Raw genomic sequence first — 56,347 nt, forward strand, 5'->3', positions numbered from 1 at the left:
GATGACGCTCAGTTCCCCCCTTCCTACCGTGGAGGTCATGGCTGCCGCTCGCGCGACCCCTGCCAACCCCTTCCCCGGCCCGGCCCTCGCGGATGCGGACAGCGCCGACCAGCGGGCCATCCCGCCCGAGCTGGGCACCGACTCTTTCGCGGTGCTCAGCGGGCCCACGTTCCTGTATTCCAACGGGTGCGGGAACGTGCCGACGGGCAGTATCGGGGGACTCGTCCACCTGGACACTCGCCTGATCAGTGGTTGGTGCCTGACCGTCAACGGCGGCGAACTGCTGGTGCTGCGCGCCGAGACGATCGACCACTACTCCGCGCAGTACGTGCTCACCAACTCGGAGTTGCCCGGGCTGCCGCCGAACTCGCTGGGCGTGCGGCGGCTGCGCTACGTCGGCGACGGATTTCACGAGCGGGTGGAACTGGTCTCCTTCCGGCTGGAGCCGGTGCGGGTGGACCTGCGGCTCGCCGTCGCCGCCGACTTCGCCGACCTGTTCGAGGTCAAGTCGAGGGTCCGGGACCGCTCCGGCGAGATCACCCGTCGCCACGCCGCCGACGGTTCCGAGCTGTGCTTCTCCTATCAGCGCGGCGACTTTTCGGCGCAGACCCGGGTGTGTTGCGTGAAGCCGGCCGACCGGATCGAGGGCGACGACCTGGTCTGGGAGGTGGAGCTGGGCCCCAGCGAGGAGTGGCAGGTCGACCTGCACGTGCCCCTGCCGCCCGGGATGGGTGTGGTCGAGCCGGTCCGGGGCGACATCGCCGACGTCATCCACGGCCGGGCCGACGACCCGCTGCGCCGGTGGCTTGACGACCGGGCGGTGCTGCGCAGCGACAGCGCGGCGTTGGAGCACACCGTGCGGCAGTCCCGCAACGACCTCTCCGCACTGCGGCTCGACCTGGAGGTCAAGGGCCAGCGGATCATGTTGCCCGGGGCAGGGCTGCCGTGGTTCCTCACCGTCTTCGGCCGGGACACGCTGATCACCGCCTATCAGACGCTTGTCGCCGGGCCCGCGTTGGCGAAGGGCACGTTGCTCGCCCTGGCCCGGCTCCAGGGTGAGACGTGCGACGACTTCACCGACGAGGAGCCCGGCAAGATCCTGCACGAGGTGCGCAGCGGCGAGTTGACCCGCAGTGGCGAGAAACCGTTCGGGCCGTACTACGGCAGCGCCGACGCCACCCAACTCTGGCTGATCCTGCTCTCCGAGTACTGGCGTTGGACCGGTGACGACGAGACCGTCCGGCACCTGCGGGACAACGCGCTGGCCGCGTTGCGCTGGATCGACGAGTACGGCGACCGGGACGGCGACGGCTACGTCGAGTACGCCACCCGCTCGCCGGAAGGGCTGGGCAACCAGTGCTGGCGGGACTCCCCGGACGGCGTCTGCTTCGCCGACGGCCGGATCCCCGTGCTGCCGCTTGCCACCTGCGACCTGCAGGGCTACACCTACGACGCCAAACTGCGGCTGGCCGAGTTGTGCGACGGGCCGCTGGACAATCCCACGTTGGCGCGCCGGCTGCGCGACGAGGCCAACACTCTGCACGAGCGGTTCAACCACGACTTCTGGATCGAGGAACGTGGCGGCTACTACGCGGTCGCCCTGGACGGCGACAAGAACCGCGTCGATTCCAAGACCTCCGCCATGGGTCACCTGCTGTGGAGCGGAATCGTGCCGCCGGAGCGGGCCGACGCGGTGGTGCGACAACTTCTGTCGCCGGACATGTTCTCCGGTTGGGGCATCCGCACGCTGTCCCGGGAGGAAGGGCTCTACAACGCCCTCGGCTACCACCTGGGCACGGTCTGGCCGCACGACAACTCCCTCGCCGCGCTCGGCCTGGCCCGGTACGGCTTCCGAGCCGAGTCGAACCGCATCAGTCTGGCGATGATCGAGGCGGCCGAGCAGTTCGGTTACCGACTGCCGGAGGCGCTCAGCGGTTTCGATCGCGAGCGGCTGCTCTTCGCCGTGCCGTTCCCGACCGCGTGCAGCCCCCAGGCGTGGGCGGCCGGCACGCCGCTGGCCCTGATCCGCGCCATGCTCGGCATCAACCCGGTCAACGGCCGGTTGGTCCTCGACCCGGATGTCCCGGAGGAACTGGGCCGGATCACCGCCGAGCGGGTGCGGGCGTTCGGCCAACAGTGGGAGTTGGAGGCGATCGGTCGCAGCGGCCACGTCCGGCTCCAGCCGAGCTGAGCGCGGCTGGCGCGTCGGACGTTTGTCCCGGGCCTCGACGGGAAACGGCCCGCAATGACGAAACCTCGTGTGGTGATCGTGGGGGCCGGGTTCGCCGGTTACCACGCGGCGAAGACGTTGAGCCGGATCGCCCGGGACCGGGCCGAGATCGTGGTGCTGAATTCGACCGACTACTTCCTCTACCTCCCGTTGCTGCCCGAGGTGGCGGCCGGGGTGGTCGAACCCAAACGGATCGCGGTGCCGCTGACCGGGACGCTCAAGGGCGTCCGCGTGGTGATCGGCGAGGCCGACCACGTCGACCTGCAGAACCGCTGGGTTGGCTTCACCCAGGCGGAGGGGGAGAAGAACCGGTTGGCGTACGACCGGCTGATCCTCGCCGTGGGCAGCGTCAACAAGCTGCTGCCCATCCCGGGGGTGACCGAGTACGCGCACGGCTTCCGCGGCCTGCCCGAGGCCGTCTACCTGCATGATCACATCGTCCGGCAGCTCGAGCTGGCCGAGCAGGCCGAGGACCCGGCCGAGCAGCAGGCCCGCTCCACGTTCGTGGTGGTCGGGGCGGGCTACACCGGCACCGAGGTCGCCGCGCACGGGCAGTTGTTCACCGACCGGCTGCACGCCCAGCGGCCTCGCCTCCCGGTCCGGCCGCGGTGGATGCTGCTCGACGTGGCACAGCGGGTGCTGCCCGAGATGGACGAGCGGATGTCGAACACCTCGCACCGGGTGCTCAACCGCCGTGGTGTGGACGTCCGGCTCGGCACGTCCGTGGCGGAGGCGACCTGCGACGGGGTGAAGCTCACCGACGGCGAGTACGTGCCGACCTGCACCCTGGTGTGGTGTGTGGGGGTGCGCCCCGACCCGTTCGTCAACGAGTTGGGCCTGCGTACCGACCGGGGGCGGCTGGTGGTCGACGAGTTCCTCAACGTCCCCGGCTACCCGGAGGTGTTCGCCTGCGGCGACGCCGCCGCGGTGCCCGACCTGGTGAACCCGGGAAAGATCTGCGGGATGACGGCCCAGCACGCCCAGCGGCAGGGCAAGCGCGCGGCCCACAACATCGCCGCGTCGTACGGGTTCGGCAAGCGCAAGCCGTACAAGCACCACGACCTGGGCTGGGTCGTCGACCTGGGGGGCAAGGACGCGGCGGCGAACCCGTTGCAGGTGAACCTGGCCGGGTTGCCGGCCAAGACGGTCACCCGGGCGTACCACCTGATGGCGATGCCGGGAAACCGCACGCGGGTCAGCGCCGACTGGGTGCTCGACGCCGCGCTGACCCGCTCGGCCGTGCAGTTGGGGCTGGTCCCGGCGAACGCCGTGCCGCTGGAGAGCACCACACCCGAGATCGCGTCCCGAGCCCGCTGAGCGAGCCGCCCGCGCACCGGCCGGTCAGCCCCGCGCGGCGGGGCCGGCCGGTCGCCGCGCGCCCGGGCCGGCCGGCGGCGCGGGCCGCAGCCGGCGCGGGCCGTACTCGCGCAGCAGGGTCTGCGCGATACCGGCGGCGGGGATGGCCAGCAGCGCGCCCAGCAGACCGGCCAGCTCGGCCGCGAGCAGCACGCTGACCAGCACGGTCAACGGGTTGAGCCGGACCGCCCGGGACAGGATGAACGGCTGCAGCAGGTGGTTCTCCACCTGCTGGTAGACCACGAAGAAGACGAGCACCACCACCCCGGCGGTGGGGGAGTGCAGGAAACCGGCGCCGGCCGCGATCACCGCGCCGAGCGTCGCGCCGACAAGCGGTATCAGGTCGGCCACCGCCACCAGCAGGGCGATCACGGCCGCGAACGGGACACCGGTGACGACAAGCACCACGAATGTCAACACCCCGCAGACCACGCTGATCAACAGGTTGCCGGTGAGGTAGCCGGTCACGGTGCGCGACACCTCCCGGCCCACCCGGCGCAGCCGCTCACCCTGACCGTCCCCGGCCGCCGCGAGCAGGCCGCGGGTGATCCGCGGCGCTTCCAGGACCATGAGGTACGCCAGCACGACGACCGTGACCAGCCCGGCGACCGTCTCGACGACGCCGCGCAGCACGCCCACCGCGGGTTGCCGCAGTCGGGTGCCGAGATCACGGAGCTGGTCGGAGTGCTCGCTGACGTAGCGCCGCGCGCCGGTGCGCTCCAGCGCCTGCCCCAGCGGGCCCTGACCGGCGCGGGCGTCGCGCAGCAGCTCGGGCGCCCGGTCGGCGAACCGGGCCAGCTCCCCGGACAACGGCACCAGGATCAGCGCGGCCAGGATCGCCAGCAGCACGAACGCGACGAGGAACACCAGCAGCGTGGCCACCGAGCGCCGCGGCACGAGACGGCGTTGCACGCGGTCGACGAGGGGTTTGAGCGCCACGGCGAAGAACGCGGCGACCACCGCCCAGACCAGCACCCGGCGGGTCGCGTACACGAGGATAAGCGCGAGCGCGGTCGCGAGCAGCAGACCGATCACGATCAGGGTCCGGCGGGCGGTCACCCGGTCGTCGGTGTTGCTCATCCGCCGCGCCTTCCCCGCACTCGCCGTCGGAAACCCGGCATTGCGGACGCGAGGCCGGCTCGGCGGGTGTGTGGGGCGGCGAGGGGCCGACGTCGCTCAGCCACGCCCTCCGTCGTCCGCGTCGGTGACCGGGCGCGCGCCGGCGACGAACGTGTCGAGCGCGGCGGCGTGCAGCAGCCCGCCCGGCACGGGGTCGCGCAGGGCTGCCACCGCCAACCGGGCGATCGGCAGCCCGCCGGGTCGGGACGTCGCGGCCAACACGACGTTGCCGTACCGGCGACCGCGCAACATCCGCCGGTCGCCGAGCACGCACACGTCGGCGAAGACCGCCCGCACCGTGGCCACCTGGACCCGGGTGGCGACCAGGGGCGGCAGGTCCGTGACGTTGACCAGGAACATCCCGTCCGGGCGCAGGACGCGGGCCACCTCGGCGGCGAACTCGACGGTACGCACGTGCGCGGGCATGAGGGCGGCCCGGTAGATGTCGGCGATCACCAGGTCGTGGGTGGCGGTCGGGGTGGTGGTGAGCGCGTCCCGGGCGTCGGCGACCTCCACCCGCACCTGCGGCGGCAGTGGCGGCAGCTCCCGGGCCACCAGCTCGACCACGGCCGGGTCCCGCTCGACGACACGTTGCGGGGAGCCGGGCCGGGTGGCGGCCAGCCAGCGGGGCAACGTCAACGCGCCACCACCCAGGTGCAGCACGTTCAGCGGGGCGCCCGCCGGGGCGGCCAGCTCCACCGCCGAGGCGATCCGTCGCACGTACTCGAAGTGCAGGTGCCGGGGATCCTCGACATCCACGTACGACTGCTCGACCCCGGCGGACAGCAGGGTCCGCCCGGTCCGCCGGACCGGGTCGGCGACCAGCTCCAGCCGGTCGGCGGCGCGGTTCATGACCGGCACGCTAGCTCAGGCCCGGGACCCGGCCGGCGGGTGACCCGGCACGGCCGACGGGCCGGCGGAGCGGGAGGTCCCGCGTCCACCGGCCCGTCGGTGCCGCTACGGCCGGTCAGCCGCCGGCCATCCCGGCCCCCACCTCGTCGATCGCGTCGTCGATCCGGTGCGCGAGGTCCACGTCGAGCGCGGTCACCCCGTTGGCCTGACTGGTCCGCACGGTCAGCACGGCGGCGGTGTCGCCCGGACGTCCGATGCTCGGTCCGCGCCCGCTGTCCTGGCGCATGCGGTCGAGTCGGTCGAGCACGCGGTCCAGGTTGTCCGCCGGCAACGCGACCACCCGGTGCAGGCCCTGCGTGTCACCGGCCCAGTAGGGCAGGTCGTCGAGCGCCGCGTCGATCGCGTCCGGGTCCAGGGTGGGCGTGGCGGTGGAGGCCCCCACCAGGCCGCCGCCGGCCTCCGGTGGGTTCAGCAGGTCACGCAACCCGTCGGGTACGTGCAACGACTCGACGAGGTCGCCGTCCTGCGCGGCGAGCGCGGCGATCGTCGCCTCCGCCTGGTATCGGGCCTGCTCGGGGGTGTTGCCGCTGATCCGGCCCACCTCGGCGAGGAAGCCGGGCAGGTCACGGTGCCGCTCGATGCCGTCGACCGGCAGCACGTCGTGCAGCGACGCCGGCACCGCCGCGAGCAGGAGTTGCCGCTCGGCGGCGTCCAGGGCGAAGGCGAGGACCAGCACCGTCGCCTCGGTGCCCACCTTCGCCGTCTTGAAGTCGACCCCGGCCCGACGACGGACCTCGTCGACCAGCTCGTGGTAGCCCATGCCGCTCACTCCGGCCGTGCCGGTGGGCGGGGACGGCTGCGGCCGAGGATTGTCGGCGCTGCCGACCGGCGGCGGCGCCGGCCCGCCGCGCGTGCTGTCCGGCTTGTGTGGTCCGGCCGGCGGTGGGCCGGTCCGCCTGCTTTGGTCGAGGCTTGTGAGCTGCTTCGAGGCGCTCAGGCTGGCACCGATCTCGCTGGGCTGGCGGCCCTGGTCGCGGGCCTGTCGAGCCAGCGCCCGACGCCGCTGGTTGTCGCCCTCCATCTGCTTGCGCATGGTGGCACCCCTTCCGCTGGGGATCGTGGGCTGTGTCAGCCGCGTTCCCGCCGTCCCGGGAGCCGAAACGGACGCCGCCGCGCGGGTCGGCCCGGTGTCCGGGACGCTTCATCCGGCGCGGGTGAGGGGTGCTCACCCACCCGGCCCGCACGATCGGATCAGGACCGAAGTTCTTCCGAGGTACGCGGAAGGAAGGTCGTCATGAAGCAGATCGTCGAGATCGTCCCCGCCCGACGTGGTTGGTACGCCCGCTGGCAGCTCACACCCGAGGTCACCAGGTGTTACCCGGTGAGCCTGTGGGCGCTGCTGGAGGAGGCCGACGGGACCGGCCGTGAGGTCATCGGAATGGACTGCATCGGCCAGTGGCCCGGCGCGGACGACAACGAGGCGGGTGGGCAGTTCGTCCGCTACCTGTACCAGACGCCCGATTCGGGAGAGCCCGACGACGTCGATCCGGCCCCGACGGGCGAGCTGCGCGAGAACGGTCCGAGACTCCAGCCGATGACGACACCCTAGACATTCCTCCGGCCCCCGACCCCAGGTCCCAGGGTCGGGGGCCACCCCGTTCGCTGGTGACCCACCCGGCCGGGCATCGGTGTCAGCGGGGGACCGCCGTCGAACGCCCGCTCTCCACGGTGTACGCCCCCGCGGTGAGCGAACCGACGAGGGCAGCGGGTCAGCCGATGGCGCGCAGGTCGTCGTCGGCGTGCGCCACGGTCAGCAACTCGGTCAGACCGGTGCGGTCCAGCATCCGTTGCAGGTGTGGCCCGGCCCCGGTCAGCCGGATCTCCCCGGCGGCGCGGCGCACCACCAGCAGCGCGCTGAGCCCGGAGGAGTCGCAGAGGCTCACGCCGGTCAGGTCGACGAGCACCTGCTGGTCACCGGGCAGCTCGGCGGCGGCGGCGATCAGCTCGGGCGCGGAGGCGTAGTCGAGCTCGCCAGTCAGCCGCAGTCGGACATGCCCGGCGTCGAGCCGGGTGGTCTCGATGGTCAACAGCTGGTCAGACATCTCACCATGTTCTCAGCCAGGGGGACGATCGCAAGTCGGGGGCCGGCGACACGCCCGCTCGCCGCCGCTCCGCCGCTGGTGGCGACACCTCGGCAGCCGCGCTGAGATGCCGCTGCGCGCGTCCCGGCGTAGGGTGGACCGGAGGTTTGGACCATGGACGCCGGTTCCGGTACGGGTTCCGGTGGACGACAAACGGGTTCGGGTGGACGACAAGGAGTGAGGCTCAGCTGGTGACTGCTTCCGACGTCAGGGACTGGGACCCGGGCGACGGACGGATCTTCACGCCGAGCACGACACCGGCTCCGGCGTGGGGCGCCGACGTGTCGCCTCGGCCCGCCGCGACCCCTCCGCCCCGTGCCGGCCTACCGCCGTCGACCCTGGACCGCGACGCCGCCCCGTCCGACTGGTTCGAGGTCGTCGAACACCTCCGTGAGGGCCTGGTGGTCTGTGACGCCGACGGCATCGTGCGCCACGTCAGCCCGGTGGCCGAGCGGTTGCTGCCCGGTGTGACGCCCGGTGAGCCGCTCGGCGCGGCGGGTGTGCCCGGCCTGAGCGAGGGCGACCCCGGCGGCTTCACCTACCGCGGCCGTCGGCTGACCGCCCGCCAGGTGCCCCTCTCCGGCGGCCACTGCTGCTGGTACGTCGAGGACGTCACCGACAGCGTCGGCCGCGCCGACGCGCTGCTCGCCGAGCGAGCCCGCTCGACCTTCCTGGCCGTGGTCGGCGCCAAGTTGGGCAACCCGCTGCACCCCGCCCGGGCCGCCGCCGCGATCGTGCGACTCGCCGTGCCGACCCTGGCCGAGGTGGCCGTGCTGGTTCTCGCACCGCGTTCCGGTCGGGCCGGCTGGTGGCGGGCCTCGGTCGCCGACGACGAGGTGGCGTCGGTGGACAACGGGGTGCTGACCGGCGGGGAGCTGCCCGCCGCCATCGCCGACGCGCTGACCGGGGTCGAGCCGCACGCCCTGGACTGGCTCGTCGAGCAGGCTGTCGACGCCGGCTGGCTGCCCGAGCCCGCCGGTGCCGCGACCGCCGCCCGGGTCGTCCCGCTGCCGGGCCGGGACGCGCCGGTCGGTGTGCTGTTGGTCGCCCGTCGCGCCTCCGACTCGTACGACGACGTCGACGCGGAGCTGATCCGCGCGTTCGCGGCCCGTGCCGGCGCGGCGATGACCACCGCGCTGCTCTACCGCGACCAGACCGAGGTCGCCGACACCCTCCAGGCCAGCCTGTTGCCGGTCGAGCCGGCCGAATCCGCGGGCGTGCAGTGGGGCACCGCGTACCGGCCCGCGCAGGCGGGGCTGCGCATCGGCGGCGACTTCTACGGCTCGCACCGGCTCGCCGACGGCGGCTCGGTGTTCTTCCTCGGCGACGTGTCCGGCAAGGGGGTCGAGGCGGCTGTCTTCACCGGCCAGCTACGCCAGTGCCTCCAGGCGCTGCACCGGTTGGAGTCGCACCCCGGGCGGTTGCTGCGGTTGCTCAACGACGCGTTGCTGGAGACGACCCAGGCGCACGGCCAGGGGCGTTTCGCCACGATCGTGCTCGGCGTGGCCCGTCCGCACCGCGACGGTGGCCTCACCCTGACCATGGCCGGCGGTGGGCATCTGCCGCCGCTGGTGCTGCGCGCCTCCGGCGAGGTGGAGTCGGTGCCGCTGCGCGGCATGCTGATCGGGGTGGTGCCCGACCCCCGCGTGGGCGAGGTGACCGTCCGGCTGGCCCCGGGTGAGACCTGCCTGCTCTACAGCGACGGGGTGACCGAGGCTCGTGGCGGCCGTCGTGGCGACGAGCAGTTCGGCACCGAACGGCTTGTCGCCGCGGTGAGCGGCTGCCAACGGATGCCGGCGCCGGCCCTGGCCGAGCGGGTCGAGCAGGTCACCTGCGACTGGTTGGCGCAGGGCGACCACGACGACATCGCGGTGCTGGCGCTGCGGGCGGCCGGCCCGGGTGGGCGCGCGCCGCGGCACCTGCACTCGGTGCCCACACCGCCTCGCGCCGCCGACCCGCCCGCGGAGTTCGACGCGTGACCGCCGCCACCGCCGCCCTCGACCCGAGCGACGCCTACGTCGGCTACCTGGACTGCCTCGCCGACGCCGACGAGTACGCCGCGATCGACATGGCGATCGGCCTGCTCGACGCGGGCGTGCCGGCGGAACGGGTGCTGCTCGACCTGGTCGCGCCCGCTCAGGCCGAGGTGGGCGAGCGGTGGGCGCGCAACGAGTGGAGCGTCGCCCAGGAGCACGCGGCCACCCACATCAGCGAACGGGTGGTGGCGGCGGTGGCCGCGCACGTCAACCCGCGCCCGAGCGGCGGGCGGGTCGTCGTCGCGTGCATGGACGGCGAGTGGCACGCGCTGCCGCCCCGGCTGGTGGCCGAGGTGCTGCGGTTGCGGGGCTGGCAGGTGACATTCCTGGGCGCCAGTGTGCCGGCGGCGCACCTGGTGTCCTACCTGCACCGCTACGACGCGCACGCGGTCGCCTTGGCGTGCGCGCTGCCGATGCGGCTGCCGCACGCCCATCGGATGATCGAGGCCTGCCGCCGTTCGGACGTGCCGGTGGTGGTCGGGGGGCGCGGGTTCGGTGCGGACGGCCGGTGGGCGCGCCGGCTCGGGGTGGCCTGGGCGCCGGACGCGCCCGCGGCGGCCGAGCTGATCGCCGACGAACGGGCGCTGCGCGGGGTGCCGCCGGCGCGGCTGGCGCACCTGGCCGACGACGAGTACGCCAGCCTGGTGCGGCGTCGTGCCGAGCTGATCGACAGCGCGTTGGCCGACCTGCGGGAGCGGGTGCCGGTGACGCGCGCCTACACCGCCAGTCAGCTCGACTCCACCGTGAGCGACCTGGGTCATGTGGTGGATTTCCTGGCCGCGGCGGTCTACGTCGACGATGCCTCGTTGTTCACCGGGTTCGTCGAGTGGCTGGTGGGAATCCTGTCGAGTCGGGGGGTGCCCGGGGCGGCCGTCGCCCGGTCCCTGGAGCACGTCGCCCGTGCGTTGCGCGACTTCCCCCGGGCGGAGCGCATGGTGGCCCTGGGGCGGGCCGCGTTGCCCGACGCCTGCCGCTGAGCGCCCACCCGCCGACGTCGCTGTCGATCACCGCGCGCTGCGGTCCGCGGGGCGACCCTGCGTATACTTGCCGCACCGCAAATGTCCCACCCGCGGGTGGAGCTAGGGGGAGTACGGTGACGTTCAGCGTCAGCAACGTCGAGCGCGACGGCGGTGGCGCCTGCCTACGTCTGGCGGGTGAGCTGGACATGAGCACGTCCCCGGAGCTGTCCGCCGCGATCGACCGGCTCATCGCCGCCGGCGAGTCCCGGGTGTTGCTCGACCTCGCCGACCTCACCTTCTGCGATTCCACCGGGATGGCCGTGTTCGTCCGGGGCGACAATCAGGCCGCGGTCGACGGGGGGTGGCTTCGGCTCGTCGGCGCCAACGGCCGCGTCGAGCGGGTGTTGCGGATGACCGGCCTGGCCGACGTGTTGCGCTACGAACCGGAATCGGTCGACCCCGCGTCCCGCACCGCCTCCTGATGGGCTAGATTTCCCCGCCAACGCGGTGACCGTCAGGTCCCGTCCCCGCCGACCCGAGGCAGGTAGTGATGGGCGCAGAGAGCCCGCAGCCGGTACGCATCCTGGTGGTCGACGACGACCCCGGTGACGTACTGATGATCGAGGAGGCGTTGGCGGACTCCGACGTCGAAAAGGTCATCGACGTGGTCAGCGACGGCGAGGAGGCGATGGAGTTCCTCCGCGCCGAGGGCCGGCACCAGCAGGCCCGCCGGCCGGACGTGATCCTGCTCGACCTGAACATGCCCCGGATGGACGGCCGGCAGGTGCTCGGCGCGGTCAAGCAGGACGAGGACCTGCGGACCATCCCGATCGTGGTGCTGACCACCTCCAACGCCGACACCGACATCGTCGGCAGCTACACGTTGCAGGCCAACGCGTACGTCACCAAGCCGATCGACCTGGACGACTTCAACGACGTGGTCCGCCGCATCGACGAGTTCTTCGGCCGGGTGGTCGTGCTGCCCAAGCGCGTCTGACGCGGGCCCCCGTGCGCGCATGCTGAACATTTTTCCCGAACCTCCTCGGTCGTCGCGGTCGCGGCCGAGGATCCAGGAGGGGAAGTAACAGCGGCTGCCTGGGGGGCGACGGGATGAGGTTCTCCATCGTTGAGAGCGGTTACGACGTGCGGCAGGTCGATTCCTGCCTGGACGAGTTGGGGATCCGGCTGTCCCGGCTCGCGACGCGCGCCGAGGGCGTCGCCGGGACCACCGGCGAGTGGGACGAGATCCGGCAGGAGGCGGCGTGGCTCAGCGGCCTCCTCCAGCGGCTGGACCTCGGCGACACCGCCGTCACCGGGGATGCCGGTGCCGCCGAGCGGCGTACCGCCGCCGAGATCCTGGCCCAGGCCCGTGCCGAGCTGGACGAGGCCCGCGCGGAGGCACAGCAGGTGCGGGAGCGGGCGTACGAGGAGGCGGTGCAGGCCCGGCGTGACGTCGAGGCGGCGCTGTACGCCCGGCGGCGAGGTGCGGCACGGGTGGACGAGATCCTCGGTCAGGTGACGGAGGACCAGGTGCCCGTCGACACGTCCACCGCGGCTGCCGGCGTACCGGGGAGCCGGGTCGGAGCCGACGGCCCGGACGCGGGCGCGGAGCCGCCGTCGGGCCGGCACTGAGGAGTTGTCGGTTCAGGCGGTGAGCGCCGCCGCGACGGTGGTCGCCCGATCCTCGTGCTGGGCGTACGCGTCGGGGTAGGCGGAGATCTGCACGGCCTGGGCGGCTGCGGTGACGCTCATGTCCTGCCAGCCGGGGATCTCGTTGAGCGCGCTGTAGAAGGCCCGCGCGGCGTACGACGGGCGCATCAGCTCGGCCACCGTGCCCCAGCCGCTGCTGGGCCGCTGCTGGAACAACCCGAGCGAGTCGTGGTCGGAGCCGCTGCCCTGGTTCGGGTAGTCAGCCGACTCGGGAAGGACGTCGCTGGCCAGGTTGTAGAGGTTGCTCTCCTGCATGGCGGTGGCCAGGGCCACCACCAGGGCGCGGCGCGGCATCTTCAGGTCCAGGCCGACGTCCACGATGATCTTCGCGTTGTCCATCTGGGCCTGGTCGAGGCCGGCGACCGGGCGGGGTCGGCGGGGCTTGACCGGCTTCTTGGGGGCCTTGCGCGCGACGGTGGGCGCCGGGGTGGGCGTTGCCGTCGGGCTGGGCAGGATCCGTGCGGGGGCGAGGTCACGGTCCAACGACCGGGAGGCGCGCTCGTCGGCGATGGCGGCGCGATCGGCCACCGCCTCGGCGAGTGGCTCCACGGAGCGGATCGGGTCGTCCCCGTCGCCCCGGGCGGTGGCGACCGCGACGAGGCTGAGGCAGCAGGTGACGCCTGTGGCCAGGGCTATCCGGATCGGGGTCGAGCCGAGCAGGGGACGCCGGGGCGGTTCGGGGACGCGGTGCCGGCCGATCGTCCGTTCGGTTGATGCGACGTCGCCCGGGTGGGTGGTCGGGTGCGCGTCGGTCAGCTTCTGGTCGGAGGGGTCGTCGGGATGCACCTGACGAGGCTAAAGACCCAATTGCTCGATATCGCCTGTCCGTACGGTGGCCTGCGCCACAATTTGCCCAGATCGTGCCGACTCCAAGCACCACACCTGGGCAGACCGCGCAATCCTCCTGGATGGGACTAGACGGTTATTCCCGATTGGCCGGACGAAGACGGTCGCGAGTGCGCCCCAACGGCCGAGAATCCAGACAGACCCAGGGATCCCCCGATCGCCCGATGTCGACCGCACCGAACGGCCAGCCCCACCTCGACCGTGGCGGCCGAGTGGGGCCGGGCGTCAGTGGCGACCGTTCTCCGCTGGCGTGACGGTCAACCGATGCCGGCTCGTGTCGCCGCTGGAGAACGGCCAGAGACGGTCCGCGTACTCCACCAGGTCGGCCAGTTGATCTCGACTCAGGCCGGCCGACGAGATCGAGGCGTGCACGTCGGCCCGGTAGAGACCGTCGTCGTCACGCCCCAGTTTCGCCTCCGCGCGCACCTGCACGGTGTGCGCCTCGTCGGTGATCTCACCGGCCGCCTCCACCGCCGCGTGGTGCAGGCAGGACGCGAAGGCGGCGGCCAGCAACTGCTCTGGTCGCAGCCCCGTGCAGTGCGCCGCCAGTGGCGACGCCAGCGGGGTGGAGAGCCCGCCATCGTCGGTGCGTACGTGACCGCCCTCGGCGGTCGCGGTGGCCTCACGCAGCCAGGAACTCGGATCCGGCATCGCGTTTCTCCCGTCGCTCGGCAGGTCGCCTACCCGGCCCCCGCCCGCCGAAACGCCGTCGCTTCCGCGGTCAGCGCCCGGAGGCCGCCTCCGGCTCGTCGAGCAGGGCCACCGCCTCGGTCGCCTCGGCGGCGGCCCGTTCGGTCCACGCCGATGTCAGCGCCGGCCGGCGGGTCACCGGGATCGCCATCGGCACGTACACCCGGGCGTCCACGGCCTCGGCCAGCAGCAGCGCCGCGACCATGCTGCTCGGGCGTAGCGTGGGATCGTCGGCCAGGCAGGAGTGGCACAACTCGGCCACCTCCGGCGGGAGCCCGTCGATCTCGGGCAGCGGCTCCGGTGGCTGACTGCGACGTACGCCGAGCAGTTCGTTGCTGGTGTTCGCCTGGTACGGCAGACGTGCGGTCAGGCAGTAGTAGAGGACCACGCCGAGGGCGTACATGTCGGAGGCGGGGGTGGCCGGCGCCCGCTCCAACTGCTCGGGCGCGAGGTAGGCAGGGGTGCCCAACACCATCCCGGTCGGGGTCGGATCGGGTGCGCCGGCGGGGATGGCGATGCCGAAGTCGAGCACCTTCACGCCCGACGGGGTGAGCATGACGTTCGCGGGCTTGACGTCACGGTGCACGATGCCCTCGGCGTGCGCGGCGGCCAACGCCGCGGCGACCTCCGCGCAGACCCGTACCGCGATCCGCCAGTCCAGCGGCCCGGCCCGCAGGTGCGCGGCGAGCGTCTCACCCTCGGCCAGCTCCATCACGATGTAGGGCACCGCCCGACCCGGCCAGGTCGAGGCGGTGCCGAAGTCGTGCACGCTCGCCACGTTCGGGTGCACCAGGCGGGCGGCCGACCGGGCCTCCGCGCGGATCCGGTCCACCGGGCCGCCCTGGCGGTGCCGGCCGTCCTGGTCGTCCGGACCGGGGAGGATGAGCTTCACCGCGACCGTCCGGTCCAGCACCAGGTCGTGCGCCCGCCACACCTCGGACATCCCACCCACACCGATGCGCTGCTCGAGCTGATACCGCCCGTCCAGTGTGCGCATCGACCACTCCTCGCCCTCGCTCCGCCGACGGCGGGTGCTCCGGTCGCGGTACCCGAGCGCCAAGCTGGGCAAACCGCAGCGGTGTTCGGGGGGATCGGCGCGCGTACCGCGCTGCGCCGACGGCGGCGGGTGCGGTAGCTTGCGAGCCAGAGCCGGCGTCACCGATTGTGCCGGCACGGTCACCCGGGGGGACGCCGCGATGAGCGAGGTCACCGTACGCTTCGTCGGCGGACCGGCGGACGGCCTGGTCCGCCTCCTGCCGGCCGGGTCGGACGGCGCCCCACCACCGCGCTGGATCATGCGGCACCCGGACGGCGCCGGGCCCATGCAGCCCGGCCCGGACCACCTCTACGAACGCGACCGGCCCGACGACGCGGGCGGTTGGAGCATGCGGTTCGTGCGCACCGACGCGTACGGGGTGTCCGAGTGACCACGAGGCGGTGCTGACCGGTGGCGACGCCGGCGTCGGGTCGGGCCGGCCGCACAGCTGGCACACAGCTCCCGCAGGGGCGTGGCACAGACGTCGCGGCCACGATGGGCGCCATGGTCACACACGGGCAGACCGCGCCGAGCCGGATCGAGCTGCGTCGCCCCGACGGCGAACCCGTCCGGGTGCTGGTGGTCGACGACGAGGCGACGCTCACCGACCTGCTGTCGATGGCGCTGCGCTACGAGGGCTGGCAGGTCCGCAGCGCCGGCAACGGCATGGCGGCGTTGAGCACCGCCCGGCAGTTCCAGCCGGACGCAGTGGTCCTCGACGTGATGCTGCCCGACCTGGACGGCTTCCAGGTGCTGCGCCGGCTGCGCGAGCACGCCCCCACCGTCCCGGTGCTCTTCCTGACCGCCCGCGACGCCGTCGAGGAACGCATCGCCGGCCTGACCGTGGGCGGCGACGACTACGTGACCAAGCCGTTCAGCCTGGAGGAGGTGATCGCCCGGCTGCGCGCGCTGCTGCGCCGCTCCGGCTTCGCCGTCGCCGCCCGGGAGGACGCGGTCCTCACCGTCGGTGACCTCAGCCTCGACGAGGACAGCCACGAGGTCCGCCGCGACGGCCACCTGATCACCCTCACCGCTACCGAGTTCGAGCTGCTGCGGTACCTGATGCGCAACCCACGCCGGGTGCTCAGCAAGGCGCAGATCCTCGACCGGGTGTGGCACTACGACTTCGGCGGCCAGGCCAACGTGGTGGAGCTGTACATCTCGTACCTGCGCAAGAAGATCGACGCCGGTCGGGCGCCGATGATCCACACGCTGCGCGGTGCGGGCTATGTCCTCAGACCCGCCGAGTAACCGCCACCCGCTGCGCGCCGCCCGCCGGTGGCTGGCCGGCCGTTCCCTGCGTACCCGGCTGGTGTTTGCCCTTGTCGCGTTGCTGGCGGTGGTAAGCGTCGCCGTCGCCGGCCTCACCACGGTGGCGCTGCGGCACGTCCTGATCGCCCGGATCGACGCGGAGTTGGCGCCCGCCACCGTCATGCGGGGTGACCGTCCGGGACGGCCGGCGTTCCCGGGCAGCGGCCCGGCCATCCCACCCGGGTCCCCGTCGGGCACGGTGGTCGCCGAGATCACCGGCGGCCGGGTGACCAGCGCCCGGACCCTCACCGACAGCCCTTCGGGCGACGACCCGTTCCCGGACGAGCAGACCGTCGCTGTCGGGGAGGTCGCCGCGCTGGCGGACCTGCCGGTCGACGCCCGACCGCGCACCGTCGACCTGGGCGCGCGCGGCGACTACCGGGCGGTGGCCCGGCAGTACTGGGACGGCCGGGTACGCGTCGTCGCCGTCCCGCTGGCCGGTGTGCGGGAGACCGTCCGGCGGCAACTCGCCGCACAGGCCGGGGTGGTCGCCGTCGGGCTGCTCATCGCGGGCGCCGCCGGGGCGCTGATCGTGCGGGCCACGCTGCGCCCGCTCAACCGGGTGGCCGCCACCGCCACCCGGGTCACCGAACTGCCCCTGGACCGCGGCGAGGTGGCACTCGCCGTCCGGGTCCCGACCGCGGACACCGACCCGCGTACCGAGGTCGGCCAGGTCGGCGCGGCGCTGAACCGGATGCTGGGCCACGTCGCCGACGCGCTGTCCGCGCGGCAGGCCAGCGAGACCCGGGTACGCCAGTTCGTCGCCGACGCCAGCCACGAGCTGCGGACGCCCCTCGCGGCGATCCGCGGCTACGCGGAGCTGGCCCGGCGTGGGCGCGACGAGGTCCCCGCCGACGTGGCGCACGCCCTGCGCCGGGTGGAGTCGGAGAGCACCCGGATGACACGCCTCGTCGACGACCTGCTGCTGCTGGCCCGACTCGACTCCGGTCGGCCGCTCGCGGCGGACCCGGTCGATCTGACCGCCCTGCTCGTGGACGCGGTCAGCGACGCGCACGTCGCCGGCCCCGACCACCACTGGCAGCTCGGCCTGCCCGAGGTGGCGATCCGGGTGCCCGGTGATGCCGCGCGGCTGCACCAGGTGGTGGCGAACCTGCTCGGCAACGCCCGGGTGCACACCCCGCCGGGCAGCACGGTCGTCACCACGCTTGCCGTCGACGCCGACAACGCCGTGCTCACCGTCGCCGACGACGGGCCCGGGGTGCCGGCGGAGCTGCGACCGGAGATGTTCGAACGTTTCGCGCGCGGTGACAGCTCCCGGTCCCGGGAGCACGGCAGCACGGGCCTCGGCCTGGCGATCGTCGCGGCCGTGGTGGAGGCCCACCACGGCACCGTCGCGGTGGACAGCGCTCCGGGCCGGACCGTGTTCACCGTCCGGTTGCCCCATGCCAGCGCGGACACCTGATCGGCTCGCGGGGACAGGTCTGGGTCAGCCGCGCAGCACCTCGGCGAGGACCTCGACGACGCGCCTTGTGTGACGCCCGTCCGGGTCCTCGTCGGTGTTCAGGTCGGTCACGCTCATCCCGAGCAGGCGGTCGGCACGGGCCAGTGGGGTGACAAGGGCGATCAGGTCGGCCCAGCGCAACCCGTCCGGCTCGGGGTAGGTCACCGCCGGCAGATCCCGCGGGTCCACCACGTCCAGATCGAGATGCAGCCAGGCCGGCCCGTCGGAGTCGGTGGCCAGGCCCGCCCCGATCGTCGCGGCGCCCCGGCGCAGCACCTCGGCGGCGTTCACCTGCTGGATCGCCGGGTCGATCCGGGCCGCCTCGACCCGGCTGCTCTCGTCGCTGGCCGGGCGGTGCCCGAGCAGGTGGACCCGGCTCGGCTCGATCAGCGTGCCGTCCGGGCCGACGGCGGCGGCCGGGCCGTGCCCGGTGAGCACCGAGAGGTCCATGTCGGCGGCCTCACCGGTCGGGGAGGTCGCGCCGTCGAGGAAGTCCGGGTGGGCGTCCACGAACCACAGCTCGGTCTTCGGCGGCAGGGCCCGGCAGATGCCGGGCAGGATCGCGCAGTCCCCGCCGAGCACCAGCGGTCGACGGCCGTCCGCCAGGATCGCGCCGACCCGCGCGGCGATCGCGCCACCGGCCCGGACCAGGCCCGCGGCGCCGATCACCCCGCTGGCCGGGTCTCGGATCGGGTCGCGCAACCGGGCCTCGTCGATCTGCCCGCCGTCGTCGGCGGACAGGGCGTCGTGCAGGCCGGCCCGGCGCAGCGCGGCCGGTGCCCGTTCCTCGCCGCGCCCAGCGCCGGAGGAGTCCAGCGGGGCGTCCACGATCATCCAGCGCACGTCCGCAGCGTACCGGCGCGGTGGGGCGTTTCGACCACATTCTGTGGCGAGGCTGGGAGTCCGCGAATGTGCCCGCGACGGCGATGACGAGCGGCGTACGGTGAGGGACAAGTCCGGCTTTCTGGGTCAAAAGCCTCATGGTGTACGCCTGGGACCGGGGTCGGGACGGGCGAGGGCAAGGAGCGATCGGTGATACATCTGGCCTACCTGGACGCGGGATCCGGCAGCCTGATCGTGCAGGCCGTCGTCGGCGGGGTGGCCGGCGCCGCGGTCGCCGCCAAGCTCTACTGGCGACGCCTCGTCGACAGGTTCCGCCGGCAACCGACCGACCAGCGGTGAGCGGGCCGGTCCCCACGATGGCGATCTCACCCACCGAGGTACGACAGGAGCCGGCCTCCTTCCGCGACCCCGCCAACCGCGTCTTCCACGTCGGCGACGAGGTGCTGCGCGGGCTGGACCCGCAGGCCGCCGAGCACTGGCGCGCCCTGGCCGGCAGCACGTTCTTCCCGGCCCTGGTCGCCGCACGCAAGATCTGCGCCACCGAGGACGCCCCGTCGGCACTCGTGCCCGCCGCGGCCGGCGCACCCTGGGCCGCCGTACTGCGCCACGAGCGCATCCCGTTCGTCTCCCACCCGTACGAGTGGTCGTTCGGCATGCTGCGCGACGCCGCCCTGCTGCACCTGGAGATCCTGCGCGCCGCGCTCGCCGACGGCTTCACCACCAAGGACGGCTCGGCGTACAACCTGCAGTGGCGCGGCGCCGAGCCGGTCTTCATCGACATCGGCTCCTTCGAGCCGGTCCGCGAGGACGAGCCGTGGGCCGGTTACCGGCAGTTCTGCCAGACCGTGCTCTATCCGCTGATGCTCACCGCCCACCTGGGCGTCGACTTCCAACCCTGGCTGCGCGCCCGGGTCGACGGCATCGAGGCCGACGAACTCCGGCCCCTGTTCAGCGGGACCCGCCGGCTGCGCCCCGGCGTGCTGACCCACCTGCACCTGCACGGTGCCATGCAGCGCCGCAACGCCGCCGCCAGCACCACCGACGTCCGCGACCAGCTACGGGCCGCCGGCTTCTCCCGAGAGCTGCTGCTGGCCACCGTCCGCGGCATGCAGAAACTGGTCCGCAAGCTGGACCATCGCCCGGCGGAGAGCCACTGGTCGGACTACCAGCACACCTGCGGCTACTCGGCCCGCGACCGGGTGGCGAAGGAACAGTTCGTCGCCGCCGCGGTGGCCGCCGGCACCCGCCCGCGCCTGGTGCTCGACCTCGGCGCCAACGACGGCCGGTACTCCCGACTGGCCGCCGGGCACGCCGACTACGTGGTCGCCGTCGAACAGGACCCGGCGGTGGTCGACGAGCTGTACCGCAAGCTACGCGCCGAGGGACAGCGCCGCATCCTGCCGCTGGTGCTGGACCTCGCCGACCCGTCACCCGGCGGCGGCTGGCGGAGCGTCGAGCGGGCCGGCTTCGCCGCACGGGCCTGCGCCGACGTGGTGCTCGCCCTGGCCGTGGTGCACCACCTGGCGATCGGGCGCAACGTGCCGCTGCCGGAGGTGGTCGACTGGCTGACCGGGCTGACCGCGCCCGGCGGCGCCATCGTGGTGGAGTTCGTCGGGCCGGAGGACCCGATGGCGACCCGGCTGCTCGCCAACAAGCCCGCCGGCCTCTTCCCGGACTACCGGCGCGACACCTTCGAGGCGTTGCTCGCCGCCCGGGGCCGGATCACCGACCGGCTGGAACTGCCCTCGGGCACCCGCACGCTCTACCGGACGGTGGTGGGTGGCTGACCCGGCCCCGGTCGGCGGGCCGGTTTCGGTCGGCGGGCCGCGCTCGGCCTTCGGGCGGTGGGCTCGGGGCTGGCGGGGCGAGCTGGGCCGGCTGCTGGAGGTGGCCGCGCTGGTCGGGCTCGTCGTCACCCAGCCACTGCTGGACGTGCTCGGCCGCAGCCCCGACTTCTTCCTCTTCCACCGCGCCGGCCCGGCCCAGATCCTGCTGCTGACCGCCCTGGTGGCGGTGCTGCCCACGAGCGCGGTGGCACTGCTCGGCGCGCTCAGTCGACTGGCCGGCCGGAGGGCCCGCGCCGTCACCCACACCGGGCTGGTCGGGCTGCTGCTCGCCGCCCTCGCCGTGCAGGTGGGCCGACACGTGACGCCGCTTCGGGGCGTACCCCTGCTGCTCGTGGCCGTGCTGGCCGGCGCCGGCGGCGCGGCCGCACACCGGCGGTGGCGGGCGCCGGGCCGCGTGCTGCGACTGGCCGCCGCCGGGCCGGTGGCGTTCGTGGCGCTCTTCCTGCTCGTCTCACCCACCTCGGCGGTGGTGCTGCCGCGCGGCGACGGCGGGGCGGCCGGCACCGCGCAGGGCACCGGCGTGCACCCGCCGGTGGTCATGCTGATCCTCGACGAGCTGCCGCTGGTCAGCCTGCTCGGCGCGGACGGACGGATCGACGCCGCGAGGTACCCACACTTCGCCGAGCTGGCCGCCGGCTCGACCTGGTACCGCAACGCCACCGGGGTCAGCGGCTGGACCCCCAACGCGCTGCCCGCGATGCTCACCGGCCGGTACCCGGCCAAGCCGGTCGCCCCGCACTACTCGCAGTACCCGGACAACATCTTCACCGCCTTCGGCGGCCTGTACGACATCCGCGCCGAGGAGAGCATCACCCGACTGTGCCCGCCCAGCCGCTGCGACCAACCGGTCGCCCCCGAACAGGGGCTCGGCGTCCTGGCCCGGCAGACCGGCAGGCTGCTCGGCCAGCTCGCCGGGCCGACGGAGAGCGCCGTCGACCCGGAGGACTCCTACCGGGAGCAGACCCGGGCCGAGGCCGGCCTGGACGCCGCCGAACCGGTGCCGGCCGACCCGACGTTCCGCTGGGACAGCCTGGACGACAACCAACCGGCCCGGTTCACCAGCTTCCTGGCCGGGTTGCGGCCGACACCCCGACCCACCCTGCACTTCCTGCACCTGCTGATGCCGCACTCGCCGTGGGCGTACCTGCCCTCCGGGGCGCGCTACGACGCCCCCGAGGACCTGCCCAACGACGGCGCCGGCTGGATCGAGCTGGCCCGGCAGCGCCACCTCGCCCAACTCGGCTACACCGACCGGCTGATCGGCGAAACCCTGCGGACGCTGCGCGCCAGCGGCCTCTACGACCAGGCCCTCGTCGTGGTCACCGCCGACCACGGTGTCAGCTTCCGCCCCGGCGCGCAGGGCCGGGGCCTGGACGCGATCAAGGCCGCCGCCGGTGAGGTCGCCTGGGTGCCGATGTTCGTCAAGGAACCCCGGCAGCAGGCCGGGCGGGTGGACGACCGCAACTGGGAACACGTCGACCTGCTGCCGACAGTGGCCGACGAGGCGAACCTCCGGCTGCCCTGGCCTGTCGACGGCCGCTCCGCCCAGCAGGCCCCCCGCACCGACGGCACGAAACACTTCTACGACCGCCCGGGCGTTCCGCTCACCTTCCCCGGCGGGGTGCCCGCCCCGCCGCCGCTGCCGACACCGCACCCCCTGGTCGGCACCGAGGTTCGTGCGGGACCGGCCGGCGGCAACGCCCGGGTGGCCGACCTGGCCGCGTTCACGGCCACGGACCCGGACACCGGCACCCTCCCGGCGCTCGTCTGGGGCGACGTCCCGGACCGGATCCCGGACGGCACGCTGCTGGCGGTGGCCGTCAACGGCCGGATCGGCGCCGTCGTCCCGGTGGTGCCACCCGACCCCGGCGGACGTCGGTTCGCCGCCCTGCTCAGCGACGACAAGCTGTTCCGCGCCGGGAGCAACCAGCTCGACGTCTTCCAGGTCGCGACGGACGGTACGCTGCGACGCCTCGCCCTGTCCTGAGCCGGTCTCGGGTACTGGGATGAGGGGTTTCCCGGTGCCCCGGTCGGGAATCGGGTGACGCATGCCTCACCGCCGAACCACGGCGGGCGTTGTCCCCCGAGCCGCAATTACGGTAGAAGCGAAGGCAATTCAACGTAGATCTGCCGGCGAAGCGAGGAACCACATGACGGAAGTCAAGCTCGATCACCCCGGTGGGCAGCTGTCGATGCCGGTACATTCCGCGGTCGAGGGCCCCGCCGGTATCGGGGTGAGCAAGCTGCTGAAGGAAACCGGGATGACGACGTACGACCCCGGTTTCGTCAACACCGCGGCTGCCTCATCGGCGATCACCTACATCGACGGCGACGCGGGGATCCTGCGCTACCGGGGATACCCGATCGAGCAGCTGGCCGAGAAGTCCTCCTTCCTGGAGGTCTCCTACCTGCTCATCTACGGTGAGCTGCCGACCGAGCAGCAGCTGACCGAGTTCACCGAGTGGATCCGGCGGCACTCGCTGCTGCACGAGGAGATGCGTCGCTTCTTCGACGGCTTCCCCCGGGACGCCCACCCGATGGCGGTGCTGTCGTCCGCGGTGAGCGCCCTGTCCACCTTCTACCAGGACAGCCTGGACCCGTTCGACTCCGAGCACGTGGAGATCTCCACGGTCCGGCTCATGGCGAAGGTGCCCACCATCGCCTCGTACGCCTACAAGAAGTCCATCGGGCAGCCGCTGCTCTACCCGGACAACTCGCTGGGGTACGTGGACAACCTCCTGCGGATGACCTTCGGCGTGCCGGCGGAGCCGTACGAGGTCGACCCGGTGATGTCGAAGGTGCTGGACATGCTGTTCGTCCTGCACGCCGACCACGAGCAGAACTGCTCCACGTCGACCGTGCGCCTGGTCGGCTCCAGCAACGCCAACCTCTTCGCCTCGGTCTCTGCCGGCGTCAACGCGCTGTTCGGCCCGCTGCACGGCGGCGCCAACCAGGCGGTGCTGGAGATGCTCCAGCAGATCCACGCCGGTGACGACGACGTCCGCTCCTTCGTCCGCAAGGTCAAGAACAAGGAGGACGGCGTCAAGCTGATGGGCTTCGGCCACCGGGTCTACAAGAACTACGACCCGCGCGCGGCGATCGTCAAGAAGGCCGCGCAGGACGTGCTGGGCCGGATGGCCAAGCCCGACCCGCTGCTGGACATCGCCATGGAGCTGGAGGAGATCGCCCTCGCGGACGACTTCTTCGTCTCCCGTCGGCTCTACCCGAACGTGGACTTCTACACCGGCCTGATCTACAAGGCCATGGGCTTCCCGACGAAGATGTTCACGGTGCTCTTCGCGCTCGGCCGGCTGCCCGGCTGGATCGCCCAGTGGCGCGAGATGATCAGCGACCCGGAGACCAAGATCGGCCGTCCCCGGCAGGTCTACGTCGGCGCGCCCGAGCGGGACTACGTCCCCTTCGCCGAGCGCTGACCTCCGCTCCTCCGCACCACCCGCAGGCCGCCGACCCGATCCGGGCCGGCGGCCTGCGGCGCAACCTCTCCCGTCCGTACGTCCCCACCCCTGGTCCCTGTTCTCGACCGTGTAGAGCTGCCCCATGTGTGGGGCAGTAGTGGGTGGGGTGGTGCCGGGTGTGGGGTGGTGCCGGGTGTGGGGTGGTGCCGGGTGTGGGGTGGTGCCGGCTGTGGGGTGGTGCCGGGTGTGGGGTGGTAGTGGTGGTGGGGCGGGGCTGCCCCACGTGTGGGCGCTGGTGGTGGTGTTGCTGTGCCGGGTGCGGGGCGGGGCTGTCTCAGGTGTGGGGCGGGCTTGGCGGGGCCGGGTGAGCTGATCCGCCGATGATCGACTCGACATCGCTGATATCGCGGTATCAGCCCCGCTTTGATAGCCCGATTTCGGCGAAACGGAGTCGATCAGGGGCACCGCAGGCGCGTGGGCGCTGTCTCGTGCGTGCGTGGGCGCTGTCTCCGTGCGTGCGTGGGCGGTGTCTCCGTGCGTGCCTCGACGGCGTCTCCGCCGACGCGTACCCGCGCTCGCGCTCGGATGGCTGTAGCCGCCCCATTTCTGGGGCAGCTCTACAGGGCGCGAACAGGACACGGGATGTTCCCGCGTGCGGGCGCGCTCGACGTCACGGCATCCGGGCCGCTGGGCAGGTGTGCCGGTGGCGCTGGTGGCGACCGTGTCCTTGCCCGGTGCCCCATCGGAGACCCAGGCAGCCCGTTCGTCATGGTTACCGGCTGACTCGAAAAGCGGCAGGTTGACCGGCATCGGCATCAGGCCCAGTGCGATCAAGGCGGCGACCGGCGAGCTGGCATCCAGGGTTGAGCGGCCCGGCGGTGCACCGCGCGGCCCGGCGCACAACGGCTCAGCTACCCAGCGCGGAGCTGCAGCGCGCTCACCACAACGCGATCGACTCGGCTTCCGGGAAGTCGGGGGGTTCCAGGCATCGGGACACCGCGACTTCAAGGAAACCGAGTCGATCAACCGCAAACGGGCAAAGGGCGGGCGGACCGTCAGCGCAGGCCGGCGGCGGCGAGGAGGTTGCCCTCGGGGAGCGCCGGGAGGGCGCGGCCCCGCGACATCCGCTGCTCGGCGCGCTCGGCGGTGAACGCGGCGTCGTGGTGGATGGCGGCGGCATAGCTGGCGGCGGTGCGCTGGGCGATCGCCGACCAGCCGTACTGGTCGTGGACCATCCGGCGGGCGCGGCGGGCCATGACACGGGCCCGGTCGGGGTCGGACAGCAGCGCGTCGACCGCGTCGGCGATCCCGTCGGGGTCGTGCGGGCGGAAGGTCATGCCGGTCACGCCCGGCTCGACGATCTCGGCGAGGCCGCCGGTGGCGGCGACGGCCAGGGGCGCGCCGGCTGCCGCGCCCTCCAGGGCCACCATGCCGAACGGCTCGTAGATGCTCGGCACGGCGAAGCAGTCGGACGCGGCCATCAGCGCCGGCAGGTCGGTGCCGCCGAGGAAGCCCGGCATGGTGACCATGCCGCCGAGGCCACGGCGGTGCACCTCGGCCTCCAACTCGGCGCGGTACGGGCCGTCGCCGGCGATCACGACGCGCAGCCCGGGGTGCCGCTCGCGCAGTCGGGGCAGCGCGGCGATCAGGTGCTGGACGCCCTTCTCGTAGACGAGGCGGCCGGCGAAGGTGACGAGCTTGCCGTCCCCGGCGAACCGGGCGCGGGCGGCGGCCACCGCGCGGGCCGGTACCCGCCAGCGGTGCGGCTCGACGCCGTTGGCGACCACGTCGACCCGAGCGGTCGGTACGTCGAAGAGGGCGTTCACCTCGTCGCGCATGTAACCGGAGCAGACGATCACCCGGCCGGACTCACTTGTGAGCCACTGCTCGACGCCGTGGATGGTGCGGTTCATCTCCTCGGGCAGCCAGCCCTGGTGCCGGCCGGCCTCGGTGGCGTGGATCGTGCTGACCAGCGGGATGTCCAGGTGGTCGCGCAACGTGATCGCGGTGTGGGCGACGAGCCAGTCGTGGGCGTGGATGACGTCGTAGCTGCCGGCCTGGGTGGCGCGTAGTGCGGTGCGGGTGAGGGTGTGGTTGAAGGCCATGGTCCAGGCCAGTAGGGAGCTGGTGGCGAGGGGGAAGGTGACCGGGTCTTCGGGGGCGCGCAGGATGCGGACGCCGTCGGCGTACTCCTCCATGGGTGCGCCGTCGGTGTGGCGGGTGACGACGGTGACCTCGTGGCCGGCGGCGGCGAGGGCGACGGAGAGGGCGTGCACGTGGCGGCCGAGGCCGCCGACGAGCACCGGCGGGTATTCCCAGGACAGCATCAGGATGCGACGGGTCTGCGGGGGCACCCCGGGGCCGGGCTGCGCCGGCACGGTCGCGCCGGGCTGCGCGGAGAGACCGGGCTGCGCGGGGAGACCGGGCTGGGTCGGGAGCGGGGACCGGGAGGTCAGGGTGGGCCGGTGGGCCCGGTCCTTGGTGGCTGTGTGCTGCTCGTCGACCCGCAGGGTCACATCAATCTCCGTCCATGCATGGTGATACGCCGGCGTCGGTGGCGGCGGAGTGAGGTGTAAGGGGTGGCGAAGGCCAGGCGGAACGCGCACGAACGCTTGTCCCCGATCAAGGAAAGTCCATCGAGCCCGAGAACGCACCTCAAAAAGGGTCATCGTGACGGAGGACACCTGAGGGTGTTGCCCGCAGCAGACGGGTGGTTTTCCGGCACCGCCTGAAAGGATGGATTGGCGCTCCCGGGCGGGGGGCATTACCTGCGTGCGCGCGGGCATGCGTCGGCCGGTGCGGGCACAACCATGGTCTAAGGAGCAACATGCAGGTCTGGCCGGGCGAGCGGTACCCCCTGGGCGCCACCTACGACGGGATGGGCACCAACTTCGCCATCTTCTCCGAGGTGGCCGACAGGATCGAGCTCTGCCTCTTCGACGAGTGGGACACCGGCGCGGAGCGCCGCGTCGAGCTGCGTGAGGTGGACGCCTACGTGTGGCACGCGTACCTGCCGGGCATCGAGCCGGGGCAGCGCTACGGCTACCGGGTGTACGGCCCGTACGACCCCGCCAACGGGCTGCGCTGCAACCCGCACAAGCTGCTGCTCGACCCGTACGCGAAGGCCATCGACGGTGACGTGCAGTGGGACCCGGCGGTCTACGACTACGACATGGCGGAGCCGGAGAAGATGTCGGAGACCGACTCGGCGCCGTTCATGCCGAAGTCGGTGGTCGTCAACCCGTACTTCGACTGGGGCAACGACAAGCCGCCGCGCACCCCTTACCACCACTCGGTGATCTACGAGGCGCACGTGCGCGGGCTGACCATGCGCCACCCGGACATCCCGGAGGAGCTGCGCGGCACGTACGCGGCCATCGCCTCCCCGCCGATGATCGAATATCTGACCCAGCTCGGGGTGACCGCGATCGAGCTGATGCCCGTGCACCAGTTCATCCACGACAACCGCCTCAGCGACCTGGGGCTGCGCAACTACTGGGGTTACAACACCATCGGGTTCTTCGCCCCGCACCACGGCTACTCGGCGCTGGGCCGCACCGGCCAGCAGGTGCAGGAGTTCCGGGGCATGGTCAAGGCGCTGCACGCGGCCGGCATCGAGGTCATCCTCGACGTGGTCTACAACCACACCGCCGAGGGCAACCACCTCGGCCCCACGTTGAGCTTCAAGGGCGTGGACGCCCCCAGCTACTACCGGCTCAGCGAGGAGGACCGCCGCTACTTCGTCGACTACACGGGCACCGGCAACAGCCTCAACGTGCGCAGCCCGCACTCGCTGCAACTGATCATGGATTCGCTGCGCTACTGGGTGACCGAGATGCACGTCGACGGTTTCCGCTTCGACCTGGCGGCCACCCTGGCCCGCGAGTTCTACGAGGTGGACCGGCTGTCGACGTTCTTCGAGGTGGTCCAGCAGGACCCGGTGGTCAGCCAGGTGAAGCTGATCGCCGAGCCGTGGGACGTCGGCCCCGGCGGCTACCAGGTGGGCAACTTCCCGCCGCTGTGGACGGAGTGGAACGGAAAATACCGCGACACCGTGCGGGACTTCTGGCGCGGTGAGCCGGCCACCCTCGCCGAGTTCGCGTCGCGCATCTCCGGCTCCGCCGACCTCTACCAGGACGACGGCCGCCGCCCGTTCCACAGCATCAACTTCGTCACCGTGCACGACGGGTTCACGCTCAACGACCTGGTGTCGTACAACGACAAGCACAACGAGGCCAACGGTGAGGACAATCGCGACGGCGAGAGCCACAACCGCTCCTGGAACTGCGGGGTCGAGGGCGACACCGACGACGAGGCGGTGCTCGCCCTGCGGGCCAAGCAGCGGCGCAACTTCCTGGCCACGCTGATGCTGTCGCAGGGTGTCCCGATGATCGGCCACGGCGACGAGCTGGGCCGCACCCAGCACGGCAACAACAACGTCTACTGCCAGGACAGCGAGCTGGCCTGGATCGACTGGGACAACGTCGACGAGCACCTGCTGGAGTTCGTCCAGACGTTGACCGCGTTCCGTAAACGGCACCAGGTGTTCCGCCGCCGCCGGTTCTTCACCGGCCTGCCGGTGAACGGGCGCGGCATCGACGAGCCGCTGCCCGACCTGGCCTGGCACACCCCGGACGGGCGGGAGATGACAGCCGACGACTGGGGCAACGACTTCGGCCGCTCGGTGGCGCTGTTCGTCAACGGCGAGGGCATCCGCGAACGCGGCCAGTACGGCCAGAAACACCACGACGCCTCGTTCCTGCTCTGCTTCAACGCCCACGACGCGCCGCTGGACTTCACCATGCCCGGTTCCGAGTACGGCCAGAAGTGGGAACGGGTGATCAGCACGGCCGAACCCGAACCGGGCGACGCCACCGTGATCAGCGCGGGCGGCACCATCCGGGTGCCGGACCGGTCCCTCGTGGTGCTGGAGAGGACGATCTGACATGGCCCCCACCCCTCCCAAGGCCACCTACCGCGTCCAGGTCCGCCCCGGCTTCGACCTGGACGCCACCGCCGCGATCGTCGACTACCTGGACGACCTCGGCGTCAGCCACCTCTACACCGCCCCGCTGCTGGCCGCCACCCCCGGTTCCCAGCACGGCTACGACGTGGTCGACCACCGGGCGGTCAACCCGGAGCTGGGCGGTGAGGCCGCCCGGCAACGACTGCTGGCCGCGCTGCGGGACAAGCACCTCGGCCTGGTCGTCGACATCGTGCCCAACCACGCGGGTGTCGCCGTGCCACCGGCCAACCCGCCCTGGTGGGACGTGCTGCGCCGGGGGCGTGACTCGTCGTACGCCGACTGGTTCGACATCGACTGGGACCGGGGCCGGCTGCTGCTGCCGGTGCTGGCCGACGACCCGGCCGCCCTGGACGACCTCAAGGTGGTCGACGACGAGCTGCGCTACCACGAGCACCGCTTCCCGATCGCCGACGGCACCGGCGACGGCACCGCGCGGGGGGTGCACGACCGGCAGCGCTACGAGCTGGTCTCCTGGCGTCGGGGTGACGCCGAGCTGACGTACCGCAGGTTCTTCGCCATCGCGGGCCTGGCGGGTCTGCGCGTGGAGGACCCGGCGGTGTTCGCCGCCACCCACGAGCTGATCCTGCGCTGGGCATCCGCCGGCGAGGTCGACGGCATCCGCGTCGACCACCCGGACGGCCTGCGCGACCCGGCCGGCTACCTGGCCCGGTTGCGGGCCGCGGCGCCGGACGCCTGGCTCGTGGTGGAGAAGATCCTGGAGTACGGCGAGGAGCTGCCGGACTGGCCGGTGGACGGCACGACCGGCTACGAGGCCCTGGCCGCGGTCGGCGGGCTGTTCGTCGACACCGACGCCGAGGGCGACTTCACGGTGCTCGACACCCACCTCGTCGGGCACCGCACCTCCTGGGAGAACCTGACCCACTCCACCAAGCTGGCCGCCGCCACCGGGCTGCTCGCCGCCGAGCTGACCCGGCTGGCCGCGCTCGCCCCCGAGGTGCCCACCGAGCAGGCCCGCGCGGCGCTCGCCGAGCTGGCCGCCGCGTTCGAGGTCTACCGGGGCTACCCGCCGCACGGCGCCCGGCACCTCGCCGCCGCCCGCTCCGAGGCCGGTCGCCGCCGCCCCGACCTGGCCGGCGCCCTGGACGCGGTCACCCGCCGACTGCGCGACCCCAACGACGAGCTGGCGAAGCGGTTCCCGCAGCTCACCGGCGCGGTGATGGCCAAGGGCGTGGAGGACACCGCGTTCTACCGGTGGACCCGGTTCGTGGCGCTCAACGAGGTCGGCGACAGCCCCGCCCACTTCGGGGTGCCGCCGGCGGAGTTCCACCGCTTCGCCGCCGCCCAGCAGGTCCGTTGGCCCGCGAGCATGACCACCGTCTCCACCCACGACACCAAACGCGGCGAGGACGTCCGGGCCCGCCTCGCCGTGCTCAGCGAGCTGCCGGGCCGCTGGGCCGAGCAGGTCAAGGCCTGGATGGAGTACGCGCCGCTGCCCGACCCGTCCTTCGCCCACCTGCTCTGGCAGACCGCCGTCGGCGCGTGGCCGATCGAACGGGAACGGCTGCACGCGTACGCCGAGAAGGCCGCCCGGGAGGCCGCGGCCTCGACCAGTTGGGCGGACCCCGACCCGGCCTTCGAACAGGCCATGCACGCGCTGATCGACCTGATGTACGACGACCCGAGCCTGCACGACGAGCTGACCGAACTCGCCGCCGCCATCACCCCGGCCGGCTGGAGCAACTCCCTCGGGCAGAAACTCGTGCAACTCACCATGCCCGGCGTCCCGGACACCTACCAGGGCACCGAGCTGTGGGACAACTCCCTCGTCGACCCGGACAATCGCCGCCCGGTCGACTTCGACGTACGCCGAGAGCTGCTGGCACGCCTCGACGGCGGCTGGCGTCCCCCGATCGACACCGACGGAGCGGCGAAGCTGCTCGTCGTGTCGCGGACCCTGCGCCTGCGGCGGGCGCACCCGGAGCTGTTCACCGGCTACCGGCCGGTGCCGGCGCACGGGCGGCTGGGCCGGCACGCGGTGGCGTTCGACCGGGGCGGCGCGATCACCGTGGCGACCCGGCTGCCGCTGGGCCTGGCACGCGCCGGCGGCTGGTGCGACACCGCGCTGTCGCTCCCCGTTAACGAGGTTAAGGACCTGTTCACCGGTCGGGTCTACAGTGGCGGGGAGACCCCTCTGGACGACCTTCTGTCCGACTATCCCGTCGCACTGCTGGCCCCTCCCACCGCTGCCGTGGAGGCTGCGTCATGACCGAATTCTCCGTGTGGGCGCCGGACGCCACCCGCGTGCGACTGCGCCTGACCGGCGACGCCGACCACGAGATGCGCGCCGCCGCCGACGGCTGGTGGCGCGTCGACGTGCCCGACGCCGGCCTCGACTACTCCTTTCTGCTGAACGACGACGAAACCCCGCTGCCCGACCCCCGGTCACCGTGGCAGCCTGCTGGTGTGCACGGGCCCAGCCGCCGCTACGACCACTCGGCGTTCGCGTGGTCCGACACCTCGTGGACGGGCCGGCAACTGCCCGGCAGCATCCTCTACGAGCTGCACATCGGCACCTTCACCCCGGAGGGCACCTTCGACGCGGCCATCGACCGCCTCGACCACCTGGTGTCACTCGGCGTCGACCTGATCGAGCTGCTCCCGATCAACGCCTTCAACGGCGAACACAACTGGGGGTACGACGGCGTCTGCTGGTACGCCCCCCACCAGCCCTACGGTGGCCCCGACGGCCTGAAACGGTTCGTCGACGCCGCCCACTCTCGCGGTCTGGGGGTGATCCTCGACGTCGTCTACAACCATTTCGGGCCCTCCGGGGCCTACGCGCCGCAGTTCGGGCCCTACCTCGCGGAGCATTCGAACGCCTGGGGGCGTTCGGTCAACCTGGACGGCCCGCACTCCGACGAGGTACGCCGCTACATCATCGACAGCGTGCTCATGTGGCTGCGCGACTACCACGTCGACGGTCTGCGCCTGGACGCCGTGCACGCCCTGCACGACTCGCGGGCGGTGCCCATCCTGGAAGAGCTGGCGATTGCCGTCGAGTCGCTGTCGACGCACGTGGGGCGGCCGCTGTCGCTGATCGCCGAGTCCGACCTCAACGACCCGCGGCTCATCACCCCGCGCGAGGCGGGTGGGTTCGGGCTGCACGCCCAGTGGAACGACGACGCGCACCACGCGCTGCACACGTTGCTGACGGGGGAGCGGCAGGGCTACTACGGGGACTTCGGCTCTTTGGAGACGCTGTCTGATGTGCTGACCGGCGGGTTCTTCCACGCGGGGACCTGGTCGAGCTTCCGCAACCGGCACCACGGGCGGCCTGTTGATCCTCGGGTTCCTGGGCACCGGTTCGTGGCGTACTTGCAGAACCACGACCAGATCGGGAACCGGGCTACCGGGGATCGGATCTCTGCCTCCTTGTCGCCTTCGCTGCTGCGGGTCGGGGCTACGTTGCTGCTGACTGCTCCGTTTACTCCGATGTTGTTCATGGGGGAGGAGTGGGCTGCTTCTACGCCTTGGCAGTTCTTCACGTCGCATCCGGAGCCGGAGTTGGCGTCTGCGGTGCGTAGCGGGCGGCGGCGGGAGTTCGCGTCGCACGGGTGGCCGGAGGGGGACGTGCCGGACCCGCAGGACCCGGAGACGTTCACGCGGTCGCGGTTGGACTGGGCGGAGCTGGACAAGCCTGAGCATGCTTCGATGCTGGCGTTTTACCAGCGGTTGATTGGGCTGCGGCGGTCGTGCCCTGATCTTTCGGATCCTCGGTTGCAGGAGGTTTCTGTGCAGCATGGGGACCAGTTTTTGGTGATGCGGCGGGGGGACACGCTTGTTGTCGCGAACCTCGCTGGGCGGGGGCAGGGGGTGTCGCTGCCCGGGGTGGCTCGGCGGGTGTTGCTGGCTACGGGGGAGGGGGTCACGGTGATGCGGGACCGGATCCAGTTGCCTGCGGAGACTGCGGCGATCGTGGCGCTCTGACGACTTCCCACTTTCCACCAAAGGGCTGCGGGCCATGGAGACTGCGTGCCTGGCAGCCGACCAAGCGCCGCCATTATCCAATGATTAGCAGATGACCTGACGCCAAGCTGACGCTCACTGAGCATTGCCCTAGTCCGGGTCCAGCCCTGGCCGCTGAAGACCGCTAAAGTGGATCCAGTGAACCACCGGCACCGTCTTGTTCGGTCAAGTGGCCATCGGTGGTACGTCCAAGCCTTGTGTCGGAAATCCGTCTCACCTTGTCTGCAGCTTCTCCTTGCTGCAGGTTTACCTACCTTCTCGAACGCGATAGTCTGCGAAGCTATCCAATCGATCTGGAAAGGGATCCTGCGTGCCATTCAAGTCCAAGGCAGAGGATGAAGCGTTTAAGGCCGCCGAGCTCAACGCGTTCCGTGGTTTCAGCCTTGATCTAACACGAGAAAAAGTTGACGAAGCGTTAAAGCATTTTGGTCGTTTAGGAATATTTTCGGAGTACACTAAGCATGATATTTCGCATATCGATGGTATGCTTGAAATTTGTGACTGGTTGGTTCCGCCAGCGACCCGCGATGTTATGACGCCTGCTGACTGGCTTTTAATCGTACTAGCGACATACTTCCATGACTTCGGGTTGCTTGTCACAGCAGACGAATTCAACAGAAGAGCAGAAACCGGGTTCGGGGATTACGTCCGAAGCCTTGAGGCGGCACAGGATGACAGCTCTAGAGATTATCTGGCAAAGCTGGGCGCCTTAGGGGACGAAGCAAAAGAGCGATTTCATTACCAGGAGTTCGTTCGAGCTAACCACCCAACTCGAATAAAAACATGGTTGTCGGGTAACCCTAGCGCCGCTCTGGGATATGATCCGAAGCTAGTGGATGCCCTCAGTCAACTGCTGGCGCCGCTCCATCCGAGCTTTGTGCGGGATCTCGGAATCGTGTGCGAGAGTCACCACCGAGAGGACCTCAACAACGTCAGCAAGTATGACGTTCGTGCCCCGTACGGGCGGACCGGGGGTGAAACCGCTAACGTCCAATATGCAGCGATACTGTTGCGCACAACGGATCTCTTGCATATCACCGAAGACCGGACGCCCTCGGTGGCGGCGCTTATTATTAACCCTTCCAATCCGGTAAGTCAAGAAGAGTGGGCGAAGCAGGAGGCGGTCCGGAATGTGCGATCGAAGGTCGCAACGAATCGGGAAGGGGCATTAGACGAGAGTGCGAGTAGGGATACTGTCGAGATTTACGCAACGTTCTCAGATGAGCGCGGCTATTTTGGGTTAACCCGGTACCTCCGGTATGCTGAAGAAGAATTAAGAAGATCCTTTGCATGGGCTGTTGCGAGCCGCAAGCAGCACGGTGTGCGCCACGACTTCCCTTGGCGCTACATAGATACGGAGAATATTGAAGCTGAAGGCTTTATAGCCCGCCAGTTTGAATTCGAGATTGATCAGCATAAGATTCTAGAATTGTTGACCGGGCATACTCTATATAACGATACGAAAGTTGTTCTTCGCGAATTAGTGCAAAATAGTATTGATGCAGTTAGGCTTCAGCAATTAATTGAGAAAGATTCCGGCTTCGAGCCAACTGTGCGAATCTCATATCTCCATCCTCATGTTGAAATCGAGGTGATGGATAACGGCACTGGGATGTCTCAAGATATTATTGAGGCCAACTTCCTCAAAGTTGGTTCTTCGAGATATCAGGACCCGGACTTCAGGAAGCAATACCCAGGGTTTCATCCTATCAGCCGCTTCGGTATCGGTGTTCTGTCGGCATTTATGATAGCGGATCATGTGCGGGTCATCACTTCGAACCCGGGGGATGCCGAAGCCAGGGAGCTAACACTTGAGTCGGTTCATGGCGACTATCTAATACGTCTACTGAATAAAGAATCCGACGATGTGCCAGAGCACATCCGGAACCACGGGACCTGCGTTCGGCTGAAGATTAGACCCAGTGCCGGATTAGGGGACGTGGAAGCGATCCTCAAGCATTGGTTGGTGGTTCCGCGGTGCAAGATTGAGTATGTGACCGATGAGTCAACGATACGGATTGGCTACGATAGTCCTCGCGCCGCTTTGGAGGATTCTCTTGTACGTGGTGGACGGTCCATTATCGCAGAGAGCAGTGGAAAGCCGGCCAAATGGAAGGTGAACGTTTGCGTCGAGGATGGTTTCGAAATCGCTTACGCCACATCCTGGGACGGCTGGAACCAAGAGTGGCAGCTGGGTGAAACCAAGTCGTCGCAGCAGCTATTTGACGAGGATGTTGACGAGAGCGAGATTGACCCCTCCGCAGATATGATTGGCGTCTGTGTCGAAGGCATAAGAGTGACGAATCTTTCTCCAGGTTTCCAAAGCGAGTCAGGCGTAATTGCGGTATTGAACGCAACCGGGTCAGGCTCTCCTAAGACTAATGTGGCACGTTCTAATTTGGAAAGAACGCCCGAGTATCGATCTCTCCTGAAGAAAATCTATGAGGCGTACGCACGTGAAGTTGCCTCCGAGCTGAACGAACTTAGTCAGATCCGGAATTTCTCCTTATCCAGGGCGGCACGTGAAGTGCAATACCTTCTTGGTCCCCTCGATGATCGTAGTCCGTACGCTCGTGTCGAGTCTCGTACCCTTCTCGATCAAGCGATTAGCAATGTTCCCTGCTTCTTGGTGGAAGACGGGGTAGGTCGGCAACTTCAATCGCTTAACGATCTAAAGCATCTCGATGAAATCGGGACTGTGCAGGGCCCGATAACCCGCCATTTGGGATACTTTCTGGAGCAAGTGCAAACCAACGTGACTATCAAGGCCATATTGGACTTGGTGGCCAACGCCCACGTGCCGATGCCCGAACTCCCCATCGTTGGGGCACACGAAGACTCTCTTTACCTTTCGCAACTCTTGCGAAAGCAGTGGGAGGTTTCCTCCATAGAGACCTTCGTTGATCCTCCGTTTGTAGTAGCTCGTTGGCGACGGCGGGCAGCCCCTTCGCGCTGGATCCGGGCGGAGGACGATACGAAGGTGTCGGCTGGAGCCGTGCAAGCGATCAAGGAATTTGCTGGCGCGTACAGGAGGACTCGCAGCGGCTTTTCCTTTACTGTTTTGGTGCCCACTGAATCAGTCGATTTCAAGGTCGGTCACGAAAATATCTTCGCGATTGAAGTGGGACGTGATCTTCTGCTTACACATGACAATCCGCTTCTTTCGATTCGATCGTCCGAAGCCAATATTTCCGAATTCGAAAGACTTTGGATGATTGGTCGAATTGCCCGACACTACTATAATCGGAGCAATCGAGCCTATCTCCCGGAGCAGGTTTCCAGCGAATTGACAATGAAGAATCGTCTCACTTTAGCCTGTTCGCGCTACTTGTCGCCGTTCCTCGATGAAGCGTCTATGCGGGCTGCGGTTGAGGCGGTGCAGCCGAACACGTTGAACGTTTTGGTCTGGGACCGCAGATATACAAGTTCAGGGAGTGAGTAAGGGGTGGAATGCATTTGTCTTATAGTTTTGGGGGAGGTTCGTGAAAAGCGAGCAGATGCTTTCGGAGCTTCACGTAGAGCGTTACAAGTACATACTGCAACAGCTAAATTCAACCAATGAAAATGTTCATCGCTTCCTGGCTGTCTACCAATCACTCGCTACGGGAATACTTGGCGCCGGGCTGGCGCTCTTCGTCGGCTACCGAAAGTGGGGCATTGACGCTGCTGTGGCTCATTCGGGACTTGTCGGCCTCGTCTGCCTGTTGACTATAGTGGCGTCATTTACGATCCTACTAGTGCTCTCTAGCATCTTCTCCTGGCTTGACTATCGTAAGGAAGAGTGTGCATTAACTGATAATTTGATAGGCCCAGGTTTTCGTGACCCTCCACGTCTTAAAAATTTCGTTCGATGGCATGAGACCTATATCATAGGCTTCATAATTGTGTCGACGATGGCCGTCTGGGTTCTGGTGTTTCACTTTGCCGTTCCAAACATGCATTGATCGCTCGGCGACTGTCAGCGTTGCGTGGTGTCGCTCACGGTGAGCTATTCCGACTACGTTGACCAGTTGGGTGCGTGAATTCGGCGTCGCGTGCTGGAACAGACGAGTTCACACCGGCTTGGCGCGATGGCGCCTTCCCGATTGAGGTCCACCCAGCGTCCGTGCTGTTGCTGCACGAGTTCTGCGTGGTCTGCTGGGAATTGATGCAATTCGCCGCAATCCCAGTTTGTATAGGAGTGATCGTAGGATGGTCAGTAGGCCAGACACCATCGGGGCCAGGATTCGGTACTGGCGGATGCGCCGAGGAGGCATGACTCAGGCCGTCCTCGCGGGGCTCGCTGGGGTCACCCAGTCCTACGTGTCGCAGGTTGAGTCCGGCCGAAAGCCGATCGACCGCCGCTCCACCCTGGTAGCTCTCGCTGCCGCACTCCAGGTCACCGTGGCCGACCTACTCGGCCAGGGCACCGAGTCCGGCCATCCGGCCCGCGAGAGCGCTGCCGAATGCGTGCCGGCGATCTGGTCGGCCCTGATCGAGATCGAGGACGGCGAGCGTCGCCCGTCGACCTACACCGTGGATCAACTGGCGGCCGAGATTGCCCGCGCCGAGCAGCTTCGCACCTCCTGCAACTACCCGGCGATGGCTCGTATGCTGCCCACCCTCCTGCTCGAAGCCGCCGCCGTGGGCGGCACCGTGCTCGTCCAGGTCGCCTACCAAGCGGCCACCTGCCTGCGGAATCTCGGCTACCGCCACCTGGCCCTCAACGCCGCCCGGCTCGCCGGGGCGGTCGCCGAAGACACCGAAGACCCGGCATGGATCGCAGCCGCCCGCTTCGCCTATGCGCAGAGCCTGCCAATCGAGTCCGGATCGGTCGCGGCCCGTGCCGCCAACCGGTCACTGACCGAGCTGCAAGCCGACGCCGCCGACGAGCGGGTGCGACAGATGCTCGGACAACTCCACCTCTCGGCCGCGTTGACGTCGACGGTCAGCGGCCGATTGGACGTAGCTCGCGATCACCTGGCCGAGGCAACTCGCGAGGCGGCAACGCTCGGGGATCCGGTCGACGGCGCGGGGTTCAACGGCTGTGGGTTCGGACCAACCAACGTCGGGCTGTGGAAAATGTCTATCGCCGCCGAGCAGGGCGAGTCCGGCCGGGTCATCGAGCTGTCTCGAACGGTCCGACCGCAGGTGCTCGCAGCGTCGATCCGCCAGCAGTCCTACTGGCTCGACCTCGGCCGCGCCCTGGCGGATGGCGGTCGCCGAGACGTCGAGGCCCTCGCCGCCTTCGTACGTGCCGAGCAGGCTGCGCCGATCCCGTTCGCCATCAACCCCCTTGCCCGCGATGCCGTGGTGACGCTGGCGCACCGCGCCCAGCGCCGGGCCATCCCCGACGAGCTGCGCTTGCTCGCCGGCCGTATCGGCATCAACCTGGCCGCATAACGGGAAGTTGGCGCACGCTCGACCGTTCAGCCCTGCATCCCGATTGGGAGCTGCGCGCCGGCTGATGAGGTCTGACGCGGTGTGGCCTTCGGCATCACCCGAGAATGGCTGAGAGGCAGGGGCACACCATGGCACTCAGCGTCACCGATGCGCTGCTCTGCGGGTGTAGCGTCCAACCGAGCGGGGATAGCGGGTTCAATGCCAGTTCGGTCCTCTAACCGGGAGTAGGCATGGCGACGAAGCCGGACACCATCGGGGCCAGGATCCGGTACTGGCGAATGCGACGTGGCGGCATGACGCAGACTGTCCTCGCCGGGCTCGCTGGCGTCACCCAGTCCTACGTATCGCAGGTCGAGTCGGGCCGAAAACCGATCGACCGCCGGTCCACTCTGGTCACCCTCGCTGCCGCACTTCAGGTCACGGTGGCCGACCTGCTCGGCCAGGGCACCGAGTCTGGCGATCCGGCCCGCGAGAGCGCCGCCGAGTGCGTGCCGGCAGTCTGGTCGGCCCTGATCGAGATCGAGGACGGCGAGCGCCGCCCGTCGACCTACACGGCGGAGCTACTAACCGCCGAGATCGACCGCGCCGATCAGCTCCGCAATTCGTGCAACTACCCGGCCATGGCCCGGATGCTCTCGAGCCTGTTGGTGGAAGCCGCTGCCGTGGGCGGCACCGCGCTCGCTCAGGTCGCCTACCTGGCCTCCACCTGCCTCCGGCACCTCGGCTATCGCCACCTGGCCCTCAACGCCTCCCGGATATCCGTATCGGCTGCCGAGGACGTCGAAGATCGAGCGTGGATTGGCGCATCTCGCTTCATCTACGCGCAGAGCCTGCCGATCGAGTCCGCGCGCCTGGCAGCCAGAGTCAGTAACCGCTCGCTGGCGGAGCTACAGGGAGACGCCTCCGACGCCCGGGTACGGCAGATGCTTGGCCAACTTCACCTCATGGCAGCGCTGGCCTCGACCGTGGACGCTCGCCCGGACGTTGCCCGCGACCACCTCGCCGAGGCCGCACGTGAGGCGGTGAGTCTGGGAGATCCGGCCGACGGCGGCGGCTTCAACGGCTGCTGCTTCGGGCCAACCAATGTGGGGCTCTGGAAGATGTCCATCGCTGCTGAGCAGGGCGAGTACGGCAAGATAATCGAGCTGTCCCGGACGATCCGCCCGCAGGTGCTCAAGGCATCGAATCGCCAACTGTCGTACTGGCTCGACATTGGGCGAGCGCTTGCGGACGGCGGTCGCCGGGACTCCGAGGCCCTCGCAGCGTTCATCCGGGCCGAGCAGGCCGCGCCGATCCCGTTCGCCATCAACCCGCTCGCCCGCGACGCCGTGGTGACCCTTGCCCACCGTGCCCAGCGCCGAGCCATCCCCGACGATCTGCGCCTGCTCGCCGGCCGCATCGGCATCAACCTGGCCGCATAACTGGCAGTAATCACCGCATCACCAATCCGCCCTAGTGTCCGGTTTGGGACGTGACCGCGTCCTGGCCTGGGAGGGCGGCGAGCCTCCCGGAACTATGACGGAGGAGGCGGGGATGAGCGGGCAGGACGACAACGCTCCGAAGAACAAGGGTGAGGCGGCCGAGCGGGAGGCTGCCAAACAGCGCCTCCTCGCCCAGGCCGAGGCGGACCGCGTACCCGTGGACGACACGACCCGCGCGGTCCCGGACCGGCGGTGGCGGCGTGACCAACGATGACCTCCCGATCGGTCGCCGGGTCGCCCGCTGGCGGGTGCGGCGGTCGATGACGCAGCAGATGCTCGCCGACCGGCTGCGGAGGTCGAAGAGCTGGGTGGACAAGGTGGAGCGGGGTGTGCGCGCCCTGGACCGGTACTCGGTGATCCAGGAACTCGCCCACGTCCTGCGGGTCGATCCGGAGGTGCTGCTCGGTCAGCAGCCGAGCACTCCGGCGGGCACGCCGGACGGGGTGGACGACATCCGCGCCGCGCTCGCCCGCTACGACATCCCGCAGGCCCCGGCGCAGACGCCGGAGGAGCTGCGAAGGCAGATCGGGTACGCCTGGTTGACCTACCAGCACGCACACTACGGGCAGTTGGTGCGGGTGTTGCCGGGTCTGCTGGACGCCGTCCAGGGCGTGCGGTCGGCGGAGGTGCTGGTGCCGGCGTACCGGATCACCTCGTCACTGCTGGTCAAGCTCGGCGAGGCCGACCTGGCCTGGCTGGCGGCCGACCGCGCGATGTCCGCCGCCGGAGACAACCAGATCCTGGCGGCAACAGCAGCCATCTCGGTAGCCCAAGCGCTCCGCGCGTCAAACCGCGACCGTCTCGCCCTAACAGCAACCCTAAATGCGGCAAACCGCATCCTCCCACCCCCGTCCCGCCCCGGTGATCATGAGGTTGGCGGGCTTCGTGGAGATCAAAGTGCCCGTCAACCTCATGATCACCGGGGCGAGGGTAGGGGCGAGGGCGAGGGTAGGGGTGTGGGGGAGTGGGTTGTGGGTGGGACGTTGTTGGTGCAGGCCGGTCTTGCCGCTGCCGGCAGCGGCGACCACCACCGCGCCGGGGAGCTGACCGACCGGGCCGCGGGCGTTGCCGCACACCTTCGGGGGTACGACGACACGCACCACACCAGCTTCGGGCCGGTCGTTGTCGAGCTGGCTCGGGTGTTGGTGGCAGCGTCGCGGGGTGATGCCGTCGAGGCGCTGCGGTGGCACTCTGCCGTGGTGCGGCGGGAGGCGTGGCGGCGGTTGCCGGTCGAGTATCGGGGCGCGTACCTGGTGGACGTCGCGCGGGCGTACCTCCAGGTGGGTGACCTGCGCGGCGCTGCCCGCGCCCTGGTGGACGCGGACAGTGTCGCGCCGGCTGAGGTTCGGTGCCGGCCGTTGGCGCGTACCGTGATCGCCGAGGTTGCCCGTGCGCAGCCGGCACCGGCCGGCGTGGCGCGACTGGCGACGCTGGTCGGGCTCACCCGCTGACCGGCCGGCTGCTCCGGCCCAAGGCGATGGTGCGTGGAGACGCCGGGGCGTCAGGATGGGCGGTGCTGACCCCGGTGCCCGGAATGGCGGTCAGGACCGCAACCCGGGGCCTGCTCGACTGGCGACGCGGACTCACAGAACCGTTGTCAGCACACCTCCGTCGACGCGTACCGCCGATCCGTTGATCGCGGACGCTACGGGACTGGCGAGGAAGGTCACGGTGTTCGCGATCTCGCTCGGTTCGATGAAGCGTCCCAGGAGCGAGGTCTGGTTGGCGCCGATGATCGCGACTTTCAGGTCGTCCTCAAGGAGGGATTGGGCATCGGCGAGCGACCTGACCGTTTCGGCGACGCCGGTGGAATAGGTGGGGCCGCCCAGCACCGAGTTGACGGTCACCGCGGTGCCCTTCGTCAGCTTCGCCAGCCCGTTGCCCACTGCGAGCATCGCCGTCTTGGTCGTGCCGTAGTGAATCATGTCGGCGGGAATGTTGACGCCCGACTCACTGCTCACGAACACGATCCGGCCCCAGCCCCGATCGAGCATCGCCGGCATCAGGTGCCGCGCGAGCCGGACCCCGCTGAGTACGTTCACCTCGAAGTAGCGCCGCCACTCCTCGTCGGAAATGAGGTCGAAGGGTTTGAGTTCGAAGAGCCCGACGTTGTTGACGAGAATGTCAATGGCGGGCAGTTCGTCGCACAGCCTGTCGACGTCGTCGGCAACCGCGAAGTCGGCTGGGATGCCGGTGACGGATACGCCGGGCGCCTCCCGACGCAACACGTCGACGGCCTCGGCCAGCTTTGCCGGGTCGCGGCCGTTGAGGACCACGTTGACACCCTCGCCGGCCAGGGCCTTCGCGGTCGCGTAGCCGATGCCTTGACTGGATCCGCTGATGAATGCGGTCTTGCCGCTGAGCTGCAGGTCCACGTGCTGTTCTCCTCGTGAGTGATCGCCGGTCGGCGCACCTGCCGGACGTCGGCAGGTGTTCCCCTCGACCTTGCCGCAGACCGATCAGCATCTGATGAGCATTGCGTCAGTGGCCGACGCTGGTGTGGCCGGAATGTTGGTACCTGCGGCAACGGCCGACTGATCTAACTGCGAGGACTGCGCGGGCGGCTCGTCGCTGGATCAGGCGGTGTGGTGCTGGCCGTTGACCGGAGGGCTGATGGTGCACCGGCTTGCCGCGTCCAGCCGGGTGGAGACGCTGTCCGGCAGCTCGAACGCGAGGCCGGCGAGGTTGGCGCTCAGCTGATCGGCGGAGCGGGGGCCGAGGACCACCGAGGTGATCTCGGGCCGGCTGCCGAGCCAGGCGAGCGCTACGGTCGACGGGGTCGTTCCCAGTTCGGCGGCGACGGCGGTGACGTCGTCGACGATGTCGAAATGCCGCTCGGCGAGGAGACCTGTCACGAACGCGCGTGCCATCGGGCTGGGCATGGCCGCCCATTCGGCGAGTCGGGATCCGGCGGCCGGCGCGGTGTCGCGCTGGTATCGCCCGGCGAGCAGACCGCTGCCGAGCGGGCTGTAGGCGAGGACGCCGAGCCCGTGGTGCTGGCAGGTGGGCACGATCTCGGCCTCGATGGCGCGCATGATCAGCGAGTAGTTGGCTTGCAGGCTGATGAAGGGCGTGCCGCCGACGCGGTGCGCCGCCCATTGGGCGTTGACGATTCCGGCGGCGGTGAAGTTGGAGCAGCCGACGTAGCGGACCTTGCCGGAGCGTACGAAGTCGTCGAGCGCTGCCATGGTTTCGTCGATCGGGGTGTCCGGGTCGGGCACGTGGCACTGATAGAGGTCGACGTAGTCGGTGCCCAGTCGGCGCAGGCTCGCTTCCAGGGCGCGCGTCAGGTGGGCCCGGGACAGGCCCCGGTTGTTGGGTCCGGCACCCTGCGGTGCCGCCCCCTTGGTGGCGAGGACGACCTCGGCGCGGCGGTGGGCGATGGCGCGGCCGACGACCTCTTCGCTGGTGCCACCTCGGTAGGTGTCCGCGGTGTCGACGAAGGTGTGGCCGGCATCGAGGAACTCGCCGATGACGCGTCGTGCCTCGGTGTCCGGCGTCGGTGCCTGCGGGTCGGTGCCGAAGTTCATCGTGCCCAGGCAGGCCCGGGAGACGTGGAGGCCGGATCGGCCCAGTGTCGCGTACCGCATGGCGTCCCCGTACAATCGGAATCAACATTCCGCTTGAAGATACGGAACCTGGATTCCGCTCGTCAAGGGTGTTCGATCGGAGGAGGCCGGCATGATCCGTTCGGATGCGGCGCGCAACCGCGCGAAGGTGCTCGCGGCGGCCGAGATCGTGCTCGGCGAGCAGGGATTGACCGCCCGCATGGACGAGATCGCACGCCGAGCCGGAGTGGGTGTCGGCACCGTCTACCGGCACTTCGCCACGAAGGAAGCCCTCTACGCGGCGATCGTCTCGGCGCGGGTGGACCTGCTGCTCGACGAGGCCGCCCGGTTGCGCGCGGCCGCGGAGCCAGAGACCGGGTTCTTCAGGTTCTTCGCCCAGGTCGTCGCGGACGCGGCGGGCAAGAAGACCCTGACGGACGCGTTGCGCAGCGCCGGAATCGACGTCAAGGCAGAGCAGGCAGACCAGCGTACGCGGATGCGCGAAGCGTTGGCGGACCTGCTGCGCGAGGCCCAACGCGTCGGCGCCGTACGCCCCGACGTCGACATGCCCGAGATCCTCGCCCTGCTCCGGGGCGCCAGCATGGCGGCGGAAACCGGCGACTACGCCGGCCCCGTCGTCGACCGGGCCCTTGCCGTTCTGTTCGACGGCCTGCGCCCGCTCGCGCCCCCCGCGTAGACGCGGTTGGTCCTGTCGGCCCGGTGCTACGGTTCGGCTCGTGCTGAAGGTGCTTGTCAGCGGGTGCTTGCAGGGGCGGGCGCTGCGGTACAACGCGACATACGTGCCGGTGAACTCGCTGATCTGGGACCGCTGGGTGGCCGAAGGACGCCTCGTGCGGTTCTGCCCGGAGGTCGCGGTCGGATTTCCCGTTCCCCGCCCGCCCGCCGAGATAGTGGGCGGGACCGCGGGGGACGTTCTCGCGGGTTCCGCGCGGGTGGAGGAAGCCACCGGCGCGGACGTGACCGAGCTGTTTCGGCTCGCCGCTCGACGAGCACTGGATCGAGCGGTGGAGGCAGGCGTCGCGCTCGCGATCCTTGTCGACGGCAGCCCAACCTGCGGCAGCAGCGTGATCTATGACGGCTCGTTCACCGGCCGAACCGTCCCCGGACGGGGAGTCGCGGCGGAGGAACTGCTACGTCACGGCAAACCGGTGTTCCATGAAGGACAGCTTGCGTAGGCCGCGGCGATGCTCGCCAAATTGGAGAAGTCGGAGCGCCGCACCGCGTAACGAGCGCCACCGCCGTCAGCGGTCGGTAAGTCGGCCACAGCCACGGCGTGGCGCACTGGAGCAAGGCAAGACCTCTGCAGTGGACTCGCAGGCCCAGGAGCGATGGAATAGCGATGAGACGTGGCGATTGTTCGGCGGCCGGGGAGTCGCGACTAGATGCTCTCGCCGCTGCCGATCCCCGTGAGAAGGCTGCGAACTGCACCGGCATGGGGATCTCCGAGGGGATCGAGGATCTGTAGTGCCTGCTGCCAGCAGCGTTGCGCGTCTTCGTGCTGGTCGGCGGCATGGTGAGTGTCGCCGAGGGCTGCCAACGTGAGCCCTTCGCAGCGGCGGTCGTCGAACCTGCGGAACAGCTCCAGGGCATGCGTGTGCCGCTCCAGGGCCTGGTCGAGCCGGCCGACCTGTTGATACGCCAAGCCGAGGGGATAGGAGGCCCAGGCGACGCTCCAGTGATCGTCGATGCTGCCGAGGATGGCAACGGCTTGCTGGTAGTAAGCAATCGCCGTGTCGAGGTCTCCGCGTGCGCGGTGCCCGTTGCCGAGGCTGAGCAACGACATGCCCTCGCCACGGGTGATGCCATGGGAGCGAAAGACCTCTCTCGCCTGGCCGTAGAGGCTCATGGCCTCGTCCGTCTGCCCAAGCTCCTCGTGGATGAGGCCGAGTCCACGCAGGCAAAAACCTTCCACCCAGTGGTCGTCGACTTCACGGCTCGCGGCGACGCCTCGGTGATAGCAGTCGAGCGCGGTCTCGCGCTGCCCCATGCGCCAGTAGGCGTCGCCCAGGCAGCGGAGGTTGGCAGCCTCGCCGAGGCGCGATCCGGCGGAGCGCGCCGCACGTAGGCCGGTGAGGTGGATGTCGCGCCAGTCGGCCCAGTAAGACTTGAGCTCGAAGAAGCCATCGCTTACCACCGGCAGCTGCCAGGCGATGTCGAGTTCTCCCAGATCGTCGGCCTGCCGAACGGTGTCCAGAAGGTTCAGCCGCTCCCGCTCGAACCATGCCATCGCCTCGGTCACCGAGCGCGGAGGAGCGAGGGCGACGCCGGTTTCGCCTGCGGGCAGAGCGACGGCATGCGAGTGCGGGAGAATAGCCTTGCGGCCTTCTTCGGCCATCCGCAGATACCAGGAGTAGACGCGGCGTCGCGATTGGCGCTGCTGCGCGGGCGTCTCCTCAGCCTGTGCTCGCTCCAGCGCGTAGGCGCGGAGAAGGTCGTGGAAGAGGTATCGGTCGCGGCTCGAGTTCTGCACGAGGTGCGCAGCGGTGAGCTGGTCAAGCAGATTGCGGGCTCGGGCCAGACCCACGCCAGTGAGGGCTGCCGCCGCTGCCACCGAGATGTCGGAGCCTGCGTGTAACCCCAGTAGTCGAAAGAACCGTGCCGTGTCGTCGGGCAGCGTCTGGTAGGACCAGGAGAACACCGCCCGTACGTCGGAGAGTTCGTCACCGTCGACCGCGAGGGCGTCGAGCTGATGCTCGGCCAGGGCGAGGTCTGCCACGAACTCGGCGAGGGTGACATGGGGAGAGTTGGCGATGCGCTCCCCGATGATTCGCAGGGCAAGGGGGAGGTAGGCGCAGCGGCGAGCAAGTTCAGCGGCCTCCTGCGGCTCAGCGCTGACGCGTCCCCCGCCGATGCTATCGCTGAGCAGCGCTATCGCTTCTTCGGAAGTCAGGACGTCCAGAGTCATCCGCGATGCTCCTTCCCGTGCCACGAGACCGGACAGTCGGCTGCGGCTGGTCACAATCGCCATGCAGGTCGGCGTGGCCGGGAGTAGTGGCCGGACCTGGCCAACGGTTGACACATTGTCCACCACGATCAGGACGCGCTTGCCGTTCAGTACGGACCTGAAGAGGGCGGCACGTCCGTCAGTGTCCGTGGGGATCTGCTCCGCCGGCACGTGCAGGGCGCGCAGGAACGTGTCCAGCGCCTGGCCAACGTCGAGGACTGGCCCAGGGCCGTAGCCGCGCATATCGACGTAAAGATCGCCGTCGGTGAACCACCGGCGTACGCGGTGAGCCCAATGGACAGCCAGCGCTGTCTTGCCCACACCAGGTGCGCCCGCGATGGTGGCCACCGTCATTGGCCGAAGGCCCGCAGCTATGGGTCCGTCGTCGGTCGGCAGCGCCGCGTCCAGCCGGGTGAGGGTCTGCTTGCGGTTGACGAAGCGGGTGGCGTCGAGGGGGAGTTGACGCGGCGGCTTGAGTCCTTCACGTTCTCGCCCCGGCGGCGAGCGGCGGGTCATGGGGCGTTGATCTGGAGCTGGTCTGCGATCTTCCGATAGGGGACCGAAGCTGAGACGGCCGCATCACGCCACAGATTGGCCTGCACGATTTGCTCCGGCTCGCTGATCAACTCTCCGGAGACGAAGTGCCCACCCTCGTCGTAGTACATGGCCACCAGCCGCGCCGAGTCGAACAACCAGTAGTCGTAGTGCGGCAACACGACCGGCCAGTCATCGCCGGGGACCACGATGAGGCGGACGTCCTCACCCGCCTCGACCGTGTGCTCGTAAGCCCACCCACACTCGAACCGCACATAATCGGATAGCGGCTCGGCGACGACATGGACCCGGTGCATGCGCTTGCCCGCCGACACCGCCGCCCGCACGGTCTCGCACCATGCTGCGATCCCGGGAAACTCGCCGCGGGTCTGACCCGCCAGAAAGCGCGCGAACTCGTCCTGCTCGTACGAGACGTCATACCGCTGAAGCGTCTCCAGCCGGTAAGCCGTGTAACGGAAGTCGCGAAACAGTTGGTTGAACTCGTCGTCATCGAGAGACGTGAACGACCGGGTCAACGCCCGATCACCGCTGCTCGGACTCGCGGTAGCGCTCAATGGCACCGAGCAGGACCTCGGCGGGAATCCGCACCGCGCCCTCACCAGGAAGAACGTTCTCTAGCTCGCCGGTGGTGTCCTCGTCAATGAGGTTCCCTTGAACGACAAGCTCCCCGCTTTCACCGAGGTAGACCGTGGGGCATCCGTTGCCACCCGAGCCAGGATCCTTGTAGAGCTTGGTCAGCTTCATCGCGACCTCCATCACAGAGACAAACGGCTGGCACATGCTGTCGGTCAGGAGAGTAGTGCTTAGCGTAGTTGCCCAACAAGCCGATACCTTGTATCTGATCTTGGCAACTGGGGGCGCGTCGCCGCGCCGGCCGAGGTCCGGTGCCGGCCTCTGGCGCGTACCGTGATCGCCGATATTGCCCGCGGGCAGCCGGCGCCGGCCGGTGTGGAGCGACTGGCGACGCTTGTCGGGCTCACTCGCTGACGGTCGCTGGCCTCGGCACCGGCCTCGGGCCCAAGTGTCCGGGACGCCGCGCACGTGGGCTCCTTCTGGGACTACCGGGCGTCGCGCCGACGACGCGCGCGCTCGAACTCGGCGACATCCGACATCCAGGGACCGTGCTGTTCGAGTGCGGCGCAGCCGCCGCGGACGAAGGCGCTCACCAGACGCCGGTAGCCGCCGATCCCGTCCACCAGGCTGTACTCGACCTGGTACTGCGGATCCGACAGGGCTTCCCCGGGTCGCAGCGTCGTGATCCGGGCGACGGAGTCCGCGTAGAAGTGCAGTTGGATCCCCTCGCCCATCTCCTCGTCCTCGATGGTGAACACCTCGTTGTTCCCAGCAGAGCGATCGGCGACGAACTCCCAGAACTCGGCGGAGGCGGTGCGCGGACCCTCCCGTACCCACTTGTTCTCGCCGCCCTTGTCATCGGTGAACGACAGGGCCGTCTTTCGCGCGCTCCTACCGAGGTCGTCGGCCGTCTCCTCGTCGTCTTCCACAGGTGTGCTCCTGGCGCGGTCCGCGGCCTCCGAGCACATCAGAAAGCTCACCGTACGGACCGCGTCGTCGACGAGTGCGGGGTGTGCGCGGCGCACGGCAGCGTCGACCGTCGCCGCCATCCGGTCCCAGTCGCGCTTGTCCGTGGCCCGTTTTCCCCGCCGCGGATCGAGGCCGATCCGCATCCCTGCGCACGCCTGCTCGGCAGTGGCGATCACACGCATGACCTGGGGCAACAGTGCGGCGTCGACGGCACCGGGGCTTCGCCGTGGAATCGTCGCGCCATGCAGATACTGGCCCGTGTAGCGCAGAATCGCCGCGTCGAGTGGCCCGAGGGCTACTCCGCGCTCGGCGCGACGGCGGTCCGCGTGATGCTCCTGAGCACGCCTCTCGTCCGACACCTCCGTTGCCGCGCGCGTCGCCACGCAGACCTGACCGCGATCGAGTAGCTCGATGTCGGCACCGTGGGCGACGAGGCGGATCCGGTCCCACCGGATGCGCCGAAAGAGCGCGTCGACGTCCGAGGGCGGGGAGAGCAGGACCGGGTCCAGGAGCGCGACTGCGGCGTTCTCGTCGAGCTGGCCCCGGGTTCCGGCGGCGTCGCACAGCGGAAGGACCGCACTCCACAGGAGCAGGTGTCTGGCCAGGTCGTCCCGGATCACCGCAAGATGGGCTTCCCTGATCGGGAACGTGAACGTGCGGGGCTCATGGTTGGCGTCGGCCCCGGCGGCGAGCATCAGCCTCAGCTCGCCGTCCGCGCGGATCACCTTCGGGATCCAGCCGCTACGCGTGAAAACGATGTCTCTCATCTGTTCACGACCACCGTGCACATTCGACCTCGAGGCGCGGGTCGGTGCGTACCCAGACCTCGCCCCCGGCGGCCTCGGCCGGGGCGTTCACCCGTTCGAGGCCGAGGAATTCGATCAACTGGAGCAGTTCGGCTCGTTCGGCTCGGTCATCGTCGACATCATGCGAGTCGAAGAAGACGTAGTACGCGTCGCTCGGGTCGACGATGCCGGAATCCGCCCAGATCCGGCCGAACTCTTCGATGGCCGCCGCTTCCGTCGTGAAGGTGGCGGCGCGGGCGGCACCCCGGGTCTCCGGTGACGCGTCGAGGTCGGACAGGTCAGCGAACCACTGGCCAAAGTGGTCGAGGCCGGCATATCCGTTCTCGAAGAACAGCATCGCGCTCGGAAGGTAGCGGTTGCCCCGGTCGACCTGGAGGTGTTCCGACCGAGGTTGGTCCGCATGCTTCGTCCGGGAGATCACACCCCGGCGGGGCCTGATTACCAGACTCTGCTTCGCCGCTTCGTCCTTGATGGTGTAAGTGCCCGACTCTCGACCCCGGAAGAACGCGGAGAACGCCACGTAGGCCTCCTGGGGGTCGCCCACCGAGACGTGTTGATCGTTGCCGTCACCGGCGGCGAAGACGAACAGCTTTGGTCCGGGACTGTAGGGGCGGGCCATGTGCGTCCTTCGTTCGTGTGTGAAAGCTCCGCCAGCGTAGTGGGTAGAACTGACACTCCCGCGCGGTCGTTCCTAGTTCGGCGGCGACGGCGGTGACCGTCATCGACCGGGCCCTTGCCGTCCTGTTCGACGGCCTGCGCCCGCTCGCGCCCCCCGCGTGACGCACAGCCCACTGCCGTCCCGGGACATCATCGGTGGCCCTGGCTCGCTAGGCTCTGCGGCCATGCGTAGCTTCTTGAGGGTCCGTACCCTCGTGGCGGTCACCGGCATGTCCACCCTGCTCCTGATGCCCGTGCCCGCATTCGCGGCCGAGCCCGGTGCTCTCGCCCTGGTCGATGCGGCAACCGACGGCACGCCCGGCAACGGCGGGGTCGGCGGTGCGGACATCTCCGACGACGGGCGGTACGTCGCCTTCGCCTCCACCTCGGACAACCTCGTCCCGGGCGACTCGAACGACAACACGGACGTCTTCGTTCGCGACACCGAGACCGGCACCACCACCCTGGTCAGCGGCGGCCTGGGCGGGCAGCCGGCCAACGACGGGGCCACGTACACCGCGGCGATCTCCGGCAACGGCCGCTACGTGGCCTTCACGTCGTACGCGTCGAACCTCGTGCCCGGCGACACCAACAACGAACGTGACGTCTTCGTGCACGACCGCCAGAGCGGGCTGACGACGATGGCCAGCGCGTTCGCGGGCGGGCGGCAGATTCGAGGCAGCAGCAGCGGTGCCACGATCTCCGACAACGGCCGTTACACCACCTTCATCGTCACCTCGTTCAGCGGGGACCTGGACGACCAGGGCCTCTGGCTCTACGGGCAGGTGGCGTACGTCCACGACCTGCAGCTCGGCAAGACCACACGGATCAGTTCGCAGGCCGACGGCGGCGCGGACCTCTCGGTGTTCGAGGCCGTCATCTCGGGCAGCGGGCGGCGGGTGGCGTTCAGCGCGTCGGGCAACTGGATCGGCGACGGCGGGACGGGTGCCGGCGTCTTCGTTCACGACTTCTCATCCGGCGCGACGGTCCGGGCCAACCTGCCGGCCGCCGAGAGTCGATTCCGCGGCGCGGGAAACCCGAGCATCAGCAGGGACGGCACAAAGGTGTCGTGGGAGTCGTACGAGCCGTACCTGCCGGCGGACACCAACACGACGCTCGACGTCTACGTCCGCGACCTGATCGCCGACACCACCGCGTTGGTCAGCGCCAGCCGGGGCAGCGCAGGCGCGGGCAACAGCCACAGCAGTTCCGGTCGACTGGCTGCCGGCGGTCGTTACGTGTCCTTCTACTCGTCCGCCTCCGACCTCGCTCCCCGCGACGGCAACGGCATCGGCAGCGACGTCTTCGTGCGAGACCTCAACACAGGTCGGACGACTGCGGTCAGCACCACCCCCGCCGGCGCGACCGGCAACGGCGAGAGTTTCAGCGCGATCCCCTCCGCCAACGGCAGCCGGATCGTCTTCAGCTCCAAGGCAACGGACCTGGGCGTCGACCCGGGCGACGGTCACGAACACCTTTTCGTGCGCTGCCTGCGCACCTGCTGACCAACGAGGTCGCACGGCATCGAGGGCCACGACGGCCGGTCCCCGACCGTACCGGCACTTGGCGTCACCCACCCCTTCACACCCCCCGCTGGCGGGTGACGGCCAGGGCGGGGTTTCCGGGAACGTGAGATCCGGGCATGTACCTCGGCAATGCTGGAGGGGAGACGGCGATGCTGGTAAGCGGTTATCTCGGCGCGGTGCTCATCGGTGCCCTCGTCGGCCTGCTGGGCCGACTCATCCTGCCGGGGAGGCAACGGATCGGCGTCTTCGCCACGTTCGTCCTCGGCGTCGGCTCGGCGGTGCTGGGCACGGTGGTCGCCAGGGCGCTCGACATCGACGACGGAGCCAACGTGAAGGTGTGGGTGCTGCGCTGGGACTGGGTCGTGCTCGCGATCCAGGTCGGCCTCGCGATCATCGCCGTGGCCCTGGCGAACATGCTCACCTTCACCCGGCTCGCCGGCGGCGACGAGAAGCCCCGCCGGCGGGCCCGTCGCAGCCAGGCAAAGGACTGACGGTACGGCGCTACTCGCAGAAGACCCGCACGGTGGCATCGGGTGAATCCACCTCCACGGTCACCTCGTCGAGGTGCTCCACGAGTGCCTCCAACTGCTCGGGCTTGAGCTGCGTCAGGTCGATCGGCACCCCTGAGTCGCTGAGTGAGGCATTGGCCTTGACCAGTGCCTGTGGCGGGACGAGCGCCGCCAGTCGTACGCCGGCGCGCAGCAGTTGCAGCGGCACCCGCACGTTGACCCGCGACGGCTCGCCGTTGTCGGTGGCGTCCACAAGCACCCGCAGGTACTTCACCTTGCCCTTCGGTCGGGCGTCGTGACTCCCCGTCGCCAATGCCTGGTCCCGTTCGAGGGCGGCGATGAGCTGCTCCGCCTCCTCGGCGGTGATCTTGCCGGCGGCCAGCATGTCGAGGATGTCCTTGCGTTGTTCGGTCATGCGAACCTCTCCTATCGGATGGCCACGAGCACGGCCGTGCGGCCCTGCTCGATGTCGAAGCGGGCGCCGGGCAGCGCGGAGATGACACGCCAGGCGGCGCGGAGTGCCCGCACCACGCCGATGCGGAACACGACGCAGGCCACGATCGCCGCCAGCACGACCAGGACCACGACCGGGAAGAGCACGAGCACCACGGGGAGCACCGGAACCCAGACGCGGATGGGCCGGCGGTCGGCGCGGTTGACCGTGACGGTCACCAACTGCGGCATCACGTCCGGCCGTCCAGCTCGGCCAACGCCTGCTGTGCGGTGATCTCACCGCGGCGCAACCTGTCGATGATCTCGGCCCGCGAGGGCGCCGGGTCGGTCTCGACGAAGTCGAGCATCTGCGTGATCCGGTTGAGTCGTGACTTGATCGTCGGATAGCTCACCCCGAAGATGCGTTCCATCTCCTTGATCGAGCCGTGGCAGCGCACGAACGCCGTGACGAAGACCTGGTCGTCGACGTTGAGCTGAGCCAGTTGCGGTGGCTCGAACTCGCCCTCGATCGCGACGCCGTTGCTCGCCAGGCGCACGCGCTCGACGACGAACGGCTGCCCACGCGTCAGGCTCGTGAGGTCCTGCCAGTCCATGGCCTGATCTGTCATACCTGAATTTATAACTCATAAATCTTGAACTTCCATGATGTTGATCTTAATTTTCTTTAAGATTGTGCTCGACGGGATGGCGGTGAGTGGCAGGCTCGCGGCAGAGGTGCGCCACGACGGCTCGCACCGGCCCGGAGGGTCGCGATCGCTGGTCACGGCACTGGGTGTCGAGGACTTCACCGATGCCCTGATCGCCTACACGATCGTGGAAGCGGGCTCGCACGACGAGGCGGTTCAGATCTTCTCCGGGCACCCGCACCTGGGGTTGGTCGCCGGAAACTCGATCGCGGTCCTGGAGTGTCCGCCCCCCGCCAGCGTGAGTCGACCTGGCGGTCGCCACGCCCAGCACGGAGGTCTGTGGCTAGCGGTGCCGCGTGACGCTGCCCGTGGCGCGCGTGACCGCGGTCAGGTGGGGATGCCTGCGGCCTTGCTCTCGGTGAGCTGCCACCTGTCGCCGTGACCCGTGGCGATCGCGATCGCCTCGATCAGCCGCCGGGCTGCCGCGGGATCACCGGCGAAGCTGACGGCGGCGTCGAGGCCGACCGGCGGCCCACCGGCGAGGCTCGCGGCCACGGCGATCATCTGCCGGTCCCGGTCCGGCACGTCGGCGGCCGCCGCGAAGTCGACCACCGCCGCCCAGTCGGTGACCTGCCCCATCCGCACGGTGTCACCCATGTCCCAGGGCAGATCCAGGATCCCCACGAGGTCACCGAAGCCCGGCTGGTCCGGCACCGCGGTGAAGGTCAGCAGGTGTACGGCGGCCCGCCGGCCGAGCGAGGCGCCGGTGGCGATGTCGGTGCGCAGGACTCCGCGAATCTCCTCGCCGGTGAACCCGGAGGCGACGTCCGGCCGGGGAGTCCTCCGATGCAGCGGCGGCGCCGTATCCGGGTCGGTCAGCAACTCCGCCACCCGCAGGCACTCCACACACGGCGGCAACGCGGCGATGTCCACGCACCTGTCACTGCGATGCATCTCGTAGGCAGTGTTGATCGCCCACTGGTCACTGCCCCAGACCGGTCGCCCCGGAGTCGAACACAGCGTGAGACCCGTCTCCCCGCCGTCCCCGCCGGCCTCGTCGTCGAGATCCACGGACAGGTGCTGGATCGTGCCATCCGTACACGGTCGAGGTGTCATCGGCTGCTCCTCGTCACTGGCTGCTTCACCGGCAACCCCGTGACAACGAAGCCTATCCATGCTCCGCAACCGGCCCCACCCCCGCCAGAGCTGGGGTGCTCCTCAGGAAACAGGCGCTGGGCTGCCCGGCATGGCGGGGGCCGATGGTGCGGGGCGTCGGCTCGACGGCGACCGCGACGCGACCCGGGCGGCACCGATCCGCCGCTCGGCGCCTGTGGTGACCGGCCTGGTCGTGGCTCCCAACGGGCACGATCCACTCGCCGTGCCGGAAGTCGGGGTGTTCCCGCCCGCCGGACACCCCGGTCGCACCGAACGCGAGTCGATCTTCGTTGCGCGCCGCCGGAGCCGCCCGGTGGGCGCGCTCCGCCCGTCAGTGCGCCTGCTCGATGCGAAAGACTTCTTGCGAAAACAAGCTCAGCAGGCGTATAACCGAGAGAAGTCTTTCGCAAGGGGTGTCGATGGAGCGGAACGAGCCAGAACGCCGGGTACGCGTCCAGGACGCGACCACCCTGCGCGCACTCGCGCACCCGTTGCGCCTGCGGCTGCTGCGCTACCTGCTGGCCGCCGGCCCGAGAACCGCCGCGCAGTGCGCCGAGGCCCTTGACGACACCGGGGCGAACTGCAGCTACCACCTGCGCCAACTGGCCCGGCACGGCCTCATCGAGCGGGCCGACGCCGACGGGACCAACAGGCGTGACCGGCCGTGGCGCGCCGCCGCCACCGGTTTCGAATTCCTTCCGGCTGCCGACGACGCCGAGGGGCAGCAGATCGCCGACGCGCTGACCGCCCTGGGGTTCGACGAGGTGTTCCGGTCGTTGCAGCGCTACCAGCAACAGCAGCACAAGCTTGCCGACGCGTGGCGGGAGAGCGTCACCTTCCACAGCTACACGCTCTCGCTCACCCCGGAGGAGTTGCGGCACCTCACGCTGACCCTGGACGCCGTCATCCGGCCGTACCTGCGCCCGTTGCGTACCGCATCCCCGAGCGACGCCCGGCCGGTCAGCCTCCACCTGCAGGCGTACCCCACGCCGGAGTTCACCTGAGATGTGGACGCTCCTGAGACGCCCCGGATTCGGCCTGATCTGGGCTGCCGGGCTCTCCTCCAGCGTGGCGAGCTGGCTGCTGCTCACCGGGCTGCCGATCTACGTGTTCGGGGTGACCGGCTCGGCGCTCACCACCTCCGCCGTCTTCCTCGTCGAGCTGCTGTGCGGCATCACGCTGGGATCGTTCGCCGGTGCTCTCGCCGATCGCCTCGACAGGTTCTGGCTCATGAGCTGCGTCGCCGTGCTGCAGGCCGCGGTGGTGATCCCCCTACTCGGTCGACCCGACCACCGCCTGTGGATCATCTCGCTGGTCGCCGGAGCCCAGGCGGTGCTGACGCAGACGTTCGACTCCGCGCGCAACGCCGCGCTGCCACGCCTCGTCGATCCCGCTCAGTTGATACGCGCCAACAGCGTGGTGGCGCTGAACAGCAGCGTGGGACGGCTCGTCGGAGGTTCGCTGGGCGGGTTCGCGATCACCCGCGACGGCACCCGCTATCTGGCTGTCGGCGCCGTCCTGGCCTTCGCGATCACGGCGGCCCTGATCGCCACCGGCCGCCGGGCCGCCCACCACGCGACCGCGCGGCCGACGACCCCGGACCGTACGTCGTCGTTCCTCACCGCCTGGCGACACGGCCTCACGGCGATGCTGCGCAACCGGACCGTGCGGGTGACGATCGTGAGTGTGGCGTTGGGCGGCATCGCGCAGGGCCTGTTCGTGGTGCTCTTCGTGGTCTTCGTCAGCCGCGCGCTGCACGCCGACGGCACGCTCACCGGTGTGCTGCGCGGCGTCCAGGCGATCGGCGGCGTGGCGGGCGGGCTCATCGTCGGCATGCTGGGCGCTCGGCTCAGCCCTCGCCTGCTGATGAGTGTCGGGGCGACCACCTTCGCGCTGATCAGCCTGGTCATCTGGAACGGACCGGCGCTCACCCGTCAACCCGAGTGGTACATCGGGTTGTTCATCCTGGTCGGTGCGCCGGGCATCGCGTACGCCAGCGGAGCTTTCGCACAGATCCAACAGAGCGTGCCCGACGCCGAGCTGGGCCGTGCCTTCGGCGTCTACTACGCGATCTTCAACGCCTCGCAGGGGCTGGGCATGGCGGCCGCCGGCCTGCTCGGCGACGTGCTCAGCGTCGTCCTCGTGCTCAACGTGCAGGCCCTTCTGTACCTAACCTCCGGCGCGGTCGCCCACGTGGGCCTGCGCCCCGTCCGGCGGCAGCGCGCCGCCGCACGGCAGCGCGCCACCATCGGTAGTCGCCTGTCGCCCGGCGTCG

51 protein-coding genes (1 of these 51 running past the window's edge) are annotated in these 56,347 nt (G+C 69.7%); 31 read left to right on the forward strand and 20 right to left on the reverse strand.

The annotated features are described in order from the left end of the window. Window positions 1-37 precede the first annotated feature (37 nt). Window positions 38-2,191 (forward strand): glycogen debranching N-terminal domain-containing protein, encoded by a 2,154-nt coding sequence (locus ACLQ29_RS21055; RefSeq protein WP_425773204.1) that lies wholly within the window; start codon window positions 38-40, stop codon window positions 2,189-2,191. Between the two features lie 54 nt (window positions 2,192-2,245). Beyond that, a complete protein-coding gene (locus ACLQ29_RS21060; protein ID WP_393373150.1) occupies window positions 2,246-3,547 on the forward strand; it encodes an NAD(P)/FAD-dependent oxidoreductase in 1,302 nt (433 codons plus the stop codon). A gap of 24 nt (window positions 3,548-3,571) precedes the next feature. On the opposite strand, the gene ACLQ29_RS21065 is transcribed toward ACLQ29_RS21060, so the two are convergent. The 3 genes from ACLQ29_RS21065 to ACLQ29_RS21075 form a co-directional block, all read right to left on the reverse strand. Beyond that, complete coding sequence (locus ACLQ29_RS21065; RefSeq protein WP_425773205.1) at window positions 3,572-4,666, reverse strand: AI-2E family transporter; 1,095 nt, start codon at window positions 4,664-4,666, stop codon at window positions 3,572-3,574. 96 nt (window positions 4,667-4,762) lie between these two features. After that, window positions 4,763-5,557, reverse strand: coding sequence for a spermidine synthase (locus tag ACLQ29_RS21070; RefSeq protein ID WP_425773206.1), 795 nt, complete (start codon window positions 5,555-5,557; stop codon window positions 4,763-4,765). 115 nt (window positions 5,558-5,672) lie between these two features. Further along, window positions 5,673-6,650 (reverse strand): DUF2267 domain-containing protein, encoded by a 978-nt coding sequence (locus ACLQ29_RS21075; protein WP_425773207.1) that lies wholly within the window; start codon window positions 6,648-6,650, stop codon window positions 5,673-5,675. Window positions 6,651-6,851: 201 nt separating this feature from the next. On the opposite strand from ACLQ29_RS21075, the gene ACLQ29_RS21080 reads away from it, so the two are divergent. Beyond that, entirely contained in the window at window positions 6,852-7,166 is a 315-nt protein-coding gene (locus tag ACLQ29_RS21080) for a hypothetical protein (RefSeq protein WP_357572640.1), read from the forward strand. Between the two features lie 160 nt (window positions 7,167-7,326). Here ACLQ29_RS21080 and ACLQ29_RS21085 read toward each other — a convergent pair whose 3' ends face one another. Beyond that, window positions 7,327-7,659, reverse strand: coding sequence for an STAS domain-containing protein (locus tag ACLQ29_RS21085; protein WP_425773208.1), 333 nt, complete (start codon window positions 7,657-7,659; stop codon window positions 7,327-7,329). A gap of 230 nt (window positions 7,660-7,889) precedes the next feature. Here ACLQ29_RS21085 and ACLQ29_RS21090 point away from each other — a divergent pair, with 230 nt between their 5' ends. The 5 genes from ACLQ29_RS21090 to ACLQ29_RS21110 all read left to right on the forward strand — a co-directional run bounded on the left by ACLQ29_RS21090 (window position 7,890) and on the right by ACLQ29_RS21110 (window position 12,325). Then, window positions 7,890-9,677 (forward strand): SpoIIE family protein phosphatase, encoded by a 1,788-nt coding sequence (locus ACLQ29_RS21090; RefSeq protein WP_425773209.1) that lies wholly within the window; start codon window positions 7,890-7,892, stop codon window positions 9,675-9,677. Beyond that, the gene (locus ACLQ29_RS21095) at window positions 9,674-10,711 is read left to right on the forward strand and encodes a cobalamin B12-binding domain-containing protein (RefSeq protein WP_425773210.1); all 1,038 of its coding nucleotides are present in this window, start codon (window positions 9,674-9,676) and stop codon (window positions 10,709-10,711) included. The genes ACLQ29_RS21090 and ACLQ29_RS21095 overlap by 4 nt, the downstream gene beginning before the upstream one ends. Window positions 10,712-10,827: 116 nt before the next feature. After that, window positions 10,828-11,175 carry an STAS domain-containing protein gene (locus ACLQ29_RS21100; protein ID WP_425773211.1) on the forward strand — a complete coding sequence of 116 codons (348 nt, stop codon included), beginning with the start codon at window positions 10,828-10,830 and terminating at the stop codon, window positions 11,173-11,175. 68 nt (window positions 11,176-11,243) lie between these two features. After that, a complete protein-coding gene (locus ACLQ29_RS21105; RefSeq protein WP_425773212.1) occupies window positions 11,244-11,690 on the forward strand; it encodes a response regulator in 447 nt (148 codons plus the stop codon). 113 nt (window positions 11,691-11,803) lie between these two features. Next, entirely contained in the window at window positions 11,804-12,325 is a 522-nt protein-coding gene (locus tag ACLQ29_RS21110; protein WP_425773213.1) for an ATPase, read from the forward strand. Window positions 12,326-12,337: 12 nt separating this feature from the next. On the opposite strand, the gene ACLQ29_RS21115 is transcribed toward ACLQ29_RS21110, so the two are convergent. From ACLQ29_RS21115 to ACLQ29_RS21125, 3 genes are all read right to left on the reverse strand, one after another. Beyond that, the gene (locus ACLQ29_RS21115) at window positions 12,338-13,189 is read right to left on the reverse strand and encodes a hypothetical protein (RefSeq protein WP_425773214.1); all 852 of its coding nucleotides are present in this window, start codon (window positions 13,187-13,189) and stop codon (window positions 12,338-12,340) included. A gap of 285 nt (window positions 13,190-13,474) precedes the next feature. Then, entirely contained in the window at window positions 13,475-13,900 is a 426-nt protein-coding gene (locus ACLQ29_RS21120) for an OsmC family protein (protein WP_425773215.1), read from the reverse strand. A gap of 70 nt (window positions 13,901-13,970) precedes the next feature. Further along, entirely contained in the window at window positions 13,971-14,936 is a 966-nt protein-coding gene (locus ACLQ29_RS21125) for a serine/threonine-protein kinase (RefSeq protein ID WP_425773216.1), read from the reverse strand. 199 nt (window positions 14,937-15,135) lie between these two features. Between ACLQ29_RS21125 and ACLQ29_RS21130 the strand changes: the two genes are divergently transcribed. The 3 genes from ACLQ29_RS21130 (at window position 15,136) to ACLQ29_RS21140 (ending at window position 17,709) form a co-directional block, all read left to right on the forward strand. After that, the gene (locus ACLQ29_RS21130) at window positions 15,136-15,366 is read left to right on the forward strand and encodes a hypothetical protein (RefSeq protein WP_425773217.1); all 231 of its coding nucleotides are present in this window, start codon (window positions 15,136-15,138) and stop codon (window positions 15,364-15,366) included. A 104-nt stretch (window positions 15,367-15,470) separates the two neighbouring features. Continuing rightward, window positions 15,471-16,226, forward strand: a complete 756-nt coding sequence (locus ACLQ29_RS21135; protein ID WP_425773218.1) for a response regulator transcription factor — start codon at window positions 15,471-15,473, stop codon at window positions 16,224-16,226. Next, window positions 16,204-17,709: a sensor histidine kinase gene (locus ACLQ29_RS21140; protein ID WP_425773219.1), complete on the forward strand. Its 1,506-nt coding sequence runs from the start codon at window positions 16,204-16,206 to the stop codon at window positions 17,707-17,709. The genes ACLQ29_RS21135 and ACLQ29_RS21140 overlap by 23 nt, the downstream gene beginning before the upstream one ends. 24 nt (window positions 17,710-17,733) lie before the next feature. Here ACLQ29_RS21140 and ACLQ29_RS21145 read toward each other — a convergent pair whose 3' ends face one another. Next, the gene (locus tag ACLQ29_RS21145) at window positions 17,734-18,582 is read right to left on the reverse strand and encodes an arginase family protein (RefSeq protein ID WP_425773340.1); all 849 of its coding nucleotides are present in this window, start codon (window positions 18,580-18,582) and stop codon (window positions 17,734-17,736) included. Window positions 18,583-18,780: 198 nt separating this feature from the next. Between ACLQ29_RS21145 and ACLQ29_RS21150 the strand changes: the two genes are divergently transcribed. From ACLQ29_RS21150 to ACLQ29_RS21165, 4 genes are all read left to right on the forward strand, one after another. Beyond that, entirely contained in the window at window positions 18,781-18,930 is a 150-nt protein-coding gene (locus ACLQ29_RS21150) for a hypothetical protein (protein WP_007459587.1), read from the forward strand. Window positions 18,931-18,947: 17 nt separating this feature from the next. After that, window positions 18,948-20,378, forward strand: coding sequence for a class I SAM-dependent methyltransferase (locus ACLQ29_RS21155; RefSeq protein ID WP_425773341.1), 1,431 nt, complete (start codon window positions 18,948-18,950; stop codon window positions 20,376-20,378). Continuing rightward, complete coding sequence (locus ACLQ29_RS21160) at window positions 20,371-22,425, forward strand: sulfatase-like hydrolase/transferase (protein ID WP_425773220.1); 2,055 nt, start codon at window positions 20,371-20,373, stop codon at window positions 22,423-22,425. The genes ACLQ29_RS21155 and ACLQ29_RS21160 overlap by 8 nt, the downstream gene beginning before the upstream one ends. A gap of 163 nt (window positions 22,426-22,588) precedes the next feature. Next, window positions 22,589-23,872, forward strand: a complete 1,284-nt coding sequence (locus tag ACLQ29_RS21165; protein ID WP_425773221.1) for a citrate synthase — start codon at window positions 22,589-22,591, stop codon at window positions 23,870-23,872. A gap of 1,037 nt (window positions 23,873-24,909) precedes the next feature. Here the strand turns inward: ACLQ29_RS21165 and ACLQ29_RS21170 are convergent. Further along, a complete protein-coding gene (locus ACLQ29_RS21170; protein ID WP_425773342.1) occupies window positions 24,910-26,181 on the reverse strand; it encodes a glycosyltransferase family 4 protein in 1,272 nt (423 codons plus the stop codon). A 500-nt stretch (window positions 26,182-26,681) separates the two neighbouring features. Here ACLQ29_RS21170 and glgX point away from each other — a divergent pair, with 500 nt between their 5' ends. The 9 genes from glgX (at window position 26,682) to ACLQ29_RS21215 (ending at window position 41,181) form a co-directional block, all read left to right on the forward strand. Further along, window positions 26,682-28,799 carry a glycogen debranching protein GlgX gene (gene glgX / locus ACLQ29_RS21175; protein WP_425773222.1) on the forward strand — a complete coding sequence of 706 codons (2,118 nt, stop codon included), beginning with the start codon at window positions 26,682-26,684 and terminating at the stop codon, window positions 28,797-28,799. Window position 28,800: 1 nt separating this feature from the next. Then, the gene (treY, locus tag ACLQ29_RS21180) at window positions 28,801-31,107 is read left to right on the forward strand and encodes a malto-oligosyltrehalose synthase (RefSeq protein ID WP_425773223.1); all 2,307 of its coding nucleotides are present in this window, start codon (window positions 28,801-28,803) and stop codon (window positions 31,105-31,107) included. Then, window positions 31,104-32,828 carry a malto-oligosyltrehalose trehalohydrolase gene (gene treZ / locus ACLQ29_RS21185; RefSeq protein WP_425773224.1) on the forward strand — a complete coding sequence of 575 codons (1,725 nt, stop codon included), beginning with the start codon at window positions 31,104-31,106 and terminating at the stop codon, window positions 32,826-32,828. Before treY ends, treZ begins: the two co-directional genes overlap by 4 nt. Window positions 32,829-33,177: 349 nt before the next feature. Further along, a complete protein-coding gene (locus ACLQ29_RS21190) occupies window positions 33,178-36,309 on the forward strand; it encodes an HD domain-containing protein (RefSeq protein ID WP_425773225.1) in 3,132 nt (1,043 codons plus the stop codon). Window positions 36,310-36,349: 40 nt separating this feature from the next. Beyond that, a complete protein-coding gene (locus tag ACLQ29_RS21195; protein WP_425773226.1) occupies window positions 36,350-36,811 on the forward strand; it encodes a hypothetical protein in 462 nt (153 codons plus the stop codon). Window positions 36,812-37,058: 247 nt separating this feature from the next. Continuing rightward, the gene (locus ACLQ29_RS21200; protein WP_425773343.1) at window positions 37,059-38,249 is read left to right on the forward strand and encodes a helix-turn-helix domain-containing protein; all 1,191 of its coding nucleotides are present in this window, start codon (window positions 37,059-37,061) and stop codon (window positions 38,247-38,249) included. Window positions 38,250-38,479: 230 nt separating this feature from the next. Next, window positions 38,480-39,670, forward strand: coding sequence for a helix-turn-helix domain-containing protein (locus ACLQ29_RS21205; protein WP_425773227.1), 1,191 nt, complete (start codon window positions 38,480-38,482; stop codon window positions 39,668-39,670). Window positions 39,671-39,782: 112 nt separating this feature from the next. Continuing rightward, window positions 39,783-39,944: a hypothetical protein gene (locus ACLQ29_RS21210; RefSeq protein ID WP_425773228.1), complete on the forward strand. Its 162-nt coding sequence runs from the start codon at window positions 39,783-39,785 to the stop codon at window positions 39,942-39,944. Further along, window positions 39,931-41,181 (forward strand): helix-turn-helix domain-containing protein, encoded by a 1,251-nt coding sequence (locus ACLQ29_RS21215; RefSeq protein ID WP_425773229.1) that lies wholly within the window; start codon window positions 39,931-39,933, stop codon window positions 41,179-41,181. Before ACLQ29_RS21210 ends, ACLQ29_RS21215 begins: the two co-directional genes overlap by 14 nt. A 132-nt stretch (window positions 41,182-41,313) precedes the next feature. On the opposite strand, the gene ACLQ29_RS21220 is transcribed toward ACLQ29_RS21215, so the two are convergent. Together ACLQ29_RS21220 and ACLQ29_RS21225 are read right to left on the reverse strand one after the other, a co-directional pair. Beyond that, the gene (locus ACLQ29_RS21220) at window positions 41,314-42,105 is read right to left on the reverse strand and encodes an SDR family NAD(P)-dependent oxidoreductase (RefSeq protein WP_425773230.1); all 792 of its coding nucleotides are present in this window, start codon (window positions 42,103-42,105) and stop codon (window positions 41,314-41,316) included. Between the two features lie 201 nt (window positions 42,106-42,306). Next, on the reverse strand, window positions 42,307-43,320 hold the full coding sequence (locus ACLQ29_RS21225; protein WP_425773231.1) for an aldo/keto reductase: 1,014 nt from the start codon (window positions 43,318-43,320) through the stop codon (window positions 42,307-42,309). 91 nt (window positions 43,321-43,411) lie between these two features. On the opposite strand from ACLQ29_RS21225, the gene ACLQ29_RS21230 reads away from it, so the two are divergent. Both ACLQ29_RS21230 and ACLQ29_RS21235 read left to right on the forward strand, forming a co-directional pair. Beyond that, window positions 43,412-43,975 carry a TetR/AcrR family transcriptional regulator gene (locus ACLQ29_RS21230; RefSeq protein ID WP_425773232.1) on the forward strand — a complete coding sequence of 188 codons (564 nt, stop codon included), beginning with the start codon at window positions 43,412-43,414 and terminating at the stop codon, window positions 43,973-43,975. Between the two features lie 40 nt (window positions 43,976-44,015). Then, entirely contained in the window at window positions 44,016-44,474 is a 459-nt protein-coding gene (locus ACLQ29_RS21235; RefSeq protein WP_425773233.1) for a DUF523 domain-containing protein, read from the forward strand. Between the two features lie 203 nt (window positions 44,475-44,677). On the opposite strand, the gene ACLQ29_RS21240 is transcribed toward ACLQ29_RS21235, so the two are convergent. The 5 genes from ACLQ29_RS21240 to ACLQ29_RS21260 form a co-directional block, all read right to left on the reverse strand. After that, on the reverse strand, window positions 44,678-46,759 hold the full coding sequence (locus ACLQ29_RS21240; protein ID WP_425773234.1) for an ATP-binding protein: 2,082 nt from the start codon (window positions 46,757-46,759) through the stop codon (window positions 44,678-44,680). After that, entirely contained in the window at window positions 46,756-47,313 is a 558-nt protein-coding gene (locus ACLQ29_RS21245; protein ID WP_425773235.1) for a DUF6879 family protein, read from the reverse strand. Before ACLQ29_RS21245 ends, ACLQ29_RS21240 begins: the two co-directional genes overlap by 4 nt. A gap of 7 nt (window positions 47,314-47,320) precedes the next feature. After that, entirely contained in the window at window positions 47,321-47,542 is a 222-nt protein-coding gene (locus ACLQ29_RS21250; RefSeq protein WP_425773236.1) for a hypothetical protein, read from the reverse strand. Window positions 47,543-47,856: 314 nt separating this feature from the next. Continuing rightward, complete coding sequence (locus ACLQ29_RS21255; RefSeq protein WP_425773237.1) at window positions 47,857-49,107, reverse strand: DUF6357 family protein; 1,251 nt, start codon at window positions 49,105-49,107, stop codon at window positions 47,857-47,859. Window positions 49,108-49,111: 4 nt separating this feature from the next. Continuing rightward, window positions 49,112-49,765, reverse strand: a complete 654-nt coding sequence (locus ACLQ29_RS21260; RefSeq protein ID WP_425773238.1) for a hypothetical protein — start codon at window positions 49,763-49,765, stop codon at window positions 49,112-49,114. A gap of 223 nt (window positions 49,766-49,988) precedes the next feature. Here ACLQ29_RS21260 and ACLQ29_RS21265 point away from each other — a divergent pair, with 223 nt between their 5' ends. Beyond that, window positions 49,989-51,308: a hypothetical protein gene (locus ACLQ29_RS21265; RefSeq protein WP_425773239.1), complete on the forward strand. Its 1,320-nt coding sequence runs from the start codon at window positions 49,989-49,991 to the stop codon at window positions 51,306-51,308. A 170-nt stretch (window positions 51,309-51,478) separates the two neighbouring features. After that, window positions 51,479-51,820: a GlsB/YeaQ/YmgE family stress response membrane protein gene (locus ACLQ29_RS21270; RefSeq protein ID WP_425773240.1), complete on the forward strand. Its 342-nt coding sequence runs from the start codon at window positions 51,479-51,481 to the stop codon at window positions 51,818-51,820. A 10-nt stretch (window positions 51,821-51,830) separates the two neighbouring features. Here the strand turns inward: ACLQ29_RS21270 and ACLQ29_RS21275 are convergent, their stop codons facing one another. Genes ACLQ29_RS21275 through ACLQ29_RS21285 form a run of 3 tightly spaced genes read right to left on the reverse strand, consistent with a single transcriptional unit; the run spans window position 51,831 to window position 52,899 of the window. Beyond that, window positions 51,831-52,253: an SHOCT-like domain-containing protein gene (locus ACLQ29_RS21275; protein ID WP_425773241.1), complete on the reverse strand. Its 423-nt coding sequence runs from the start codon at window positions 52,251-52,253 to the stop codon at window positions 51,831-51,833. A gap of 11 nt (window positions 52,254-52,264) precedes the next feature. Beyond that, window positions 52,265-52,522: a hypothetical protein gene (locus ACLQ29_RS21280; protein WP_425773242.1), complete on the reverse strand. Its 258-nt coding sequence runs from the start codon at window positions 52,520-52,522 to the stop codon at window positions 52,265-52,267. Beyond that, the gene (locus ACLQ29_RS21285; RefSeq protein WP_425773243.1) at window positions 52,522-52,899 is read right to left on the reverse strand and encodes a DUF2089 domain-containing protein; all 378 of its coding nucleotides are present in this window, start codon (window positions 52,897-52,899) and stop codon (window positions 52,522-52,524) included. The genes ACLQ29_RS21280 and ACLQ29_RS21285 overlap by 1 nt, the downstream gene beginning before the upstream one ends. Window positions 52,900-52,933: 34 nt before the next feature. Between ACLQ29_RS21285 and ACLQ29_RS21290 the strand changes: the two genes are divergently transcribed. Next, window positions 52,934-53,359, forward strand: coding sequence for a hypothetical protein (locus ACLQ29_RS21290; protein WP_425773244.1), 426 nt, complete (start codon window positions 52,934-52,936; stop codon window positions 53,357-53,359). Here ACLQ29_RS21290 and ACLQ29_RS21295 read toward each other — a convergent pair. Next, a complete protein-coding gene (locus ACLQ29_RS21295; RefSeq protein WP_425773245.1) occupies window positions 53,305-54,033 on the reverse strand; it encodes a hypothetical protein in 729 nt (242 codons plus the stop codon). The two genes, ACLQ29_RS21290 and ACLQ29_RS21295, sit on opposite strands and share 55 nt — an antisense overlap. Before the next feature lie 458 nt (window positions 54,034-54,491). On the opposite strand from ACLQ29_RS21295, the gene ACLQ29_RS21300 reads away from it, so the two are divergent. Together ACLQ29_RS21300 and ACLQ29_RS21305 are read left to right on the forward strand one after the other, a co-directional pair. Further along, window positions 54,492-55,076 carry a helix-turn-helix domain-containing protein gene (locus ACLQ29_RS21300; protein WP_425773246.1) on the forward strand — a complete coding sequence of 195 codons (585 nt, stop codon included), beginning with the start codon at window positions 54,492-54,494 and terminating at the stop codon, window positions 55,074-55,076. 1 nt (window position 55,077) lies between these two features. After that, window positions 55,078-56,347: the 5' portion of an MFS transporter gene (locus tag ACLQ29_RS21305; protein WP_425773247.1), read on the forward strand. 20 nt of this gene lie beyond the right edge of the window; the window shows 1,270 of its 1,290 coding nt (coding positions 1-1,270); it begins with the start codon at window positions 55,078-55,080; the stop codon falls past the right edge of the window.

The sequence above is a fragment of the Micromonospora sp. DT228 genome (assembly GCF_049841595.1).
Taxonomy (GTDB): Bacteria; Actinomycetota; Actinomycetes; order Mycobacteriales; family Micromonosporaceae; genus Micromonospora.

Bases quoted from the DNA above. Each gene is read 5' to 3' on its own strand.
- ACLQ29_RS21055 (WP_425773204.1), top strand. From the start codon at position 38: ATGGCTGCCGCTCGCGCGACCCCTGCCAACCCCTTCCCCGGCCCGGCC.
- ACLQ29_RS21060 (WP_393373150.1), top strand. From the start codon at position 2,246: ATGACGAAACCTCGTGTGGTGATCGTGGGGGCCGGGTTCGCCGGTTAC.
- ACLQ29_RS21065 (WP_425773205.1), bottom strand. From the start codon at position 4,666: ATGAGCAACACCGACGACCGGGTGACCGCCCGCCGGACCCTGATCGTG.
- ACLQ29_RS21070 (WP_425773206.1), bottom strand. From the start codon at position 5,557: ATGAACCGCGCCGCCGACCGGCTGGAGCTGGTCGCCGACCCGGTCCGG.
- ACLQ29_RS21075 (WP_425773207.1), bottom strand. From the start codon at position 6,650: ATGCGCAAGCAGATGGAGGGCGACAACCAGCGGCGTCGGGCGCTGGCT.
- ACLQ29_RS21080 (WP_357572640.1), top strand. From the start codon at position 6,852: ATGAAGCAGATCGTCGAGATCGTCCCCGCCCGACGTGGTTGGTACGCC.
- ACLQ29_RS21085 (WP_425773208.1), bottom strand. From the start codon at position 7,659: ATGTCTGACCAGCTGTTGACCATCGAGACCACCCGGCTCGACGCCGGG.
- ACLQ29_RS21105 (WP_425773212.1), top strand. From the start codon at position 11,244: ATGGGCGCAGAGAGCCCGCAGCCGGTACGCATCCTGGTGGTCGACGAC.
- ACLQ29_RS21110 (WP_425773213.1), top strand. From the start codon at position 11,804: ATGAGGTTCTCCATCGTTGAGAGCGGTTACGACGTGCGGCAGGTCGAT.
- ACLQ29_RS21120 (WP_425773215.1), bottom strand. From the start codon at position 13,900: ATGCCGGATCCGAGTTCCTGGCTGCGTGAGGCCACCGCGACCGCCGAG.
- ACLQ29_RS21125 (WP_425773216.1), bottom strand. From the start codon at position 14,936: ATGCGCACACTGGACGGGCGGTATCAGCTCGAGCAGCGCATCGGTGTG.
- ACLQ29_RS21130 (WP_425773217.1), top strand. From the start codon at position 15,136: ATGAGCGAGGTCACCGTACGCTTCGTCGGCGGACCGGCGGACGGCCTG.
- ACLQ29_RS21135 (WP_425773218.1), top strand. From the start codon at position 15,471: ATGGGCGCCATGGTCACACACGGGCAGACCGCGCCGAGCCGGATCGAG.
- ACLQ29_RS21140 (WP_425773219.1), top strand. From the start codon at position 16,204: ATGTCCTCAGACCCGCCGAGTAACCGCCACCCGCTGCGCGCCGCCCGC.
- ACLQ29_RS21145 (WP_425773340.1), bottom strand. From the start codon at position 18,582: ATGATCGTGGACGCCCCGCTGGACTCCTCCGGCGCTGGGCGCGGCGAG.
- ACLQ29_RS21155 (WP_425773341.1), top strand. From the start codon at position 18,948: ATGGCGATCTCACCCACCGAGGTACGACAGGAGCCGGCCTCCTTCCGC.
- ACLQ29_RS21165 (WP_425773221.1), top strand. From the start codon at position 22,589: ATGACGGAAGTCAAGCTCGATCACCCCGGTGGGCAGCTGTCGATGCCG.
- ACLQ29_RS21170 (WP_425773342.1), bottom strand. From the start codon at position 26,181: ATGCTGTCCTGGGAATACCCGCCGGTGCTCGTCGGCGGCCTCGGCCGC.
- glgX (WP_425773222.1), top strand. From the start codon at position 26,682: ATGCAGGTCTGGCCGGGCGAGCGGTACCCCCTGGGCGCCACCTACGAC.
- treY (WP_425773223.1), top strand. From the start codon at position 28,801: ATGGCCCCCACCCCTCCCAAGGCCACCTACCGCGTCCAGGTCCGCCCC.
- treZ (WP_425773224.1), top strand. From the start codon at position 31,104: ATGACCGAATTCTCCGTGTGGGCGCCGGACGCCACCCGCGTGCGACTG.
- ACLQ29_RS21200 (WP_425773343.1), top strand. From the start codon at position 37,059: ATGGTCAGTAGGCCAGACACCATCGGGGCCAGGATTCGGTACTGGCGG.
- ACLQ29_RS21205 (WP_425773227.1), top strand. From the start codon at position 38,480: ATGGCGACGAAGCCGGACACCATCGGGGCCAGGATCCGGTACTGGCGA.
- ACLQ29_RS21210 (WP_425773228.1), top strand. From the start codon at position 39,783: ATGAGCGGGCAGGACGACAACGCTCCGAAGAACAAGGGTGAGGCGGCC.
- ACLQ29_RS21225 (WP_425773231.1), bottom strand. From the start codon at position 43,320: ATGCGGTACGCGACACTGGGCCGATCCGGCCTCCACGTCTCCCGGGCC.
- ACLQ29_RS21230 (WP_425773232.1), top strand. From the start codon at position 43,412: ATGATCCGTTCGGATGCGGCGCGCAACCGCGCGAAGGTGCTCGCGGCG.
- ACLQ29_RS21240 (WP_425773234.1), bottom strand. From the start codon at position 46,759: ATGACCCGCCGCTCGCCGCCGGGGCGAGAACGTGAAGGACTCAAGCCG.
- ACLQ29_RS21250 (WP_425773236.1), bottom strand. From the start codon at position 47,542: ATGAAGCTGACCAAGCTCTACAAGGATCCTGGCTCGGGTGGCAACGGA.
- ACLQ29_RS21255 (WP_425773237.1), bottom strand. From the start codon at position 49,107: ATGAGAGACATCGTTTTCACGCGTAGCGGCTGGATCCCGAAGGTGATC.
- ACLQ29_RS21260 (WP_425773238.1), bottom strand. From the start codon at position 49,765: ATGGCCCGCCCCTACAGTCCCGGACCAAAGCTGTTCGTCTTCGCCGCC.
- ACLQ29_RS21265 (WP_425773239.1), top strand. From the start codon at position 49,989: ATGCGTAGCTTCTTGAGGGTCCGTACCCTCGTGGCGGTCACCGGCATG.
- ACLQ29_RS21270 (WP_425773240.1), top strand. From the start codon at position 51,479: ATGCTGGTAAGCGGTTATCTCGGCGCGGTGCTCATCGGTGCCCTCGTC.
- ACLQ29_RS21275 (WP_425773241.1), bottom strand. From the start codon at position 52,253: ATGACCGAACAACGCAAGGACATCCTCGACATGCTGGCCGCCGGCAAG.
- ACLQ29_RS21280 (WP_425773242.1), bottom strand. From the start codon at position 52,522: ATGCCGCAGTTGGTGACCGTCACGGTCAACCGCGCCGACCGCCGGCCC.
- ACLQ29_RS21285 (WP_425773243.1), bottom strand. From the start codon at position 52,899: ATGACAGATCAGGCCATGGACTGGCAGGACCTCACGAGCCTGACGCGT.
- ACLQ29_RS21290 (WP_425773244.1), top strand. From the start codon at position 52,934: ATGATGTTGATCTTAATTTTCTTTAAGATTGTGCTCGACGGGATGGCG.
- ACLQ29_RS21295 (WP_425773245.1), bottom strand. From the start codon at position 54,033: ATGACACCTCGACCGTGTACGGATGGCACGATCCAGCACCTGTCCGTG.
- ACLQ29_RS21300 (WP_425773246.1), top strand. From the start codon at position 54,492: ATGGAGCGGAACGAGCCAGAACGCCGGGTACGCGTCCAGGACGCGACC.